Source organism: Thermonema lapsum (genome assembly GCF_011761635.1).
Classification (GTDB): Bacteria; Bacteroidota; Bacteroidia; order Cytophagales; family Thermonemataceae; genus Thermonema; species Thermonema lapsum.
The window spans coordinates 1-56786 of record NZ_JAASRN010000007.1 but is presented as its reverse complement, the minus strand read 5'-3'; the positions used below and the strand labels follow the sequence as shown (position 1 = coordinate 56786).

Genomic DNA, 56786 nt, shown 5'->3' with positions numbered 1-56786 from the left:
TCATCCTGAGCCAGGATCAAACTCTCCGTTGTAAAAAAAGTTTGATACCCGACAACGTGAACTCTCTCTCATTAGGTCAAAGAACGTCTGGCTCACAAGAGCCTTTGTGCCTTCCTTCAAAAGGCGGGCTCAAAATTAAACACCTTTTAATTTCCTTGCAAATTTTTGCATCACTTTTTTCGCCTGCGCTCCTCGCAAAAGCGGATGCAAATCTAAATACTTTTTTCTTCCCCTCCAAATTCTTGCCTCACTTTTTTTCGAACCGGGCTGCCTGCTGCTGCCCCCTTCCCCTCATTTGCGACTGCAAAGGTAGAATGCCTCAATATTCTGTGCAAGAGTTTGAAAGAAAAAATTTTTGTCAAAAAAACAAGTTACTGAGATACAGTGGATTAAAAAATTGAAACATTCTTTAAAAGCTCATGTCAACAGCTCTTGTATATTTGCAGCAGGTTTAAACTATCTTTTTTATGCTTCACAAAACGCAGAACCGGTACACATGGTGGCTTTTGCTGCCCTTGCTTGTTTATGTAGTAGGCGCCCCCATGGACTTAATGGATGTAGATGCTGCACAATATGGTGCAATCTCATGGGAAATGCTTGCTCATGACCTCTTTCTTCAAATCACATATAAAGGCAATGACTACTTAGATAAGCCTCCGCTGCTATTTTGGACTTCCATCCTATCATTTAAGTTGTTCGGTGTAAGCAATTGGACTTACCGGCTCATTCCAATTCTTGTGTCTTTGCTCGGTATTTATTCTATTTACCGCTTTGCGCTTCTTTACTACACTCGCCAAGTAGCTTATTGGGCAGCCCTGATATGGGCAAGCAGTCAAGCATGCATTCTAATGAATCACGATATTCGCACGGATACGATGCTTACGGCATGGGTTACCTTTGCCATATGGCAGACGGCAAGCTATTTGCGGCATCCTCAATGGCGCTCTCTTACAGGCATGGGCATAGGTTTGGGACTGGCAATGTTGGCAAAGGGTCCCATTGGTTTAGTAGCTCCTGCCTTAGCCATAGGTTTCGATTTGATTTGGCGTAAAGAGTGGAAGCAATTTTTTAGACCTGCATGGCTGTATGTGATGGTGATAGTAGCCATTATCTTGCTTCCCATGAGCATAGGGCTGTATGAACAGTTTGATGCTCATCCGGAAAAAGGTATTTCCGGTTTGCGTTTTTACTACTGGACCCAAAGTTTTGGACGTATTACGGGAGAAAACCCTTGGCGCAATGACGCAGGGCTCTTCTTTTTTGTTCATAGCTTTTTTTGGAGCTTTCTGCCTTGGAGTTTGCTGGCAGTAGCTGCTTATATTTTGGAACTCCGGCGCATATGGCGTTATCGTTTTCGCAAGATTAAACGCCAAGAATTCATAGCGTGGGGAGGTTTTACATTGGTTTTTATAGCGCTTTCATTGTCCAAATTCAAATTGCCGCACTATACCTTTGTGGTGTTTCCACTGATGGCACTCATCACGGCTAAGTGGATAGTTGTGCTGGCACGTGCCACCAAACACAAAAAAACAGTGCTTGGATTGCAGTATATCCAACGCTTTGTTGAGTCTGTGTTATTCACGTTGCTGTTGGTCATGTTGTTTTGGGTATTCCCCCTCCAATCGGGATGGGGTTGGGCAAGTGTAGCAGCAGGTGTCGCTTTGTATGGACTCAGCTATCGCTACGCGAGCAGTAGCTATGAAAAAATACTGGTGCCTTCTCTGGTTGCCATTTGTATAGTCAACATTTTCTTAAATGCGCATGTATATCCTTCTTTACTGCGCTATCAGGCTCCAAGTATTGTAGGGCGTTATATTCGAAAGCACAATATAGAGAACAACACTTACGCGCTACTTTCGTTTTATCACCCTTCGTTGGAGTTCTATGCCCAGCACATCGTGCCTGATTTAAAGGATAGCATAGAAGTAAGAGTAGAAGCCATGAATATTCAAGGAGCGGAAGCTAAAAGAGTGGCAGAGGAAAAAGTGTGTGCATCTTTCTTGCAGTCCTTTGTGAAGGATAAGCCGAAAAACCTCTACCTCTATGTTGATGAGCACTATAAAAAGTGGCTTGATAAGACCGGAGCCACTTATGAAGTAGTTTTGGAGCTGGAACGTTTTCCTGTTACTGAGCTGACCTTGCCCTTTTTAAACCCTTCCACCCGGGCACAACAGGTAAGTAAGCAGTACTTGCTCAAAATACACAAAGGGGGAGATATCATCGAGGCAAGCGGAAAACAACCGCAATAGTCATCTCTACCGGAAAAATCTGCGTGCCCTCCCTACCCGGCTTCCAAGGGGGGGCATTTTTTATTACCCGTAACACTTCTTCATCGCAACCGTAGCCAAGTCCTTTGGTAATTTCAGGCTCAACGAGGTAGCCATCTTCTCTTACCACAAAGCGTACAAACACATAACCTTCTATCTTGTTTTCAAGAGCTTCTAGGGGGTAACGGATATTTTCCTGAAGGTAGCGGTCGAAAGCTTCGTAGCCTCCGATGGGCTCGGGCATCACCTCCGCGGCTCTCAATACAATATGGGCATTCATGCTTGCACTTTTACGCTTTTGCGCATGCAAGCTGAACGAAAGCAAAACGCCTGCGATGGTGCATATGGAGAAAACGACCTTCACTGTTATGCCCTACTTTTTCAAAAATAATTTACGCAAAAATCTTGCTAAACACAAGCCAACGGGACTTATTTCGCATTTTTTAGCATACTTTTTTCTTGTTCATGCAGCACAACTCCCCTTACTATCCAATATTGAGCAGTTAAGTAGGTGCCCATAATCCAAACGTGCGCATAGGGTAGCGGTGTGAGGAACTTATTTACAGCCAATAAAGAATCCGATATTACAAATAACAGACTGCCAAAAGCTACCAAGAAACCGTGAGCGGTAAAACGCTCCCCTACACGCAGGAAAGCGGTCATGGACATCACAGACAAGACAGCAGCATAAACTATAAGTGGTAGTTTCAGCGCTCCGACTTTGGGCAAAAGCACAAACAATAAGCCCACTGCATAAACAAGTAATCCTCCCAGTATTGCCAACTGTTTTTTTATACGCATCCCAAGGGGCACAGGTTCTGAGGTTTTTATGAAAAGGAAAATATAGGCAAGGTGCGCCAACAAAAAGCTACCAAGCCCCGCCATAAAATACGCGGGGTGCTGTGTCTCGTACATCAAAAAGCTGTCGCCAAGGAAAGAAGCAAGCAAGGCTACTACCAACGCAAGTGGTGGCGTCGTGCCTGATGCGCGCAAAGCCATGACTGCATATAAGAGCAACAAAGGCATCAGCAGCGGCTTAGTGAGGTGGTGCACGTTCTCATATTCATTGAGAAGGATATGAAGGCTACCTGTCAAAGCATAGCCAATCAGAATATAGCGGTTCAATTTATCGTATTTCATGGAATTACAGAACCATCAGTTGAATAGTCACGAAAAGCAACAGGTTGCCCCCTAAAACAAAGAAGAAAGGCACGAGGGACGGAGTTTTAATCACTTCGGGCAACTTGCCTTTTATTTGCTCGCTCAGTTTTTGGGCAATCCCTTCTTTATTTATCTGGTCTTCATTTTTCTGCACTGCCAAAGTAAATACATCTTGCAAGTTCAACTTTTTAATCAGCAAATGCACTACCGGGCGCAAAAGCCACGGCAAATTGGGAAGTTTTTCTAAGTAATTGGGCAGCGTTTCAAACAAGAGGCTGCGAGTGAGCCCGTGCTCTATTTTCTCTTTGATGGCTTTGTGTTTAAATACAAAATCCAAAAATTTTTCCACAAAGTAATCCACAAAACCTTCGATGCTTTTGGTAAGGATATAGTGAACAGCATAGGCAATGCCCCACGCCCAAGAGACCCACAGGTAAAATATGGGGAACAGAAAAAAGAACAAAAGAATAAACAGGTAGCCCAGCAAGCGCCACAAGAAACTCACATGTGCGCTGCTTGTGAGATATACAAGAGCTGTGTCACTAAAAACATAAAGCGAGAAGTTAATAACCAGCCCCAGCAGGGCAAGTGCTGCAGCGCGCCAGCCGATAATCAAGACTATTTTCGAAACGAAAGCAGTCGTCTTTACCCCTTGTTTTAATCCTTTGATAAATAGATTTTCACCCATCGGTCTTGTGTTAAACTATTGAAAAGACTCCGGCATCAACAAAGAAGAATCGCCATAACTTAAAAAGCGATAATTTTTTTTCAAAGCCGCCTCATATACCCGGCGCCAATCATCACCAATAAAAGCCGCCACCAACAAAATAAGGGTTGTTTTTGGCATATGGAAGTTGGTAATCAATCCTTGACATATACGGAAGCGATATCCCGGCACAATATAAATTTGTGTATCGCCGACCAGCTGCCGTATTCCTTGCTTTTGCATGGTATCGAGCAGCACTTCTAATGCCTGCCGGGCAGAGAGGGTTGTTTGTGCGTGGCGGTAAGCAAAGAGCTTATCTAAGTAGAAGTCATGCAACGAAGGGGGTTCTTTTTCTTCATGGCACCACACCCCCAGCCAGTAGAGGGTTTCAAGGCTACGCATAGAGGTAGTTCCTACCGGAATAATGCGCCCTTTGGCTTGCAAGAAACGCTCGATGGTATCTTGCGATACCACCATTTGTTCTTCGTGCATGGGGTGCTTAAGAACATCTTCGGTTTCTTTGACCGGCTGAAAAGTACCAGCCCCCACGTGCAGGGTCAGTTCATTATAGCCCACTCCTTTTTTTGACAACTCGTGCAAGGTGGTTTCGGTAAAGTGCAAGCCAGCTGTGGGCGCAGCTACTGCCCCTTCACTGCGAGCATATACTGTCTGATAGCGCTCTTTGTCTATATGATTGTATTCTCGTTTGATATAAGGCGGCAAGGGTAGCTTTCCTATTGCCTGCACTATTTCACCAAAGGAAAAAGAGTTGGGCGTCCAATGAAAGCGCACAATATTATTTTCGGGGTCTTCGAGGTCGGCGAAGATAGTGCCTTGCTTCCCATCGATTTGAAAGTGGCGGCTCAGAAAGCCTTTCCAGCGTTTTTTGTTTCCTATAATACATTGCCAGCTGCAGGTCTCTTGTGTAGCCATATTGAGGGGTACCAACTTGGCAGGTGATACCGGGTGTAGCAACAACACTTCAATAACTGCCCCCATTGGTTTTTGGAAGAAGAGCCTTGCTGGAATCACTTTGGTATTGTTAAATACCAGCTCATCGCCGGCATTCAACAGAGTGGGCAATTCGTAAAAGTAATGGTGTTGAATGTTGCCAGCACGGTAATAAAGCAAGCGGGCATGGTCTCGAGGGGTTACTGGGCTTTGCGCTATGCGCTCCTCAGGCAACTCATAATCGTAGTCTTGCAAATTGATGACAGGCATTGTAGGAAAAGTACTCATAGGCTATGGTTTGATTTCCTGCAGTATATCGGGGTTAAAGTCGCAGGGCAAAAGTACTTCGATGGAGGGAAGACTCAAAAACTGTCCTCCGCCATATTCCAGCAAGATAGTGTATGCTTGTTTTTGGCGATGGTAAGTTTCGAGCATTACCTGCCGGCATTTACCACAGGGGGCTATTTTGAGAAAGTCTTTTTTTTCGGCACGGCGCGCGGTGATTGCCATAGCTACAATAGGCGAACGCCGGGCAGATGCCCCATAATAATACAGCAAACTCTGCTCTGCACACGCTCCACAAGGGTAAGAACTGTTCTCTTGGTTGTTGGCGCTGAGTATGCTGCCGTCGGCAAGCAGAATGGCAGCTCCTACGTGAAAATGCGAATAAGGTGCATAGGCTTCATAAGTAGCGTTGCGTGCTTCTGACATGAGGCGCTGGTAGTCTTCCGGCAGGTCGCTCCAGTCCTCATAGAGGGTGGCATCAAATAAAATTTTCAGCTCTTTCTTCATATAATCTTAATGTTCCTGAATGATGACCACACAGCGGTACACTTTGCCGAATCGGTTGCGCAGTGGCTCTATACGAATTTCTTGCACCACTTTTTTACCGCCTTTTTCTATTTCGCGTTTAGTTACTATGACTTCTCCTTTTAAACCTCTTTCATAAAGCGACTGCCAATAGTCGGCTTCTTCGAAATCATGGATTTTCTTTACGGCAGATTCACCGGCACGAATGTGGATATTGCGGCGTTTTAGCACTTCATCGGCGATGGCTTTGTTAAAGAAAGTAAGATTCATGCGTGTGTCGAAAGTGAATATGTAGAAATCAAGCGAGTTAAGAATGGCTTCTACCTCTTGTTCTCTTTCCTCCATCTTGCGTTTGGCTTGCAGTAGCTCCTCCTCTTGATGCTTCAGGTCTGTGATGTCTTTGGCAAAAACAGTTACTCCTATGGTTTTGTCTTCGTCATCGCGTATGGGTGTATAACTCACCAACAGATAAATTTCTCGCCCATCGGCGCCTATGTAACTCTCCTCTGCGCGTATGGTTTCCCCCTCCAAAGCTTTTTGGTAGGGTTCTTTCAACAGTTCATACCTATCTCGAGGTAAAGTATCCAATATATTGGTGCCTTCGCGCACATCACGCCCAATTTGGCGGAACATGCGGCGGGCGTTTTCATTGATGATGGTTACAAAAAAGTTTTTATCGATGGAGAAGATACGGTCTTCGGTGTTGTTGATAAGCGCCAAGAGGTTTTCATGCTGAATGTAGGCACGGCGTTTTGCTTCTTGCATTTGCCGCTCGGCTTCTTTGCGCCCGGTAATATCGGTGCCGAAAAACACTACTTTAATGGTGCTACCATTGGGGTCAAGCACTGGGTTGAAGCTCCCCTCAAACCAGCATTCTTTGCCTTCGTGGTCATAGAAGCAATACTCACCATATTCAGCTATTCCTCCTTTGAGCTTTCGCCATAACAGCTTGCTATCCTCATCTTCGGCTATGGTGCGGTTTTTCAACCAACTAATGTGCTTGCCCACAAGGTCGCTTTTTTTGTAGCCCAAGGAACGCAATGCCAAATCGTTTACCTCCAATATATTTGCCTGCAGGTCAAAAGTTATAACTGCTGTAGTGCGGTAAATGGCTTGAAGCTGCGCTTCATAGTCCAGAATTTTATGCTTCTCTTCGGTGATGTCGAAGCCGAGAAACAGGATTTTATCCACTTTGCCGCGGTGGTCAGGCACAGGCACAAAGCTCGCCTGCAACCACACTTCCTTTCCTTCTTTGCCTATGTGCTTAAACTCTCCTTTTTTTGGCTCACCTTCACGCAACGCCTGCCAAAAGGCGTCATACTCGGGGCTGTAGGCTGTTTCAGTATCCACCAACTGCCGGTGGTTCTTTCCTTTCAACTCCGTAAGAGAATAGCGCAGCACTTCGCAAGCCAAAGCATTGGCATTCAAAACACTTCCGTAAAGGTCGTATTCGATGTTGAGCAAAGAACTGCCTATAGCAAACGACTGCGCCGAAAGGGCTGCTTGATTGCGCTCCATTTCTTCTTGAGTAGCCTGCAGCTCTTCCATGTTTTGGGTAAGCATTTCCTCCTGCTGACGCAGCGCATTCACCACATCTTCCTGACGCTTTAATAGTAGGCGTGTACGCTCATTGGCTTTCACATTGTTGATGGTAGAGGCTATGTTGGTAGCGATGCGCTCGATAAACTCTATTTTGTAAGGCTCAAACTCATGAAAAGAAGCTAGTTCGAGCACGCCTACCAGCAATTCATTGAGTTTGAGTGGCACAATCAAAATGGCGCGGGGCTCTGCCCCTCCCAAGCCCGATTGAATGTCGGTATAGCCTTCGGGTACATCGGTGATGTAGATTGTTTCTCCATCTACCAAAGCCTGTCCAAGGACTCCTTCTCGAGGATACACACGGTTTTTCAGAAACTTTTGACGCCCATAAGCATAACAAGCTTTTAATTCGGCATAGATGCTTTTTTCGCCAGTACGCCTGTTTTCATCTTCCTCCATTACATACAAAGCCCCTTGGGCAGCCCCCACGTATTCTACTAAGCGTGAGATGAGCGCATAGCTCAGGGTTTGGATGTCTTGGTTGCCATATTCGCGCAGAACATCCACAAACACAGACAAACCTTGAGAAGCCCAAGCACGATGCTCTTCTTCTTCCTGTACTTCCGTAAAACGCATCTGCACGCTCTGTATAGCTTCTGCCAGTACAGGCATGTCTATTTGCTGCTTGTAAGGTACTTGATTAGCACCTTGGCTCCGCCCCAATTCCTTTATAAGAGAAGAGGTGCCCAGTATGTTACGCTCCATTCGTTCGATGGCGTGGGCTATCTCGCTAAGTTCATTGTTTTCATCCACAGGCGGCATCTGCCCGGAAATATCCCCTCTTTCAATGGATTTGGCTTTGTGCAAAAGGCTACGCAGTGGATGCAGCAAACGGTTGCGCACCAAAAGGGCAACCATCAACAGAACCAGCATGTTAATAAGCACAAAAACCGCAATGCTCCAATAGAAAGACCCTTGTGCCTCTACCAGCTCGAGTTGGAGCTGCTGATTTAACTTGGCATTCAAAGCCAACAAAACGAAGGTCTCTGACGCCAGATAGTTCATGGCACGCGTGATGGCAGGATTCAAGCGCTTGGTTTCGCCACCTTGTACTTGCAGCGCTTGCTCAAGGTCTATATCGAGGCTTAAAGCTTCGGGGGCTTCTTCTCTCTCAATCAGATATAAAGGCTGAGAAGCCAGTGTGTCGGCATACAAACGATAGGACTTCCACTTCTCTTGCATCTTGCGAAGCAACGGACGCGCCTCTTGGGATACTGCGGAGGTAAGCTTGATGGTCTGCCCACCTGCTTCCAATTCACCACCTCTGTCCAAAGCATTCAGCAATACAGCGTAAGAAGTGAGTTGTTCTTGCAGGCTGCGGCGGCGGTTCTCATTGCCGGCAGCCACCTGTTGCGCTTCTATGAACAGCTGTTGCAGGTCCATGCTTGCCTGTTGTCCTACTTCTAACAGTTGCTGCGCCTGCCGGTAGCCGTCAAAGCGCACGTACAACCAAGCAGCGGTTGACAACACCGAAAGCAAGATGGCAAGCAGCACCACTATAAAAACGGTATATAGCTGCTGTCGTTTGTATGCTTTTTTCATATTCAAAAGTAATTTTTGGGCATATCAGCCACTTGGCTCATTGAAATGTAGTACTTTTGTTCAAGAGTCTTTTTTACGAATATACGGCAATTTGTTGAAATCGCATAAAGGAATGAATAACAAAGTATTGTTGATAGGCGCAGGGCGCTCAGCTTCTGCACTCATTCGTTTTTTGGCAGAAAAGGTACGCACACAACACTGGCGGGTAACTGTCAGCGATGTTTCCAAAGATATTCTGGACAAACAGCTCTCGCCTTATCCCGAACTGCAAGGCGAAGCCTTAGACTGGCACCCTCACAAAATGCCAGAACACTTTTTAGCTTCATTCGATATTATCATATCTTTGTTGCCCCCGCACATGCACTTTCACGTCGCTGAGCTGTGTGTGAAGTACCGCAAACATCTCATCACGGCTTCTTACATTTCGCCGGAGATGCACACCCTACATTCAGCAGCAACTCAAGCTGGCGTGCTGCTACTCAATGAAATGGGACTTGACCCCGGCATTGACCACATGTCTGCCATGCAGATGATTGACAACATTCGCAAGCAAGGCGGCAAGCTGACGGCTTTTCGCTCTTCTACAGGTGGATTGATAGCCCCCGCCTCGGACAATAACCCGTGGCACTACAAGTTTACGTGGAATCCCCGCAACGTAGTGCTTGCCGGACAGGGCACGCCCGCCATGTATCGCGAAAAGGGAGATTACAAGTATGTGCCTTATCATCGGCTGTTCCAGCGGGTTTATCCCATTCATATAGACGGCTACGGTGAATTTGAAGCTTACCCCAACCGCGATTCTTTACATTACATGCCCTTGTATGGCTTGCAAGACGTGGAGACCATGCTGCGGGGCACCATCCGTCGCCGTGGTTTCTGCAGTGCTTGGGACTGCCTCGTGCAATTGGGGCTTACCAATGATGCCCTTTTGATTGATACCCAAAACCTCACTTGGCGCAAGCTAATCAATGCTTTTCTGCCCTATGACCCGCAAAAGAGTGTGGAAGAAAAGGTATTGCACTATTTAAACCTTGCAGAAGAGAGTCATGAAATGCACTGCTTGCAGTGGCTGGGGCTCTTCGAAGACAGTCCAGTCTACGCCCCCTCATCGCGGATGACGCCTGCTGCCTTGCTGCAGCTGCTGCTCGAGCAGAAATGGGCACTGGCACCCGGCGACCGAGACATGATAGTCATGCAGCACGAAATAGAGTTTGAGCTTGACGGCAAGCGGCACCGCGAAATCAGTGAGCTGGTTGTAGAAGGCGAAGCCAACGGCATCACCGCCATGGCAAAGACCGTAGGGCTTCCCTTAGGTATAGCCGCCGAGTTGCTCATAGAAGGCAAGGTTTCGCTGCGTGGCGTGCAAGCCCCCTTACATGCCGAGCTTTATGAACCGGCATTGCAGCGCCTGCAAGCATATGGAATTTGTTTTACACACAAAAAAGAAACAGCTGCTTTATGAAAAGAACAGAAATAGCAGAGCTGGGCGAATTTGGGTTGATAGAACGCCTCAAGAAATATGAAACTCACCACCACGATACTACGCTCAAAGGCATTGGCGACGATGCCGCCGTATGGAAAATAGACGAACAGCGCTACGGTCTGCTTTCTACCGACCTGCTGGCAGAAGGCATTCACTTTGACCTCAGCTACACCCCTTTGAAGCACTTAGGCTATAAAGCCATTGCCGTGAATGTGTCGGACATTGTCGCCATGAACGGCTACCCCAAACGGGCGGTAGTGAGCATAGCCCTCAGCAACCGTTTTTCGGTAGAAGCCATTGAGGAGTTGTACGAAGGCATGAAGATAGCATGTGAACGCTACCGAGTGGATTTGATAGGGGGAGACACTACCTCGTCGCGCAGCGGATTGATTATAAATGTTGCCATAGAGGGTGAAGTAGAGAGCCGACGCATCACCTATCGGAATACCGCCCGCACACATGACGTGCTTTGTGTAACCGGCGATTTAGGGGCTGCCTATATAGGCTTGCAAATTATGGAGCGCGAAAAACAGGTGTTTTTAGCCAACCCAGAACAACAGCCCGACCTCACCCCCTACGACTATGTGATAGAAAGGCTGCTTCGCCCCGAAGCACGCCTCGATATAGTGGAAGAGTTGCGCAAAAGGGATGTAGTGCCTACTGCCATGATTGACATTTCAGACGGTTTGGCTTCGGAAATTCTGCACCTGTGTACGCAGTCGGGAACCGGTGCTCTGATTTATGAAGAGCGTATTCCCATTGACCGCATGACTTACGACGTAGCCATAAATGAGTTCAAAATAGCGCCCACTATTTGTGCCATGAACGGCGGCGAAGACTATGAACTTCTGTTTGCACTTTCGCCCGCTGACTTCGAAAAAGTGAAAAACCATCCCGACATCGTACCCATAGGCTACTTAACCCATCCGGGCGAAGGTACGTATTTACAAACACGTGGTGGCAATCTGGTAAAAATAGAAGCACAAGGATGGAATCATTTCAAAAAATTGTAATCATCTGCTGCTTTGTTGCATTTTGTCTGAACAACGCGCTGGCACAAGACCAATCGACAAAAGTAGTAAAAGAAAAGTCGATGGTTACTGGCAAAGAAGTGGAATGGAAGATAAGCGGCGACGACCGCGTGGTGGTAGGCGATTCAAGCACACACTACATTCAGATTTACATTCAAAATGCTGGCAGTGTGCTGTATGGCAACCGGTGTGCCGAAGAACAAGCCGCCGCCATGGGATTGGAATACGTGCTCATTAGCAAAGACATAGGCTATGGAATGAGCCGCTGGGAACTTTTTTGGCAAAACAGCGCCGCCCACCTGCGTGCTTTTTTTAAAAACGGTTTTTTTTGGCAGAAGCGCTTGCGCCGCCGCATCCTTGACTGCCAACTGAAAACAGGGGACCGCATAGGCTGATGTGTGGAATCTTAGGACTTGCCGGAAAGAAGGCAGAGGGCTTCAATCGGCAGCTTTTCCTTCAAGCCCTCGATACCTTGGCGCACCGTGGACCCGATGCGCATGGTATCTTTCAAGCCGAAAAAATACATTTGGGGCATCGTCGCCTCAGCATTTTAGACTTGCGCCCCGAAGCCAACCAACCGATGTTCAGCCACTGTGGGCGCTATGTGTGTGTGTTCAATGGCGAGATATACAACTACCGGGAGCTGGCACAGCAGTTTGGGCTTCGGCTGCGCACCCACTGCGATACCGAAGTGTTGGTTGAGCTTTATGCCCGCTTGGGCGATGCTTTTGTGCATCATCTCAATGGCATGTTTGCCATTGCCCTTTACGACCGCCAGTTGGACTGCCTCACCCTCTGGCGCGACCGCTTGGGCATTAAGCCCTTGTTTTATTACTTCGACGGGCATACGCTGGCTTTCGCTTCCGAGTTGAAAGCACTCGAGAAACTGCATCTGCCGCTGCGGCTGCAGTCGAAAGCCATCGCTGCTTTTTTGCATGTGGGATACATCCCCGCCCCTCTTTCTATTTACGAAGAAGTGTACAAGCTGCCCCCTGGCAGTCGGCTGCGTTGGCACAACGGGCAATTACATGTTGAGCCCTACTGGCGTGCTCAAGACTTCGCACATATCGACCCGAAATGGACGGAGACAGAAGCTAAAAGCAAACTCAAAGAACTGCTAAGCAGTTCGGTGCGTTATCGTCTCATCAGCGATGTGCCTGTGGGTGTGTTGCTTAGTGGAGGCATTGACTCGAGCCTGGTCGCTGCTGTGGCAGCGCAAGAAAGTCCTCAGCGCATTCAAACCTTTTCTATAGGGTTTGAAGAAGAAAACTTCAATGAGGCACCTTATGCAGAACAGGTAGCTGAAAAACTGAACAGCATACACCACAGCGATTATATATCGGCAAGGCAAGCTATAGACCACATCCCCAAAATCATAGATATTTATGATGAGCCCTATGCCGATGAGTCGGCACTACCTACCTTGCTTGTGAGTAGGTTAGCCAAGCAGTCGGTCACGGTGGCTTTGGGTGGCGATGGCGGCGACGAGTTGTTTTGGGGTTACGGTGTGTATCAATGGGCAGAGCGAAGCGAACGCGCTTGGTTCCAGATGATGCGCCCTTTGTTTTCTTTGTTGTGTGCAGCTCCCGAACGGCGCCTGCGCAAACTGGCTAACATGAGCCAATGGAAAACAAAAGAACAGAAGCCATGGCATCTGTTTTCACAAGAGCAGGGCTTTTTTACTTTACAAGAAGTAGATAGGCTACTCTGCGCCCCTTCCACAGACTACGGCTTGCCTCCGCTTCTTTTTTCGCAAAAGTCGCCTCCTGCCTACCGTCAAGCGCTCTTTGACTTGTGCTATTATCTTCCCGACGACCTCTTGACCAAGATAGATAGAGCAAGTATGCAAGTGGCTTTGGAAGTGCGCGTGCCTCTGCTTGATTATCGTCTTGTGGAATTTGCTCTGTCGCTTCCGCCACAGTTCAAATACAGACATGGGCAAAGGAAGTATTTGCTGCGCAAGCTTTTAGCGGACTACCTGCCCCCCGCCTTATTTGAACGCCCCAAAAAAGGATTTGCCATTCCACTGGCTAACTGGATGCAAAGAGAATTGAAGAGTATGTTTTGGGACGGCTTATCTGCTTCGGTCATAGGCAGACACGGGATTGTAGAAACCCGCGAAGTGGAAAAGCTAAAACACGCCTTCGAAAAAGGAGACCTTTCGTGCTACCGCCGCTTGTGGGCACTGTGGGTTCTTCACCTCTTCATGGAAAAGAAAAAGGGCTAATGTTTAATTCTGAAACTTTAACTTATTCAATATCAACTTGTTATTTTCAATATTGAGCCATGCAGCATATTCAGCACCGTTGTTATCTTTGTAAACGACCACTTGAGGTAAAATGCCCGCCGGATACTCAATACCATCTATCACCATTTTGTATTCTTGTGTGTTCAAATCTCGATATACAAAAGCCCAATGTTTTTTGCTGGGTGAGAAATGTACTTTTGGATACCCGCTGAATACATCGATAAGAATGGGATACTCACCCATGTATTCTACCTCTCCGTTGATATAGGCATGCAGCTGATGGGAATCAAAATTAGTTTCACTTATGCTCCAGAAGTAAAAATCTTCTGTATCGGGAATAAACTGAATGTTGAGGATAGAGGAAAATTCACCCACATAGTATTTTTCATTGATAACCAAAGAATCCTTGCCTGTATCGTGGTTGGGCTTCACAATAGCCACACTGTTACGGCTGTCGCTCACTTTGAAATACTGCACGTTGCTTGAAAAGCCCTTTCTTCCTCGAAAGTAGAGGGTCTGTTGTGCGCCCACCACGTAGTTGAAGCGGTCGGGCTTAATACCAAGGTCATACTGTCTTACGAAGTCTTCATAAGGACCAAACAGCTGCCCATTGACCAAATAGTAAATCTTCTGATTTTTGATAACATTTACAGCGTAGTTATGGGTGGTATAAGCCACGCGGTTGTACTGCTCATAGTCGTAATCACCCACTAATCTGCGCTCAAAAAGCCCCAAATCGCCTTTGTCGGTAATAATAGAGTAGCGTTCAACCAACTCTTCAGTTTCCTCCATAGAGAGCTTGTCAATACCAGTGGCTACAATAGGTTCGGTATTGAATTTTTTTGCCATGAGAATCCACTGATTGATGTCGAGAAAGACGAACTGAAGGATTTCCTCAAAAGGACCAATCACATTGCTATTACTAAACTGTACATAATACTCATAGCGATTGCCGTCGTTTTCGAAAAATACCACCGCCCAGCTGTCGCCGTAGTTACTCAGGTAATAGTCTATAAGGTTGGGAAAGGGACCTTGCAGTTGCGTATTTACTCGAATACTGTACTCAGACAAGCGCTCGTTATATATGATGTAGCTTTCCAAATAGTCTGTTACACGTACATCGAAAGTACGCTGACCGGCAGGGTGTTTGTATATTTTGTAGCCATCAAAAATGACTACATTGCTGTCTTTTTGAGTATCGGTAAAGCACCAATGGCGATCGGTCAAAATAGGGGGAGCAATAGAACGCCGCTCGAAAGGACCATAAATCCCACGATTGATGATATATCTTCTATTTTTTTCTCGCTGGTTGTCTATAACTGCCAAATATCCCAGCCTTGACAAATACAAATGCAGATTGCTTTCACTGGTAGCTAGCACTTCCCCTTCTTTGAGGGTGTAAATAGTTTCTTTTTCTATCTCTTGGGCTTGAAGTGCCCACCCTAAAAACAAAAATAGACAGGAAAACCACAGCCGCTTCATGGCAGTTATTTTTTTGGAATGTGTTTGTTAAGCAAAAGCCCTACAGACAAGCAAGAGTGCTAAAAGGCTTTTACGATAGCGAATATAGGAAAGTTATGAGGTAAATCGTTTTTTGAATGCTTCGAACTTTTTTGCTTGTCATCTCTTTCACTTTGTTTGAAAGCGTCGGCTGCCTCTTGGATGAAGTCATCCACGTTGTATTTGATAGTAGGTTCTGGCTCGCCGGTAATGGCACTGTCTATTTTGGTATAGATGGTATTGCCCATACTGGCTTTCACAAAATTCAAACTCAACTGAAAAGCTCGATACGACTTTTCTTCTTCTATTTGCAGTTCGGTAGACATTTTTTACAAAGTCTTCTGCCGTTTCCATCGGTGTTTGTGTGTTTAAGGAGATTGAATGAATACAGGTAGAAAAAGACAATTTACCTAACTCTTCGTATCTGAAGCAGCAGATTGCTCCAATACCCTTCTGTGAGGCTGCTTTCTATGACACCACGGCTGGTAGATGCATGGATAAACCATATTTTATCGGCTGCTTCCACCCGGCTTATGATACCCACATGAGTTACTTTACGACTGTTTTTTGAGGGTTTGAAGAAAGCCAAATCGCCCACACAGGCTTCGTGCAGACTCACCTGCTTACCTATCTTCATCTGTTCCGAGGCAGTACGTGGCAGCTCTACCCCCACCTTCTTATATACCGTACACACCAGCCCAGAGCAATCGAATCCTTCATTACCAGTACCCCCATACTGATAAGGGCGCCCCAAATATTTTTGTGCTTCGCGCACCACTTCTTCATTTCCTTGCGTAGTTTTGCCTCTTGCTTGCCTGCTGGCGGCACAGCTTGCCAAAAACCATAAGCACGCCAAAGTCCAACATAAAGTAGTCAATATGCGTTTATCCATTGTTCCAACTTTATTGAAAAATACAGTTGCTATTGCCTTTACAAGCTAATAAAAAATCCTTATTTTTAGTACATCCACAAGCCGGGGGTTATTCTATGAAGCGTCCTATAGAGTACCAATATCAAGACAGCCACTTCTCTGCTTCAGAGCCCAACAAAATAGATGAGAGCCGTCTGCACACAGAAGAAATGCTGCTAAACATAGGTCCACAACATCCCTCTACGCATGGGGTCTTGCGTCTGGAAGTGCTTACCGACGGCGAAGTAGTCAAAGAAGTGGTACCACACATTGGCTATTTGCATCGTTGCTTTGAGAAACATGCCGAGTCTTTACCCTATAATCAGATTATCCCTTTTGTGGACCGCATGGATTATGTGGCATCCATGAACTCGGAACACGCCTTTGTAATGGGCGTGGAACGTATGCTTGGTATCCATGAACAAATACCCAAGCGGGTAGAATACATCAGAGTGTTGGTAGCAGAGCTCAATCGCTTGGCTTCTCACTTTATTGCTATTGGCACCTACGGACTCGATATCGGCGCCTTCACCCCTTTCTTGTGGTTGATGCGCGACCGTGAACACATCTTGCGCTTGCTCGAGTGGGTCAGCGGTGCCCGTATGCTGTATAATTACCTATGGATAGGTGGTTTATTTTATGACCTGCCGCCCGGCTTCGAAAGCCAATGCCGTGAACTTACACGTTATTTAAAACCTAAACTCGATGAAGTAAAACAACTGCTCATAGAAAACAAGATATTCATTGAGCGCACTGCCAACGTAGGCATTTTGCCGCTGCCCGTAGCCATCAACTATGGGGTGAGCGGTCCCATGTTGCGCGCCTCGGGGCTGGCTTATGATTTGCGACGCGTCGAAGGCTACTCTGTCTATCCAGAATTGGAATTCGATATTCCCATTGGGCAGGGACTTGCTGGTCGTGTGGGCGACTGCTGGGACCGCACATGGGTGCGCCTAATGGAGTGTTACGAATCGGTGAAAATCATAGAGCAGTGCATAGAAAAACTGGAAAAAGAATATAAACGAAGCCCTGACTTCGACCCACAAGCCTTGGTTCCGAAAAAAATACGTCCCAAGGCAATGGATTTTTATGTACGTGCCGAAAATCCCAAGGGGGAGCTGGGCTTTTTCTTTCGTAGCGACGGGCGCAGCGACATCCCATTTCGCTGCAAAGCACGCTCGGCATGCTTTGTAAACCTGTCGGTGCTACCCGAGTTGTGCCGAGGAGTGATGCTGGCAGACCTCATGGCTATTGTCGGTTCTTTGGATTTGGTGATGGGTGAAGTGGACCGGTGATGCAAGCGCGTCTTTTGCACATATGGCTATTGTTTTATGCTGGGCTAATGTCTGTTGGTTTGCCATTATATGGGCAAAACTACGCCCCCTTAATGTTGGTAAAAGACAGCTTACAGATTCAAAACCTCGAAGGACCGTGGGCTTTTTTTTGGCAGCAATACCTGTTGCCAGCGCAAGCTGCCCGGCAAAAAGCCGACACGCTCATGTTTTTGCCCGCTGACTGGAGCAACTACGGTTACAGTGTGTTTGGCTATGGTACTTACTACACCCAAGTGTTGCTTCCTGCTTGTGAGGAGTCATGGATGCTGGAAATCCCTAACATAAGCAGTGCTTATCGCCTCATTGTCAATGGCGATACACTCGCACAAGGGGGCATACCAAGCAGCCAGCGAGAAACAGAAGTCGCCGACTACCGTCGTCGGTGGGTGGAAATACCCAAGTCGTTGGGCGATACCCTGCAGATAGTGATTCAGATAAGCAATTTTCACTACAACCGCTCGGGCATATACCTCCCGCTTATGATAGGCAGCCGCCCCCTGATGCAAAAGAAATTCAAGCATGCCCGCAATTGGGAAATATTTTCCATGGGGGCGCTTTTTTTCATGTTTTTCTATCATTTGATGCTTTATTTTTTCATGCCTACCTACCAAAAAAAGGCAGTTCTTTGCCTTGCTTTGGCATGCTTGCTTTTTCTCATCCGTTTGCCGGTGGTCAACTCTGGCACACAACTGGTATTTGACCTTATGCCTTCGGCTTCATTTGCCCTGCTATTACGGGTGGAAGTGCTGACTGTCCTTCTAGGGGCTTCCTTAATCGTTTTGTTCATCCACAGTCTTTTTCCAGAAGAAACCAGGTGGAAAGTAGAGCGCGTCATCTTGCTTTTGTCTGCTTTGATGAGCCTGACGGTACTGCTAACACCCGCTTACATTTATGGCTACCTGCTGCCGCCAATTTACCTGATGCTTGCATTCAGCTATACTTATGCGATTATCCTCACCTACAAAGCGTGGCATAAAAAACGCAGCGGCGCTTCTTGGATTATGCTTGGTTATGTTCTCATCGCATTGCTGATGAGTTTGGAAATACTGTTTTTCTTGGGAGTTTTGCCTTTGCCTTACGGAAATACCACTTCGCTGGGCATGTTTCTGTTCCTGCTGACGCAGTCCATCGCTCTTGCGCAAATCTTCTCCGATGCATTCAACAAAGTAGAGCGCCTATCATCCACTCTGGAAAGCAGCGTGCAAGAGCGCACCATAGAGTTACAAATGCAAAAAGAATATATGGCGCAACTCAATCAGAGCCTGATGGACAGCCTGCAATATGCCAAGCGCATACAAACAGCGGTGCTCCCAGATGAAACAGAGCTCAAACGCCTCTTTCAGGATGGCTTTGTACTTTATTTGCCCAAGGCAGTAGTCAGCGGGGACTTTTACTGGTTATACGAAGAAGACCATACGGTGTGGGTGGCTGTAGGCGACTGCACCGGTCATGGGGTACCGGGCGCTTTTATGGCTTTATTGGCAAAAAATGCATTAGACAGTGTCATTATTCAGCAAAGAACCGATACGCCTAAAGAAGTACTCGAGCGATTGGATGTTTACTTGCGTGCCCAGCTTGGGCAAAGCAACGTCCGGCGTATACAAAGACAAAACTATGACGGTATGGTGCTGGCACTCTGCAAGATTGACAAAAAGCAAAATCAACTTGTATTTGCCGGTGCAGAGCGACCACTATGGCTCATACGCAATAAACAATTGCAATGCTGGGAAACCGGACGCGAGCTCATTGCCGGCTACACCCAACAACATAAACATTTCGAAGAGATTAGCATTGCACTTCACCCCGGCGACAAACTGTATATGTTCAGCGATGGTTTTGTGGATCAATTCAACGAATCTACTCGTAAGAAGTTCTCAAAGCAACGTTTCGAAGCCCTGCTCATCGATATATCAGACCACAGCATGCAAGAACAAAAAGACATTTTATTTGCTACTTTTGAACGTTGGCGAGGCAAAAGCCCTCAAATCGATGACGTGATAGTAATGGGCATAAAATACTAATAAGCCCCACTGAGTATCAGCTAATGCGTGCCCAATTCAGCTTTTCGGCTGCCTGCATTTGCACATGCTTCTTGAGCAGCGCATGTTCAGGGGCTTGCAAGGTAGGGTCGGCTGCCAACAGCTCTTCCACTGCTTTTTTTGCTTTCTCAATGATAGGATAATCCTTCGCCAAGTTGGTAAACATCAGGTTCAATCCGCTTTGACGCGTGCCGGTGATGTCGCCGGGACCCCGTATTTCCAAATCCACATTGGCAATTTCGAAGCCGTCGTTGCTCTCCACCATAGTACGTATGCGGCGGCGCGCCTCGGTGCTCAATTGATTGCCTGTCATCAATATGCAATAGGACTGCTCAGCGCCACGCCCCACCCTACCCCGCAGCTGATGCAGCTGTGCCAAGCCGAAGCGCTCAGCGTTTTCAATAATCATCACACTGGCATTGGGCACATTCACGCCCACTTCGATAACGGTAGTAGCTACCATGATTTGCGTTTCGCCACGAGCAAAACGCTGCATTTCATAATCTTTGTCTTGGGGGCGCATGCGCCCGTGCACAATACTGACGTGGTACTCGGGAAATGCCCTGCGGATACTTTCATAGCCATCCATCAGGTCTTTCAAGTCTAAGCTCTCCGACTCTTCAATGAGCGGATAAACAAAATATGCTTGCCTACCTTTTTTCAGCTCCTCACGCACAAACCCAAAGACGCTGAGGCGGTGTTTGTCGTAGCGGTGAATGGTGCGTACAGGTTTACGCCCGGGGGGTAATTCATCAATTATCGATACATCCAAGTCGCTGTAAAAGGTCATAGCCAACGTACGAGGAATAGGGGTCGCTGTCATTACCAGCACGTGCGGATGTATGCCTTCATTTTTTTGCCACAACTTAGAACGCTGTTCTACGCCAAAGCGGTGTTGCTCGTCGATGATGCTAAGCCCCAAGTTCTTGAATTGCACGCTGTCTTCGATAAGGGCATGTGTGCCTACCAGCAAATCAATTTCGCCGGATTGTAGCCCGGCAAGTAAAGCACGCCGCTCGGCTTGGGGGGTAGAGCCCGTAAGTTTGGCTACTTTGACCGGCAGTTTTTCGGCAAATTCACAAAAGCTTTTGTAGTGCTGGTCTGCCAATATTTCGGTGGGAGCCATCAGGCAAGCCTGTGCGCCGCTGTCTATGGCTATGAGTGCAGCAATGAAGGCAACCACCGTTTTACCACTGCCTACATCGCCCTGCACCAAGCGGTTCATCTGCCTGCCTGACTTCATGTCGGCATAAATTTCACGCAGCACACGACGCTGTGCATTGGTCAGGCGAAATGGAAGCACTTCTTCTATGAAGCGGCGCGAAAGCTCCACTTTATCCAGAATTTGCCCTGCAAAATGCTGTTTACGATAGATTTTAGCCTGCACCAAATAGAGCTGAAAGAAAAATATTTCTTCGAACTTCATGCGTTTTTGAGCCTGCTCGAGCAGGTAGCTGCTTTTGGGGAAGTGTAGTTGTGCCAAGGCTTCTGCTTTGGGCAGCAAATCATAACGTTGCCGAATAGAAAGAGGTAAAGGGTCTTGCACATGGGGCAAAGCTGCAGGCAACAGGTTTGCTATCAGGCGGCTGATGCCGCGGCTGTCCAAGCCTTTGCGTTTGAGTTTCTCGGTGCTGTGATACACCGGTCGCAAGCCCAGCTTGTCATCCCCCTGATAAGGCTCTATTTCAGGGTGCGGCATGGTATAGGTGTTTTGAAACAGCTGCACGCGTCCATAAGCCACATATTCAATGCCGGGCTTCAGTTGTTTTTTAATCCAATCTATTTTTTTGAACCACACCAATTCTATGATACCAGTGCCGTCGTAGAAATAAACAATGAGGCGACGTTTGGCACCACTGCCTGCCTCTTCCATGCCCCGTATCATACCTTTCAGTTGTACATATTTTTCTTCTTGGGACGTGAGCTCCTTGACCGTAGCAAAAGACGTGCGGTCTTCGTAGCGGAAAGGCAGGAATTCAAGCAGGTCGCGAAAGGTAAAAATGCCCAATTCGGTATTGAGCATCTGAGCCCGCTGTGGTCCTACCCCTTTGAGGTATGCAATGGGAGTGTCCCAATAAGAAGAGGCGGTTTTGTCCATCGACTTTTTTAGTTGATAGCCAAACAAAGATATTCAAAAAAACAAGGATGCTACCCGGTAGTGGCATTGTTGCTGCCGAGCTTTCTGTGTACCTTTGGGCATTCTATTATTCATTAGCTGATGGTTCTGGCATGTTGCTTTCACGGTATACTCAAGAGTGCATAGAGGTAGGCGTCGATGAGGTGGGGCGTGGTTGCTTAGCCGGTCCAGTAGTAGCTGCTGCGGTGGTGCTTCCTGATTCCTTTTGCCTGCCTTCCCTCAATGATTCCAAACAACTGAAAGAACAAGAGCGTATTGAGTTGGCAAAAGCTATACGCGCACAAGCCATCGCTTATGCCATTGCCGAAGCTTCGGTCGAAGAGATAGACCGCTACAACATACTGCAAGCTACTTTTCTGGCAATGCACCGCGCGTTGGATGAGCTCTTTGCCCGGCTTTCACCTCCCCCCGATTTGATACTGGTGGATGGCAACCGTTTCAAGCCCTACCCTTTCGTAGCCCACCGGTGTATAGTAAAAGGCGATAGCCAGTATGCTTCTATTGCAGCGGCTTCTATATTGGCAAAGGTGTATCGCGACAACCTAATGAAGAGTCTTGCACAGCAATTTCCTGAGTATGGCTGGGAAAGCAATGTAGGTTACCCTACGTCGGCTCACAAGCGTGCCATTGCGCAATATGGTATGACTCCTTGGCACCGCAAAAGCTTCAAGGTACGCCTGCCGTCCAACGCAGAGGGCTAAGACTTATCTTCGAAAGAAAAGGTTCTGTGTTTTTCATTCGATTATTTCTATTTTTGAAAAACTGTCTTTCCGAAAACAGCAATCTATGCAAACACAAGAATTGAAGCACATACCATTGGAACGGCTGCACCAAACCATGGGTGCCAAGATGGTAGAATTTGGGGGTTACTTGATGCCCGTAAGATACACATCCGAAAAACAAGAGCATCTAAATGTACGCGAAAACGTAGGGGTGTTCGATGTCTCTCACATGGGTGAGTTCTTGGTAAGCGGTGCACAAGCCTTAGATTTCATTCAGTGGGTAAGTGCCAACGATGCTTCCAAGCTAAGCATCGGCAAGGCGCAGTACTCCTACCTACCCAATGCGCATGGCGGCATCGTGGATGACCTGCTCATTTATCGCCTCGACGAACAAGAATACATGCTGGTGGTCAATGCTTCCAATATCGAAAAAGACTGGAACTGGCTGCAGACTCAGCTTGAGCGCTTCCCGCAGGTTCAGATGCGCAATATCTCAGAGCAGGTAGCCCTTTTTGCTGTGCAAGGACCACGCGCCGCCGAAGCAATACAGCGCCTTACCGATACAGATTTAAAAAGCATCCCCTATTACCATTTTGAAATTGGCACTTTTGCCGGCGTGGGCGAAGTCCTCATTTCGGCAACCGGATACACCGGCGCAGGGGGGTTCGAATTGTATGTGCCTGTAGAACATGCCGAAGACGTATGGAATGCTATTTTCGAAGCCGGCAAGGCGTTCAATATACAGCCGGCGGGGTTGGGCGCACGCGACACGCTGCGTCTGGAAATGGGCTATTGCCTCTATGGCAACGACATCGACGACCACACCTCGCCACTCGAAGCCGGTTTGGGCTGGGTTACCAAGTTCAGCAAGCGCTTCGTTGCCGACGAAATTCTGTTAAAACAAAAAGAAGAAGGCATCAAACGTCTGCTCACCGGTTTTAAAATGATAGACAAAGGAGTGCCACGTCAGGGCTTTGAAATAAAGAACCAATCGGGCGAAGTAGTGGGCAAGGTAACTTCGGGCACACTGTCTCCTTCGCTCAATGTAGGCATTGGCTTGAGTTACCTGCCTGTGGAACTGGCAGTCGAGGGCACTCACCTCTACATAGATGTACGGGGTCGCCAACTGGCTATTGAAGTAGTCAAGCCGCCTTTCATCAAAAAGCAGAACTAAGTCAAGCGCATGAAGATAGAAGTATGTATGTCGCCTGATTTGCTCCCGCACTACGATGCCGGGGGCAAGTGTGTGGTGGTTATCGATGTGTTGCGTGCTACCTCTTGCATGGTTACCGCATTGGCACATGGTATAGAAGCCATCATTCCGGTAAAAGAAATAGCCGAGTGCCGCCAATGGCAACAAAAAGGCTTACTGGCAGCCGGTGAACGCAACGGACAAAAAGTAGAGGGCTTTGACTTGGACAATTCGCCTTTCAGCTATATGCAGGAGGCACTCAAAGGGCAGACCATTGCCGTAACCACCACCAACGGCACCACTGCCATCGAAGCAGCCAAAGGCAAAGCAGCCCATATTTTAGTAGGGGCATTTCTGAATAAATCAGCGGTTATTGATGCTTTGCGAAGATTCAAAAAAGACGTACTGTTATTATGTGCCGGCTGGAAAGGGCGCGTCAATATGGAAGATACGCTCTTTGCCGGTGCCATTGTTGCCGGCATGCCCGAAGCCTACATCGAAGATGACGCCGCACTCATAGCTGCCGACCTGTATCGCTTGCATCGGCACAACAAAATGGAAATCATGCACCACTGTTCTCATGTGCAACGTCTCAAGCGTTTGGGCATAGAGAAAGACATCGATTTTTGCCTGCAGGAAGATGTTTACCAGGTGGTTCCTGTCTTGCAGGAAGACCGCTTGGTGCCGCTTGCTGCCCATACGGCATCCATTTCACAACTATAGCCATCAACCAAACCGTCATTTACATATGAACCTGAAACGCATAGGCATTCACATAGGGGTTGCACTGCTTTTTCTGCTGATAGCCATCGTCTATATGCCCGAAGTGCTGCAAGGCAAGATATTGCTTCAGCACGATATTCTGCAAGGCGAAGGGGCTTCGCACCAAAACGAACTGTTCCACCGTCAAACAGGTGAACAGCCGCTATGGGCAGACAACTTGTTCAGTGGTATGCCCGGCTACTTTGTGTATATGAAGACCCCCACAAGCCTTCCCTCTACCATTGGGCGCATGCTCTTCTTTGACATGGGGCTCAACCCTGCCAACTTCCTATTTTGGGCTATGCTGTGCATGTACTTGGCAGCCTACTTGTTGGGTGCCTCACCAGCAGTGGCAGTGGTCTGTGCGCTTGCCTATGCATTCGGAAGTTACAACATCATCAGTATTGAGGCGGGACATATATCTAAAGTCATTGCCATAGCCACCCTACCCGCTATGGTGGGTAGTGTTATTTATGCCTACCGGCAACACAACAATGCCTACCGCCTCTTGGCACTGTCGTTGTTGCTGTTTTTTACGGCTATCCATCTTTATAGCAATCATATACAAATCAGCTACTACGGAGCATTGATGCTGCTGCTGTATTTCTTTTTTGAATTGTACTTGCAATTGCGTGCCAAGGCATGGAAGTCCTTTCTCTACACTTCTCTGCTGCTTGTAGCAACTGCCGGCTTGGCGTTGAGTACCTACAGCACTCGTCTGCTCACTACTTATGAATACAGCCGCTATTCTATCCGCGGAAAATCGGAGCTATCAAACTCGCCTCTTGCCATTGTTTACCCCGAAAAGAAAGATTCACTGCAAGCAGCTGCCTCCCAAAGGGACGGCTTGGATATGGACTATGCCTTTCAGTGGAGTTATGGCAAGACAGAAAGCCTTACGCTGCTTATTCCCCACTTTATGGGAGGTGGCAGCACCAGCGGACTGGACACTCAGTCCCACACATACAAAGCATTGGTGCGGGCAGGCGTTCCCCCCTCGGCAGCTGCTGGTTTCGTAGGGCAAATTCCCCTCTATTGGGGCGAGCAACCTTTCACTGCCGGTCCCGCTTACTTGGGTGCTGTCTTTTTGCTGATATTCTTATTTGCATTTTTGAGTAGCCGCCATCCGCTGCGCTGGTGGGCAATGGCTTCGGTTGTGCTTTTGCTTATGATTGCCTGGGGAAAAAACTGGCTTTGGTTCAATGAATTGATGTTCCGCTACTTTCCGCTTTTCAACAAATTCCGGGCGGTTACCATGACTCTCACCCTGCTGGCATTGCCCATGGGCTTGATGATAGCGCTCTGGTGGAAAGAGTGGCAACAGCAAGGTTTAAATGCAGAATGGCAAGCTCGTAACCTGCGTATGCTGACCTACGCTGCTGCTGCTTTGGGAGGCTTGGCGTTGTTGCTGGCAGTTGCTGGGGGCGTGTTCTTCAGTTTCTCAGCGCCACAAGACAACCGGCTTATGGGCTACCTTGCGCAAGTCTTTGGCAATGAATCTACGGCATGGAGCATTATAGAAGCCATACGCAGCGACAGGCAAGCTATGATGCAAGCCGATGCATGGCGCAGTGTGATTTTTATTGCACTGGGGAGCGCTTTGCTGTGGTGGCTGGTGCGCCATCCAAAACAACAGGCTGTCTGGTGGGGCTTAGCCTTGCTTTGTCTCATTGACCTTTGGACAGTGGACAAAAAGTATTTGAACAAGGAAGACTTCCGCTCGAAGTATGAAAGAGAGCGCTTTTGGCAAGCCACCGACACAGACAAGCAAATATTGAAAGATACAAGCTATTATCGCGTGCTTAATCTGACTGTAAGCCCTTTCAACGATGCCACTACTTCTTACTGGCACAATTCCGTAGGGGGCTATCATGGTGCCAAGTTGCGTATCTATCAAGACCTGATTGAAGGTTATTTGAGCCAACAGCAATGGCATATCTACGATATGCTCAATACCAAGTACATCATCGTGCAAACGCCCGAAGGGCAAAAACAAGTACAGCGTAACGAAAAGGCACTTGGAGCTGCCTGGTGGGTAGAACGCTGGCAGTGGGCAAACAATGCAGACGAAGAGTTTCGCACACTGAAAGACCTGCAACCTGCCACTGAAGCCGTGCTGCGCAAAGAATATCAAACAGCCTTGGAAGGGCTGGAGCCAGCCCCCATAGACTCAGGCGAATACATCCACATTGTACGCCAAGAGCCACATCGCTATGTATATGAAACGCAATCGAAGCGCGAGCGACTGGCTATCTTTTCGGAAATCTACTACCCCGAAGGCTGGAAAGCCACCATCGATGAGAAAGAGGTGCCCATCCTGCGGGCAAACTACGTGCTACGGGCATTGCGTATCCCCGCTGGAAAACATAAAGTGCGTTTTGAGTTTAAACCAAACGCTTACGAAAAAGGGCAAACCATAGACTTAATAGCATCTATTCTATGGTTGGCAGGCATTTCTACTACACTCTTCTTTGCCGTGCGCATGCTGCGTTCTTCTTCCCATCAAGAACAAAAACCATAAAGGAATGTCTATGTCATCAAAGAAAAAGTTTGAATTCTCGAAGAGCGTAAACATCAAGAATAAAAGGGCTTACTTCGAATACCACATATTAGACACTTATGAAGCCGGCATTGTTTTGACCGGCTCGGAAATCAAATCTATTCGTTTGGGAAAAGTGCAGCTGCAGCAAGCCTATTGCTACTTCGACAAGGGCGAACTGTGGATAAAAGACATGCACATTTCGCCCTATGAACAAGGCGGGCACTACAACCATGAGCCCATGCGTCCGCGCAAGCTGCTGTTACACAAACGAGAACTGCGCAAACTCAAAGAAAAGCTCGAAGAAAAAGGACTTACCCTCATTCCTACCCGTCTTTATATCAACGACCGTGGCTGGGCAAAGGTAGAGATTGCTCTGGCACGCGGTAAAAAGCTCTACGACAAACGGGAAACCATCAAAAAACGAGAGCAAGAGCGTGAAATCGCTCGTAAAGAGTGGTAGCATTTATTAGAATTGTTGCCAAATTGTACCAAAACAACTCTACTTTCCGAAACTTTTAAACACAAAGCACACAAAGGACTTCATGAACCTACTGACTCTTGGTTTTCTCTGTGTTTAAAATCATTTTTTCGGATTTTAGAGTATCTAGCACATCCTCGATTTTATCGTGCAGCTGCACAAAGTAAAAACTGCACAGGGCTTGTAAAAACTTGCCTTCAGAGCGTATAAAGAGAAAAGTTCCCCTGCGCTCTGAAGGCTTACTTTACCGATAGTGAAACCCATTACTTTCTCCGCAGGGCTTTTACCTACGGCAGACTTTAACCGCCAATCTTCCTCCTTTTTTGCATCGGCGGTTGCTTTTTTTACCACAGAAAGCGCAGCTCGAAAGGCAGGCGCGCCTGCACTCCCTCCCAGCGTTTCACCTTTTCTAAAGGTGAAATCAATAAGCGGTATTCTTCCAGCGCTTCCGCCAACAGGGCTTTTGCATGGGCGCCTCCGAGCAATTTCTCTATCCAAGCTTTTTTTCCGGGATAAAAACGCACCCGGTAGTCATCGCCCACGCCCGCCATAGTGGCAGCAATACGCACGGCGTCGTCGTAGCTACCCAGCAAATCTACCAAACCACGTTCTTTTGCTTGTACACCGCTCCATATTCTACCCGAAGCCACCTCTAATACTTTCGCGAGGGGCATTTTGCGACCTTCGGCAACTTTAGTCGTGAACAGCTCATAGCCACGCTCTATTTGCGCTTGAATGATGGCTTTTTCATCTTCACGGATAGGACGCGTGGGATTGGCTAAATCGGAATACTTGCCAGTGGTTACCTGTTCAGTGGTTACGCCCAGTTTGTCGTTGAGCAGCTCGTGGGCTTCAAAAAGTACTCCAAAAATACCAATAGAACCGGTCAGGGTGGTAGGACGTGCCACTATGGTATCGCAATTCATTGCTATATAGTACCCCCCCGAAGCCGCCAAATCAGACATAGACGCCACAATGGGCTTTACTCCCCTGGTGAGACTTACCTCACGCCACATCTTGTCGGAACCCAGTAGGCTACCACCGGGCGAGTTGATACGCAATACAATGGCTTTTACATTTTTGTCTTCGCGAGCCTTCTTTATTTCTTTGGCTATCTCTTCGCCGTTGATGACGTCTAAGTTCTCTTGTCCGTCCACTATTTCGCCTTCTGCCACAATGACCGCAATGCGGTTTTTAGTTGTCTTACCCCCTCCTTGTTTGGCTTTTATGTATTTGTTCACCGAAATGTAATTGATTTTATCTTCTGCACCTATGGCTTTCTTAAGGCTTTCTTCCATCTCATCGGCATATGCCACGTGGGTCACCAAGCCCAAGCGCTGTGCATCTTGGGCAGAACGCACTAGCATGGAGTCGGCAATGGCACGCAACTCTTCCACACGCTTACTACGGTTTTTTGCTATTTTTTCCAAGTAAACTTGATAGATACTATTCAGGTACTCGGTAAGCTGCAAGCGGTTTTCTTCGCTCATGTTGTCGCGCAAGAAAGGCTCCACAGCGCTTTTGAATTGCCCCACTCGAAAGACCAAGGGCTTTATGCCTAATTTCTCCATCATTTTTTTCAGAAAAACCACCTCTACCCGCAAGCCATTGAACTCAACCAATCCCACAGGATTTAGGTAGATGCTGTCGGCAGCCGAGGCTACCAAATAGGCACCTTCGGAATATAGGTCGCCATAGGCATACACTTTTTTGCCCGACTTCTTAAAGTCTATAATAGCATCATGCAGTTCTTCGAGAGTAGCCATGCCCGCCATGGCAAGACCTCCTTTCAAGCAAATTGCCTGTATATTGTCATCCTCTTTGGCTTGTCGAATTGCCTGCAAGGCATCTAATAGACCGATGCTCCCCCCTTCGGCAAAAGGCACGGGCAGGTTCAATTCTTCAAAAGGATTGTCCTGCGTGCGCTCGCGGAAGCGTGCATCTAAAGGCAGCACCAATACCGACTTTTCTTTTACCACTACTTCTTCTGCATCGAACGCGGCGCCTACAAGCCCTCCCAACAAAAAAACACCCAACAGTGCAACCAACACTATGGCAAGCATGGAAGCTAAGGTGTACTTCAAGAAAGATTTCATATTACTTGTAATTTTGGCGTCTACAATAACAACGATATGGCAAGATAAGTTATTTTAAACAATGGAAAACATGCAGCGTATTTTTTTGGGATTAGGCAGCAATGAGGGCAACTCATGGCTTTTTTTACACCAAGCCCGTAGCCTCATAGCTTCGGAGGTGGGATGCATAGTCCGGGCTTCTGCCATCTACCACACAGCTGCATGGGGCGTGGAAAATCAAAACGACTATCTGAATCAAGTCATAGAAATAAGCACCCAGCTCCCGCCCCTGAAGTTACTTGAAAAGATACTGAACATAGAACAGCGGCTGGGCAGAAAGCGCCTCATACGCTGGGGAAGCCGCACCATCGACATAGACCTGCTTTATTACGGACATCTTAGCCTCGACACCCCCGAACTCACCCTACCACATCCACACATTCCCGAGCGGCGCTTTGTGTTGATACCTATGGTCGAAATAGCCCCGGATTTCGTGCACCCTGTTTTGCAAAAGAAACAAAGCGACTTGCTGCAAGTCTGTCCTGACAACGGAAAAGTAGAAAAAGCCACAGACGCTTTTCTTCCCTAAATCACTATCTTTGCCCCAAAAACCATGTTTGTTGAGCCTCACCTGAACCAAGCCCCTGCCCCTGTCGGCTGGATAGAAGTGATTTGCGGCGCCATGTTTTCGGGCAAGACGGAAGAGCTGATTCGCCGCATCCGTCGTGCCAAGATAGCCAAGCAAAAAGTGGGGATTTTTAAACCAGCCATCGACACGCGCTATCACCACGAAGACGTGGTTTCGCACAACGCTAACTCCATCCCTTCGGTACCGGTGGCAAATGCTGCTAACATATTACCACTGGCTGCAGAGTATGAAGTAGTAGGTATCGATGAAGCACAGTTTTTTGATGAACAATTGCCCCAAGTGGCTACTACCCTTGCCAATCAAGGCAAAAGAGTCATTATTGCAGGACTGGACATGGACTACCAAGGCAAGCCCTTCGGCTGCATGCCCGAGCTCATGGCTATTGCCGAGTTCGTAACCAAAGTACACGCCATCTGTGTGCGTTGCGGGGCGCTGGCTTCCTACTCATTCCGCAAAGTAGCTGCCGCCGACACCATCTTACTGGGCGAAACCGATAGCTATGAACCCCGCTGCCGTCGCTGCTTTATTTCCGAGACATCGCAAAGGCAATGAACCAAATGCTTCTTTTCTAAAAATCACTATATTTGCTCGGTCGCATTAGGCGCCTTATGTTGTACAAAACCGAAGTAAACAATGGCTTACAACACTGTTCTTGAAGTCTTAGGCAAAGAAGCAGAAGAGCTGCTCTCTCACGAATGTAAAACCATCTCGAAGGAGATGCTTCATCGCCCGGGTCCAGACTATATCGACCGCGTGTTTGTGCAGTCGAACCGTAGCCCGCAAGTGCTTCGCAGCCTAGCAACCCTCTTTGGTCATGGTCGCTTAGCCAACACCGGTTATCTGTCTATTTTACCTGTAGACCAAGGCATTGAGCACAGCGCCGGTGCTTCGTTTGCGCCTAACCCCATTTATTTCGACCCCGAAAACATCATCAAACTGGCTATTGAAGGCGGCTGCAATGCCGTAGCCACCACCTTCGGCAACTTGGCGTTGATGTCGCGCAAGTATGCCCATAAAATACCGTTCATCGTAAAAATCAATCACAACGAACTGCTCACTTACCCCAATAAGTACGACCAAGTAATCTTTGGCTCGGTAGAAGAAGCATGGAACTTGGGTGCCGTAGCCGTAGGCGCTACTATCTACTTCGGCTCGGAAGAGTCAAGCCGTCAAATCCAAGAAATAGCCGAAGCCTTCGAGCGTGCTCATGAGTTGGGTATGGCTACTATTTTGTGGTGTTATCTGCGCAACAACAACTTCAAAAAAGACGGCGTGGACTATCACACCGCTGCCGACCTAACCGGACAAGCCAACCATTTGGGTGTAACCATCCAAGCCGACATCGTGAAACAAAAGCTGCCCACTAACAATGGTGGTTTCACGGCGCTGAAGTTTGGCAAAACGCACGAAAAAGTATATTCGGAACTTACTTCCAACCACCCCATTGATTTGTGCCGCTATCAGGTAGCCAACTGCTACATGGGACGCATCGGGCTTATCAACTCGGGCGGCGAGTCGAAGGGCATGTCCGATAAAGCCGAAGCCATTCGCACCGCCATCATCAACAAGCGTGCCGGCGGTATGGGACTTATCATGGGTCGCAAAGCCTTCCAACGCCCCATGAACGAAGGGGTGGAGCTGCTGCACGCCGTGCAAGATGTGTACCTTGCCAAAGAAATAGATTTAGCCTAATTTTAAAGAAGGGCTTCGTGCCCTTCGCTCTTTCACCAAATACCTGCGACTATGTCTTGGTTTATTAGAAAAGAAAAAAATATTCAAACGCCTACAGAACAAAAGAAAGAAGTGCCCGACGGCTTGTGGCACAAATGTGGGCATTGCAAGCAGGTAATGTTAGCTGCCGACCTCAAAGCAAATGCTTATACCTGCCTTCATTGCGGCTTTCATGAACGCATAGGCTCTAAAGAATACTTCGAGCTGCTTTTTGACGATGGGCAATTCACCGAATTGAACCCCCATCTGGAATCAGCCGACCCGCTGAATTTCATAGACAGCAAACCCTATCCGCAGCGAATCAAAGAGGCACAAGCCAAAACTGGTTTGAAAGATGCCGTGCGCACTGCCTATGGCAAAATGAACGGCATAGATTTGGTTATCGCCTGCATGGACTTTTCGTTTATTGGTGGCTCTATGGGTTCGGTAGTAGGTGAAAAAGTAGCACGTGCCATCGATTTTGCTCGCGAAAAACGCTATCCGCTGCTTATCATCTCACGCTCGGGCGGCGCCCGCATGATGGAAGCAGGCTTCTCGCTCATGCAAATGGCAAAGACCTCTGCCAAATTGGCTTTACTCGATGAAGCTGGTGTGCCCTATATCTCTTTACTCACAGACCCCACTACCGGTGGTGTAACCGCCTCTTTTGCCATGTTGGGTGATTTCAATATAGCCGAACCGCAAGCACTCATAGGCTTTGCCGGTCCGCGTGTGATTCGTGAAACCATAGGCAAAGACCTGCCGAAGGGCTTCCAAAGTGCAGAGTTTGTTTTAGAACATGGTTTTCTGGATTTTATTGTGGATAGGAAAGAGCTAAAAGACGAACTCACAGCCCTTTTGAAAATGATTTGGGTGAACTAAGTCATCACAACTTATCTTAAACATACACCAAAGCCGTATGCCTTCTTTCCAAGACATGCGGCTTCGTTTTTATTTGCTTCATCGACTTATTTTTATTGCCCTTCTTTCTTCCGGGAAAGGATAAAACAGAAGCCTAAGCCAATAAGCTGCCTTCCTAATTATTCTATACTGCCAACGGGGGAAAACACAGAAAAAGCTGCCCGTTACTAATAATAATTCCGGTAGCGATAATAATAGGCTTCGGGGCTGTCGTCACACTCTCTACAATAGCGGTGGAAGCGACTATTGACAAACAAGCGGTAAAGAGCTACCCCCGCAACAAAGCCACCTATGTGTGCCCAGAAAGCAATACCGCCCCCCATAGAGTCAGCAAAAATCGAAAGCGTGCCACTTGCCAGCTGTCCTAAGAACCAAAAAAGCAGATACACAAAAGCAGGTATTTCAAAAAAGTAAGGTATAAAAAACAAAGGCACCAAGAAAACGATACGGCTATGTGGGAACAAGAACATGTACGCTCCCATAACTCCCGAAATAGCTCCCGAAGCGCCCAATGCTGGCACCGGTGAATACATATTCACCAAGTAGTGCGTATAGCTTGCTGCCACACCGCAAAGCACATAAAACAAGAGATAGCGCCCATGCCCCATGCGGTCTTCCACATTATCACCAAAAATCCACAAAGTCCACATATTGCCAATAAAGTGTGCCCATCCACCATGTAAAAACATGTTGGTAAGAAACGGATAATAATCCCCCCAACTTAGCAAATCCTTGTAGTAGGTGAACTTTTCCGGCACCAAGCCAAAAACCCGAAAAAAGAGCTCTATTTCATAGGGCGATAATTTGAGCTCATAAAGAAAAACCAGGGTGTTCAGAATGATGATTGAAATATTCATGAACGGAATGCGCCGAGAAGGGATGGTATCTTGCAAAGGGAACATAAACCAGAAATATTTTATAGAAAGGGCAATCTAAAAAATACAACCTCTATATTCAAGTCTTTGCGCCCTCTTGATTGCCCTTTTTTTATTTTTAGTCCTGCAAATATCCAAACTTGCCGGCATTAAAATCTGCTATAGCCTGCTTGATTTCTTCGAAAGTATTCATCAAAAAAGGTCCGTAATGGGCAATAGGCTCATGGATAGGTTCCCCACTCATGAGCACCAATTTGGCAGCCGGTGTTTCGGCACGCACCTCAAAGTATTCCCCTTCGTTATCCATCAGCGCTATACAATGAGACGGTACTTTTTCGCCATTCACTGACACCTCCCCCTCTATCACCAACAACAGAGTGTTGTAAGTGGCAGGCAAGGAAAGCGATAGGGATGCCCCTTGGGCAGCCAGCTCCACACTCCACAGCTCTATAGGGGTGAAGGTACGCGCAGGTCCTTCGACACCTTTGTAGCTACCAGCAATTACATACACGGCACTCCCTTGCGCATCCAAAACATACTTGCCCTGCTGTTCGCGGGTAATGGACTGATAACGCGGGGCTGTCATTTTATAGCGGGCAGGCAAGTTCACCCACAATTGCGCCACATGAAAGATGCCCCCCCGTTGAGAAAAGGCACGCTCATGATATTCTTTATGCAATACCCCACTGCCGGCAGTCATCCACTGCACATCCCCGGGACCTATCACACCAGCATTGCCGGCGCTGTCGTGATGAGCCACAGCCCCCTGAAAGACAAGTGTTACGGTTTCAAAGCCTCGATGTGGGTGCACCCCCACGCCACGAAGATGGGAAGTAGGCGAAAAATAGTGCGGTGGGTTATAATCCAACAAAAAGAAGGGGCTCACACGCTGCTTAAGGTTATACCCTCCCGGGAAAAAGTTGCACATACGAAACCCATCACCTACCATGTGGGGCGAAGGAGGTACTAAAATCTTTTCTATTTGCTTTGTTTTCTTTGTTACGTCCATAAAAACTCTTTTTTGTTTTTTTGAATAAGAAAATAACTCAAAAAAGTGAATAGTCAATGTTCTAACATTAAAAACAAAGCAATGGTTTTTATCTTTTAGCATAATTCAATACAAAGAGACGGTTGGCTTGATTTTCACAGCAAAATACCTCAATTTATAGAGCGAGCAAAAAGAGGTCTGCAAACATACATCTGCTCCCTCTTGCCAGTCGTCCCAAGTCTATATTCAACGACAGCCCCTATGCCTGCCCAGAATGTGGACACGTGTAGAATCCAACAGAGAAGATAGAAGCTCGCTTGCAAAAAATAGAAACGTGCCAATGGCAATGAACTGCACGATGACAATACCCTCATGCTCGTCAAAGACTTGGCGGTCAAACGCATTCCCAAGCCTGTGAAGACAGGCAATAAAGTCAAAAACACACGACTCACGGAGGATAAGCAAAATACAAGCTACGAAATAACAGTTTTGAGCTACGGCTTTAAAGTCTGATTTTGTAAAAAAAGCAAAAGAAATCAAGGGCTTGGCGAAATCAAAAAATTGCATAAATTTGCCCTACCAAGTAGCAGGTAGCGCCACAAGCGCTTGAAAAGGGAATCCGGTGCAAGTCCGGAGCTGTCCCCGCAACTGTAAGCCTCAAAACAGGCATGCACCAACCACTGCCACTGCCCCACGTTGGGGTGGGAAGGCGGTGCATGTGAGGCAAGCCAGGAGACCTGCCTGCTACTTCAGCGTTTTCAGAGCTTTCGGGGCAAAAGCACTGAAATGACAGAGTCTGCTTTAGCACTTTGCTCATTTCGTGAATCCCCCAAGCTTTGAATGGCGGTCATTCAAAGTAGTGGGTGTATGTGGCGTTTATTTTATTTTCTCTTCATCTATGGATGGCTTGGATTGCCTTTTTGGCTTTGGGCACAGTCCGACAGCACACAGGCTTATAGACTGCAGGAAGTACTCATCACCGCACTGCCCTATGAGCGTTATGGCGTGGGCTTGCAACGAATCACCCCCGACAGCCTACTTGCTTCCTACTTGCCAGCACAAAGCGTAGGCGACCTGCTGCTCCAATACCCCGATGCGTATATCAAAGCCTATGGTAGTGGCATGCTCCAGAGCATCAGCCTGCGTGGAACCGCAGCCGGACATACCGCCGTCTTATGGAACGGGGTCAATATCAACTCACCCACTTTGGGTGAAGCCGATTTTTCTACGCTTCCTCTGAGCAGTGCCTATCAACTGCACATCATACAGGGCGGAAGCAGCCCCTTGATAGGGAGCGATGCCATTGGCGGCGCCATCCTTCTGGAATCAAACGAACAAAGCAGCCGACTAGCACCGAGTCTCCGAGTGGCTTATCGCAGTACCCAGCAGTGGACCGGACAGCTGCAAAGTGGTTGGCAGGCTTCGGCACGGCTCCATGGCTTCAGTCAAGTCTATGGCAGCTACTCGCAAAATGTCTTTGAAAACCGACTGATTAAGCCCCATCGCAAAATAGACTACGCCCCCTTTCATTTTTTTGGAACACGCCAGGAGCTTTTTTACCAAATAAAAGAGCAGGCACAATTAAACTTTTACAGCTGGTATCACGAGTACGACCGTATTTTACTTAGCAACCGTGCACGGCAACTGGATAAAAACCTACGCTTGCTGCTGCAGTACCGAGACCTACATCAGCTGGCGCAGCTTTCTTTTGTGCGCAATTTCTTGAACTACAACGAAAGCAGCCAAACCAACACCTCACAATGGCAGGCACAATACCAATATGAGATAACGTGGAGCAGGCAGCTTAGCAGTCGAATAGGTGCCACCGGCACGCTGGTGCAAACCGATGTGGATAACTACGAAGGACACCCCCAACGGCGGCAGGTAGAGACCTTCGTCTTTACTCAATGGGAGCCTTCTGCCCGTCTGCATATCGCTTTTAATTTGAGAAAAGTGTGGGTAAACGCCTATGCCCCCCCTTTGTCTCCCTCGCTGGGCTTTGATTACCTGCTATTTTCTACAACTATGCTCAACCTAAAAACGGGCGGAAGTGCATCATTCAACTACAAGCTGCCATCGCTCAATGCTCTTTATTGGCAGCCGGGCGGCAATCCTGATATAAGACCGGAATCGGGCTTCTACAATAATTTCTATATACGCCTGCAACACCGTAAAGAAAAACAGCAATGGCAGCTCGGTGTAGAAGGATTCCGCAATCATATCAACGACTGGATTCTTTGGCAACCCGTTCCGCAAGGATATTGGGCACCCAGCAATGTCAGAGAAGTATTGTCTTGGGGCATACAAACATCACTATCTCACACGCAAAACACAAACCGTATGCTCTTTTCGCAAGAACTGCACTACACCTTTACCCGCGCCCTGAACCAAAAACCTACCGACAATGGCGACCAAAACAGTGTGGGTAAGCAGTTGCCCTACGTGCCTGAACATAGGCTTAGTGGAATGCTGAAATGGAAACACCACCGCAACTGGCTGGTCATTGTCAATGGGCAGTGGACCGGTCCACGCTATACCACTACCGACAACAGCTACAGCTTAACTGCCTTTTGGACCGCCGACCTGCATATGGGCAAACAGTGGCAAGCCAACTACGGTCAATGGAGCCTGCAAGTAGGTGTCTTAAACCTCTTCGATAAAGCCTACGAGCAAATACAAAATCAACCCCAACCCGGGCGACAGTATCAAGTATCCTTGCAATTTTCTTTACAATCTAAATAAAACGTCAAACTCAAACAGTCAAAGCCATGAAGAAAATCAACCGTCTGTTATTGTGGTTATTGGTGGGCGTAGCAGCCCTCCAACTCACCGGCTGTAGTAAAAAAGACGAAGCTGCCGGCTCTTATGTGAATGGTACTCTTGTGTTCAACGAAGGCAACTTTTTAGAAGGGAACGGAAGCGTAAGCTTTCTAAAAAAGGGCGAAAACAGTGCCCAAAACAACGTATTTGAAACAGAAAACAACACCCCCGTAGGGGGCATTATTCAATCTGCCCGCAAATACGATGACCGCATTTACATCGTAACCAACAACCAAAACTTTGTGCGAGTAGTGAACGCCGCCACTCTCAAGTTGGAACTCACTTTGCAGGAAGGCTTAGACAACCCCATTGACGTAGCAGTTATCAACGGTAAAATTTATGTAACCAACTGGGGTCCTATAGACAAAGCCTTTGGCAGCAATCCAGAATCGTTTGTAGCTATATACAATGCCAACAGTGGTGTCTTTATTAAAAAAGTACCTTTGACGGTACGTCCACAGGGTATTTGGGCATACAGCAGAAGCAAAGTGTTCGTGGCTGGCGCAGGCAGCAACATCATCAAAATACTGAACTCCAATACCGATACCTTCGACGGAGAAATAACCGTAGAAGATGGTCCTGAGCGTTTCGAAGCCGACGAGCAAGGCAAGTTGTGGGTAGCTTGCAGCAGTGGTCATTTGGTACGCTTCAACCCTGCCACCAACACTGTGGAAAGAACCATTGCCGTGAACCTAAGCAGCTACCCGGTACGCATTGCAAGCAACGGCGAAAGCATATTCTACTTCAGGGGCAACAAAGTGTACAAAATCAATGCTGCCAATCCGGTGGCTCCTACCACGCCTTTTGCTGAAATCAATGAATTCACTTCGTTCAATGGCATTGGCGCCGACAAAACCACTGGACACGTATATGTAGGCGAAGCTGTGTACACCCGCAATGGTGGTGTAAAAGTAATTGACAACAACGGACAAGTAATCAGCAGCTTCACAGCAGGCATTGCGCCCAATACTTTCATTGTTCAGTAGAGATTTCAGCTACCACTCCACAGAGTACTACACTACTCTATAAAAAAGGGTGTGCACACTGTGCACGCCCTTTTTGTTTTGGCTTTTGTGCTAAACTAACTGCCTCTTTTGATTGTTTGTATTTTAGCGTAGGCTTTTGAATTTTCACCGCTATTCTAATTTTCTTTATCTTTTATACACGCTTTTGCTCTTTTTTTGTTTGTTTAATAATTGAACCTGTTTGCAATCATGATGAAAAGCACAGCTGCCATTCCTGTCATCATTGCCCTTTCTGTTTCGCTGGGCATACTCATTGGCGCTACTTTTTTCCATGCCCAAGGAGAGAACACCCCACGCAAGCGATACCCCAAAATAGAGGAAGTGCTCTCCTATATCGACTTGTACTATGTAGATGAAGTAAACATCGATGAACTCACCGACTACTCCATAGAAAAGCTCCTTGAAAAGTTAGACCCGCACTCTGCCTATATCCCCGCCGAAGAAACGGAACTTGTCAATGCCGACCTGGAGGGGGCTTTTGAAGGCATAGGCATAGAATACATGCTGCTTAATGACACCATAGAAGTAGTAACCCCACTCACCGGCGGACCTGCCGAACAAGTGGGGCTACTTGCCGGCGATAAAATCATACGCATCAATGGTGAAAACGTTGCCGGTATAGGCATAGACCATCTGGGAGTATTCAAAAGGCTGAGAGGCAAAAAAGGCACCCAAGTAACCGTAGAAGTAAAAAGACAGGGCATAGACCGTTTGCTTAGCTTCACCATCATTCGCGACCGCATCAACACCCAAAGTGTCTATGCCTTCATGCTTGACAAACACACGGGCTACATCAAAATATCGAATTTCGCTGCCAATACCCATCACGAATTTCAAGAAGCGCTTAAGGAACTCAAGCGCAAAGGCATGAAACAGCTCATTTTGGACTTGCGCGACAACCCGGGCGGTTATCTTGACCGTGCCACCGACATCGCCGACGAGTTTCTGCCGAACGACTACCTCATTGTATATACCGACGGACGCGGCACGCGCTTCGACTCTAAAATAAAGGCGACTAATCGAGGGCTATTCGAAAAAGACAAGCTGGTGGTGCTTGTCAATGAAGGTTCTGCTTCTGCCTCTGAAATAGTTGCTGGTGCCCTCCAAGACAACGACCGCGCTTGGGTCATAGGACGACGCACCTTTGGCAAAGGACTGGTGCAAATGCCCATTGACCTGAAAGATGGCAGCGAGCTGCGTCTTACCATCTCACGCTATTATACCCCCAGCGGGCGGTGCATACAAAAACCCTACGACGGCAACAAAGCCCATTATGAAGAGGAACTATGGAAGCGCTATGAGAGCGGTGAGCTGTTGCGCCCGGATAGCGTTCATTTTGCCGATTCGCTAAAATTCAAAACACGCAAAGGACGTATTGTTTACGGTGGCGGAGGCATCATGCCCGACTTCTTCGTGCCAGTTGACACAGGCGCTCTTGCCCGCCTCAAAAGCGAAGTGTATGCCAGCGGAGTATTACAAGAGTTTGCCATACGGCATGCCCCGCAAATCAATAAAAAAAGTTACACAGCTATTTCGTTCCAAGAACAATGGCAACTGCCCGATTCTTTATGGCAATCCTTGCTTTCGAGTCTCTCACAAAAGGGCATCGATACTACGCTCTTGAATAATAACAGCGCAAAAGCCTCCCTATCTCACGAGCTGAAAGCACTCATTGCAAGACAACTATGGGGATACGAAGCTTTTTATTACATCCTCTACCAAGAAGACCCCTTTGTCAAAAAAGCCATAGAAATACTTCATATGCCCGAATAAAAGCTTAACATAAATACAATCTTTGCTTAAACATTACACACCTAAGAGATGATGAGGCACAGGCTTTTTTTTTTCAATATTTTTGCACTTTATTGCGATAAAGTTTTGATATTTCGTTTTTTCTCAAAAGAAAGAATACAATTATGCCTTCCATACAGCACAATCTTTTAAAACTATCCTTAAAGACTGCCGGCTTGGCTTTCAGCTTCAGCAAACCGAGCGTGCAAGGAATGCGCAGTCTTTTGGAGCTCATGAGTCTTTACACTTACATGCCATGGGGGGTGCACTTCCGTACACTAGACATCGACGGTATGTATGCCGAATGGATTACACCTTCCGACGCCCGCCCCGAAAAGGTAGTGCTATATCTTCACGGCGGCGCCTATGCTTTGGGGTCTCCCAATACCCACCGGGCTTTTGTAGGGCATTTAGCTAAGGAAATTGGCGCCAATGCCCTGGTAATTGATTATCGCAAAGCACCGGAAAACCCCTTCCCTGCCGCATTGGAAGATGCTGTCAAAGCCTATGAATGGCTCTTACATGGGGACTACCTGCCCAAAAACATTATCTTAGCCGGTGATTCGGCAGGTGGTGGTTTGTCGTTGGCTACGCTGATTAACTTACGCGACAAGCAAATGCCCCTTCCGGCAGCCGCCCTGCTTTTTTCGCCTTGGGTAGACCTCACCTTGAGCGGGGAATCCATTCTCAGGAACAGAGACAACGACAAAATACTGGAAGCTTGGGAACTACATGAAATTGGCGATGACTATGCCGGCGCCTATTCTTTGGACCATCCCTTAGTGTCGCCGCTGTTTGCCAATTTAGAGGGCTTACCACCTCTACTTATACAAGCAAGCGACGGCGAAGTGCTTTATAGCGATGCCACCCGCCTGCGCGACAAAGCCGAAGCTGCCGGCGTGCGTGTAGAGCTTCAAATATGGCATGACCTCATTCACTGGTGGCATTTGTTTGGCAAGTTTTTGCCCGAAGCCGTAGAAGCCATAGAAGAAGCCGCACGCTTTGCACGCAAGGTGTGGAAAATTGGTGAGTTTGAGCATCGCTTGAAACTCACGGAAAATCAAAACCAAGACGACAAAGCTGTTGCCTAATCTCCTGCTTGTTAGAGGCTTCTTGTATATCCAGAACACATAAAAAAAGCGTGTGGGTGAAATACCCGCACGCCTCTTTTTTGTTTTCTCTTAAGCAAGAAGCTTAGCGAATAGCCAGCTCATAGAGTTCGTTCACCTTCTCCCAGTTAATCACATTGTAAAATGCCTCGATGTATTCCGGACGGCGGTTTTGGTATTTCAAATAGTAGGCATGCTCCCATACGTCGATACCTAAAACAGGCACTCCTTGCACCGATGCCACGTCCATCAGCGGGTTGTCTTGGTTGGGCGTTTGAGTAATCAACAACTCTCCATCTTTTACGATGAGCCATGCCCAACCCGAGCCAAATACGCCAGCAGCTGCTTGACTAAATTCTGCCTTGAAGGCATCGAAATTGCCCCACTTTTTCTTGATGGCTTCTACCACATTCCCTTTCAGCTCGCCTCCTTTTGGGCTCATAATTTGCCAATAAAGGTTGTGGTTGTAAAAGCCACCTCCATTGTTGCGAACAACTGCCGGATGTTTGCTTACATTTTTGAAAATATCTTCAATGCTCATGCCTTCTAAAGCAGTGCCTTTTACTGCATCATTCAGCTTGGCGGTATAACCTGCATGGTGCTTGATGTAATGCAGGTTCATGGTTTGCGCATCGATATAGGGCTCAAGAGCATCTTCTGCGTAAGGGAGTTTTATTTGTTCGAATGCCATAGTTTATGTTGTTTTTTGTTTAACATGCAAGTTTTGAATAGTGAGTTGTCCATAAATATAACAAGCTTTTTTTGATTTAGTTTCTCAGCTTTTTAAAAAAGCTTTTGAGCAGCGCCGCTGCCTCTGCTTCCAAAACACCTGCTTTTACTTGGGTTTTGGGGTGCAAAATAGAGGGTTGATGCCTGCTGTAGCCCCGCTTTTCGTCGGAAGCAGCAAAAACCAAGCGCCCCAGTTGCGCCCATGCCAAAGCGCCGGCACACATCACGCAAGGCTCCAAAGTGACATACAGCGTACAATCAGGCAAGTACTTCCCTCCCAGTGCCTGTGTTGCCGCCGTCACACAAAGGATTTCGGCATGCGCCGTAACATCTAAAAAACGCTCAGTTTGATTGTGCGCTTTGGCAATGATTTTTTGCTCATGAACCAAAACAGCGCCCACAGGAATTTCGCCTTGTTCGTAGGCTTTTTGAGCTTCTTGCAAGGCTATCCGCATGAAATAGGCATCATCGAGTATCATCGGCTTACAGGCTGAGCAGATGGCACATCCGGAAGCGGTGTTTGCTCTTTTGGCAATTGTATGTTTTTCAGCTTCACCGAATGCATGATTTTGTCGGCTACAGGCTGCCAAAGTGCTTTATCCTGAATGGGGGCATTGAAGTTAAATACCACAATACGGTTATCTACCACCGTGTACATCATGTAGTAATAGCGCTTCACCGGGGGCTTGGTTACCCCAATAGCAGACTTTTCGCCTGCTTCATCGGCAAGGATGGCGTCAAACTCCAAAATTACATAGGTACGGTGCTTGATTTTTTCCACCGCTTCTTTATGAAAATGAATTTGAGTGTAAAGAGCTGCCAGCGTAGCTTTGTAGATGTCTTTCAGCAAGGGAATATCCTCTTGGGGCCAATACTTTTCTGTAATATTTACCCCCAAGTCTATATTGCCGTAGGGGTCGGAAAGCATCACGGTGGGCTTACGGAAGTAGGCATACTTCTGCGCCAAAAAGTCATCAGACATTGGCTGAAAGTCCACCGGCACCAACATGCTTATACCCGGTGTAAGCTGCCGCCGTTTGAGCTTGATGCTGCTTTGTGCCTGCCCACCAAAGGCAAAGCAGCTCAAAGCGAAGATGGCAACTACTACCCACAGTTGTCTTAAAATCATAGCTGTTGTTTTTTGCTTTACAAAGATACAAAACCTCTTTTATCCTGCGGAAGGGCATAAAATTTGATGCACACTCCCAAAAAACATATTTTTGTGTTCTATCATATATTTGTGTTCCATTGATTTCCAGCCAAAAGTTCAATTATTTTTAACCCCCATATTCATATGAAAATAGCAGTTATAGGTACCGGTTACGTTGGCTTGGTTACAGGCACTTGTTTTGCCGAGACAGGAAATACCGTCACCTGCGTCGATATAGACGAAGAGAAAGTAAAGAAACTACAGAGTGGTATAGTTACCATCTACGAACCGGGCTTGGAAGTTCTTTTTGAACGCAACATTCAACAAGGGCGTCTGAGGTTTACCACCGACTTAGCCGAAGGTGTTAAAGGCGCCAAGGTCATTTTTTTGGCACTGCCTACCCCACCCGACGAAGACGGCTCTGCCGACCTGAAATACATCCTTCAAGTAGCCGAGCAGTTGGGTCCTCTGTTGGAAGATTACACTGTGGTAGTAGATAAAAGCACCGTGCCGGTAGGCACTGCCGAGCTGGTGCACGAACGCATTGCCCGCAATGCCAAAGTGGAATTCGATGTGGTCTCCAACCCCGAATTCCTGCGCGAAGGGGTGGCTGTAGAGGATTTCATGAAGCCGGAGCGGGTAGTAGTAGGTACCCGTTCGGAGCGTGCTCGCAAAATAATGGAACAGCTTTATGCACCTATGGTGCGCCAAGGCAACCCCATTCTGTTCATGGATGAACGCTCGGCTGAAATGACCAAATATGCCGCCAATGCTTTCTTGGCAACCAAAATCACCTTCATGAACGAGATAGCCAATCTGTGCGAGCGCGTAGGTGCCAATGTAGATGAGGTGCGCCGTGGCATAGGCACCGACTCCCGCATAGGCAAACGTTTTCTTTTTGCTGGCATTGGCTATGGTGGCAGCTGTTTTCCCAAAGACGTACAGGCATTGGCAAAAACAGCAGAAGAAAACGGCTATAACTTCCGCATATTGAAAGCGGTCATGCAGGTCAATCAAGAGCAAAAAACAAAGCTTATCCCTGCCCTAAAAGAGTTTTTCGGGGGCAGCCTGCAAGGCAAGCGCATTGCCATCTGGGGCTTATCCTTCAAACCCTACACCGATGACGTTCGCGAAGCTCCTTCCTTAGAGAATATAAAAGTACTCTTGAACGAAGGCGCCATAGTGAAAGCCTATGACCCCGAAGCCATGGAGAATGTGAAAAAAATACTCGGCAACCAAATAGAATATGCTGAAAGTCCTTATGGAGCTTTGGTTAATGCCGATGCCCTCATGATTATGACCGAGTGGCCCGTATTCCGCACGCCCGACTTCGAGGTAGTAGAACAGCTGCTCAAAAACAAAGCCATTTTCGACGGGCGCAATCTGTATGAACCCCGTCAAATGGCAGAGCTGGGCTTCCACTATGTGAGCATAGGCAGAATGAAAGTTGCTCAGCCGGAAATTCAAGCATAAGCAGCTTGCAGGCGCCGACAAAACCAGCGGTGCCTACTCTTTTTTATCACCGCAAATCCTCAAAATATCATGAAAAAACGCGTATTGATTACAGGCGCTGCCGGCTTTTTGGGTTCTCACCTCTGCGACCGCTTCCTTGCCGAAGGCTTTCATGTCATAGGCATGGACAACCTGCTTACCGGCAACTTGGAAAACATAGAACACCTATTCCCCAATCCCGATTTTGAGTTTTATCATCACGACGTGTCGAAGTTTGTGCATGTGCCCGGCGAGCTGCACTATATCCTGCACTTTGCTTCGCCTGCAAGCCCTATTGACTATTTGAAGCTGCCCATCCAAACCCTCAAAGTGGGCGCCATGGGCACACACAACCTGTTGGGGTTGGCAAAAGCCAAAAAAGCCCGCATTTTAGTGGCTTCCACTTCTGAAGTGTATGGCGACCCGGAAGTGCACCCGCAACCCGAAGAATATTGGGGACATGTAAACCCCATCGGACCGCGTGGCGTGTACGACGAAGCCAAACGTTACCAAGAAGCCATCACCATGGCATATCATCGTGTGCACGGTCTGGAAACCCGCATCGTGCGCATATTCAACACCTATGGTCCCCGCATGCGCATGGATGACGGACGCGTATTGCCCGCTTTTATGAGTCAGGCATTGCGTGGCGAAGACCTTACAGTCTTTGGCGACGGCTCACAAACCCGCTCGTTCTGTTATGTCGATGATTTGATTGAGGGCATATTCCGTTTGTTGATGTCGGACTACCCCTACCCCATGAACATAGGCAATCCCGAAGAAATCACCATCAAAGAATTTGCTGAGGAAATCATTCGCTTGACGGGCAGCCGTTCCAAAATCAGCTATCGCCCGCTTCCGCAAGACGACCCCAAGCAACGCCGCCCCGATATCAGCAAAGCACGAAAAATATTGGGTTGGGAGCCCAAAGTGAGTCGCTCGGAAGGCTTGCGCTGCACGCTTGAGTACTTCAAAGCCAAACTACAGCCTACACAAGTTTCATAAAAAAAGAAAAGCACACACACTAACCAAGGCAAGCCTCTTGTCGTAAGGGGGCTTGCTTTTTATTCCTTCTCCGATTGCAAAATAAAGACATCCTCTTGCGAGCGATGCATATAATACTTTTCTCTGGCAAATTTTTCTAACAAAGCAGGGTCATTTTCCAAAGCCCTGCGCTCCTCTTTGATGAGCTCTATGGCTTCCAAGTAATATTGGCGTTGCTGCTGCAAACGCTCTATTTCACGTTTGCGTTTCCATTGCGTAATCAGGTCGTTGCTGTCAAAAAAGAGCATCCAAAGGGCAAAGATACCCCCCACAAGCACATAGAAATTCCCGACCAGTGTAAGCAAGCGGCGCCGCATAACCTATGTTTTTTAAAGATGAAAAGAAAGATACACATAGTTGACAAATGAAAAAGGTGCCACCCCTTGGCGGGATGACACTTCAAAAGCATATATCTCCTATGAAAGACAAAGCTTAGGCTTCTTCCAAAATACGTTCAACCAACACACGCACTTTGTTTTGTGCAACCTCCACCACACCACCTTCCACCAAGAAGGCTACTTCCTTCGAGGCAATACGATAACGTACTTCTCCTTTACCCAAAGTAGAGATAATAGGTGCGTGGTTTTTCAGTACTTGGAAAGCCCCCTTGGTGCCGGGCACAAATACAGTGTCCACTTCACCCGAAAAAACGGCTTTGTCAGGAGTGATAATTTCTAAGTGCAACATAGGGCTTTATTTTTGAAAAGCCGGGCTACCCGCTTTGCTTTCAGTCGGCAGCCGGCTTCTGATGGTTTACAATCCTTATTTTTTCTTAGCTTCTGCCAGCATTCTTTCACCGGCTTCGATAGCCTGCTCAATGGTACCTTTCAAGTTAAAGGCAGCCTCAGGCAGGTGGTCCAACTCACCGTTCAGAATCATCTTGAAGCCTTTGATGGTATCTTTGATATCCACGAATTCGCCCGGAATACCAGTAAACTGCTCGGCTACGTGGAAAGGCTGAGACAAGAAGCGTTGCACCCGACGGGCACGATGTACTACCAACTTGTCTTCTTCCGACAATTCGTCCATACCCAAGATGGCGATGATGTCTTGCAACTCTTTGTAGCGCTGCAGAATTTCTTTCACGCGCTGGGCTGTCTCGTAGTGTTCTTCACCTACAATTTCGGGGGTTAAGATACGAGAGGTTGAATCCAGCGGGTCCACAGCCGGATAAATCCCCAGCTCAGCAATTTTACGCGACAATACGGTAGTAGCATCCAAGTGGGTAAAGGTAGTAGCTGGTGCGGGGTCGGTCAAGTCGTCGGCTGGCACATATACCGCCTGTACCGAAGTAATAGAGCCACGCTTGGTAGAAGTGATACGCTCCTGCATGGCACCCATCTCAGTAGCCAAAGTAGGCTGATACCCCACAGCCGAGGGCATACGTCCCAAAAGGGCTGATACTTCCGAACCTGCTTGGGTAAAACGGAAGATATTGTCGATGAAGAAGAGGATATCGTTTCCTTTGCCTTCGCCTTCACCATCACGGAAGTATTCGGCTATAGCCAGACCAGAAAGAGCAACACGTGCACGGGCTCCGGGAGGCTCGTTCATCTGACCGAATACCAAAGTAGCCTGAGACTTAGCCAGCTCGGCTTTATCTACTTTGCTGAGGTCCCATCCGCCTTTTTCCATATCCTTCAAGAAAGCTTCGCCATAGCGGATAACACCGGACTCGAGCATTTCGCGCAACAGGTCGTTGCCTTCACGAGTACGCTCACCTACACCAGCAAATACCGACATACCGGAGTATGCCTTAGCAATGTTGTTGATGAGCTCCATAATCAATACGGTCTTGCCCACACCAGCACCACCGAAGAGCCCTGTTTTACCCCCTTTTACGTAGGGTTCGAGCAGGTCAATCACCTTAATACCTGTGTAGAGGACTTCGGTAGAAGTAGCCAAGTCTTCGTATTTGGGCGCCGGAGTGTGGATAGAGCGTCCTTTTTTAGTTTGAGGCTGCTCGATGCCATCGATGGCTTCACCCACTACATTGAACAAACGACCACGTACTTCTTGCCCCACAGGCATTTGGATGGGAGCCCCCAAGTCAATGACTTCCATGCCACGCTGCAGACCATCGGTACTATCCATGGCGATGGTACGTACACGGTCTTCACCCAAATGCTGCTGACACTCTAAAATTACTTTCTGCCCATTCGGCTTGGTTACTTCCAAAGCATTGAGAATATCAGGCAGTTTAGAGCCCTCAGCCGAGAAGCTCACGTCCACAACAGGACCAATGATTTGAACTATTGTACCTTTATTTGCCATTGCTTGCTAAAATTATAGCTATGATTAAAATTTGAATCCCTTAGGTATTCGCAGGGCAAATTTAGGTGAATAATTAGTTATTGCAAAAAATATTGAGCAATAAGTAGTTAAACTACAAGAAAAGGGCATAAAAACGAGGTTCGCCTTGCAGAGAACTCCAACTGTTTGAGCACTTAAGCAAAGCTCATAACAGTCTTACACCCAAAAACAAAATGCTGCCCCGACAACACGACACTGACTGTCATTTCCAACGCAATGCAGCGTAGTGCGAAGTCTCAAATTACCAAATAAGGAAGAAACAGAAATTTCTCGCTTACGCTCGAAATGAATAGCAAAGAAGGAAAAGCTGAAAGCGAAAGGCGCCAGATTTGTTTTTAGGTTGTGCTTCTAAAAAGAAAGACAAACCTCCGTTTTACCACGTATTTATATCACAGTGGTAATATGCAGGTAAAGTAAAAAACAAAGCAGAGCAACACATTCGCCCACTTGCTGAATAGCGCCCAAACAATCACCGGTATAGCCGCCTATTTTAGCTTTGAAATAGTGATACATGCGCTTTTGGACAAGATAAAGCAGCGCTATGGCAAGCAGGGCAACATAGCCCACAGCCAAGACAGCCACGACAAAGGCTATGGCACAAGCAACATAAAAGCTTTGCCTGCTCAGTCCTTTGGCTACAGGTCTTAGCTTGCTGGTAGCATCTGAACGGGCATAAAGCCCTTCTTTGATGGTACAGACGGCTGCCCAACGGCTAAGTACAGAAGCAGCCAACACGCCTGCAACAAAAAACCATACGCCTTGTTTCAACAGATGTCCCCACATAAGCCAACGCAAGGACAATGCGCCCCACAAGCCCACGGCTCCATAGGTACCCAAGCGGCTGTCTTTCATGATGTCGAGGATTTGCTGAGCCTGCCACCCACCCCCGAAACCGTCGCACACATCTGCCAAACCATCTTCATGAAAAGCTCCTGTAATCCATACCGAAGCCAAAAGGGCAAACAGGGCGGCTACATCGGCGTGTCCGCTTAAAAGATAAAGCACTACCCCCGCCATGGTGCTCAACAATGCTACCACAGCCCCCACCAAGGGAAAATAGCGAGTAGCTTCATTCAGCAAAGTGGGCTCATGACTCGTCATGTGTTGGGGCACTGGCAAACGGCTGTAAAACATCTGTGCTACCCAATAGAGCCTCAATTCCTGCCGAAATTTGTTTTGCAACCTCTTAATAAAGCACACGGAAACGGATGGTTTGCGGGATGCTCTTCAGCTCGTTGATGAGTGCTTGGTTGTAGTCCTTGTCTATATCGGTGATTACATAGCCTATTTGCTCGTTGGTTTTCAGATACTGCCCCAAAATATTGGCTTCATGCTTAGCCAACAGGCTGTTGATTTGTGCCAAAATACCCGGCACATTATGATGAATATGCAACAGACGATGGGCTTGTTGTTGTGCCGGCAATTGTAGGTTGGGCAGGTTCACACTGCCATAGGTAGTGCCCCTATTGATGTAATCGATAATTTTAGCTGGCACAAAGTTGCCTATATTCTCTTGCGCTTCTTGGGTGCTGCCTCCTATGTGAGGGGTCAAAATCACATTAGGGAGCCCTTGCAATACAGATTCAAAAGGTTCTTCGTTGGATTTGGGCTCTTCGGGGAACACATCTACTGCTGCCCCACGCAACTTGCCACTACGTATGGCATCGGCTAAGGCATTGACATCGACCACAAAACCACGGCTCAAGTTCAACAAAATAGCTCCATCTTTCATTTTGGCAATTGCTGCCGCATCTATCATATTTCGGTTTTCGGGGCGCCCATCCACATGCAAACTCACGACGTCAGCAATAGCCAGCAGCTCGTCCAAGCTGCTACATGCTTTGGAATTGCCCAATGGCAATTTATCCACGATGTCGAAGAAGTACACCTCCATTCCCAAGGCTTCGGCAAGTACCGACAACTGCGCGCCTATATTGCCATAACCGACAATACCCAGTTTTTTTCCCCGTATTTCATGACTGTTTTTGGCAGACTTCATCCAACGCCCGGCATGTGCGGCTTTGTTCTTATCGGGAATGCCCCGCATCAGCATAATCATTTCGCCAATAGCCAGCTCCACCACACTGCGGGTATTGCTGTAGGGGGCATTGAAAACAGCGATGCCCCGCTTGGTGCAATAGTCCAAATCTATTTGGTTGGTGCCTATACAAAAAGCACCTACGGCTATCAAACGTTTGGCATGAGCCAACACACGGTCTGTCAGCTGTGTTTTGGAACGAATCCCCAAAATAGACACCTCGCCGATTCGCTGCTTGAGTTCTTCCTCGTCGAGGGCGGTCGTCAGATGTTCTACTTGGTAGCCCTCTTCCTGAAAAATTTTGACAGCCACCGGATGCACCCCCTCCAGCAGCAACACTTTGATACGGTTTTTGGGATATGAAAATCTCATGGGCAATTTATGTCTGTATAAAAATTCATCTAAGGAAGGCAAAACAGCATCGGCATAAGAGAACACCTTTTGGCGGTGCACATTCTCGGCAAAAGCATAAAAAGCATTTGCCAAACCAGCAGCTTTTATTTCATAGTCAGTATAGCCGTCGCCTATGACATATATCTCCTCGTCGGGCAGCTGCCACGACTGCAGCAACTTGACTTTCCCTTGGTCATGCGCTAAGGGTATGCTTTCATCGTAGCCAATGACATAGCCCTCCGAGTCGAAAAGGAAGCGATTGGCAAACACTTGTTCAGGTGCGATGCCCAACATGGCAACTACTGGTTCTATAAACTCCCGGAAACCACTGGATATAATGCGGATATTGGCAGCATACTCTTGAAAAAAACGTTCATTGCGCCGAAAAGAGGGACTGATTTCTTCTTTCAGACGCTCCACCAAGCGTTCAATATGACGACGGTGCGGGCGTATGAGCGAAAGGCGCTCCTTCAAAGAAGCAGAAAAAGAAAGTTCGCCATTCATGCCCAGCTCGGTAATTCGACGCACAAGCTGCAGGCGCTCTTCGCGCGCCGGATGCTCCTGCAGGGCTATTTCGGCAAGCAGGTCTAAACCTTCCACGCGGGTGAAAGTACTGTCGAAATCAATGATGACGAGCATAAAGCAAAAGTGTTAGCGAATATTCGCTAATCAACAAAATCTGTCCTTGATATGCAAAAAATAATGCGTATCTTTTTCGAGCTCACACCGACAAAACAACTTATGAACTACTTAGCCCACTGTGTACTTTCAGGTGAGGAAGAAGCGGTGCTGTTCGGTAATTTTATTGCTGACAGTGTACGCGGCAAAGAAGCGTTGAACTATCCTCCGCTTATCTTGCGAGGCATTCGGCTGCACCATGCCATTGACACCTACACCGACGCCCACCCACTGGTGCGTCATAGTAAATCATTGCTTTGGGCTACCCAAAAACATTATGCCGCCGTCATCGTGGACTTGGTGTACGACCACTTCTTGGCAGCCCAATTCGAGCAATGGTTCGGTTGCTCGCTGTGGCACTACACCCAAGAGGTTTACCGTATTGTGGATGCCTTTGCCAGTTACATGCCACCTCGTGTGCAGCGCTTTTATCCTTACATGAAAAAACAAAATTGGTTATACGAATATAGACGGCGGGAAGGCTTGCAACGGGCATTGGAAGGTATTGGAAGGCGCAGCCGCCATGCCAACCGTTTGGCAGTAGCCATGCGAGACATAGAACAACACTACGAAACTTTACAAGATGATTTTTCTTCTTTTTTTCCTGAAATTCAGCGTTTTAGCAGACAATGGCTCGCATATCAATCTACACAATAATCGTCATCTGGTGCTTGCTTTTTTACCCAGTAGGCTGCTCTCCGGACAAAACAGGTGCAGGCAAGCAAAATGGCTCATCAGCAACGGAAAGTCCCCAATGGCAGGCATTCCACCCCTATGGGAGCTTTGCACCCGATAGCTTGCATGGTATCAACCGCGCTTTGCGAAAGATGATAGCAGGCGACAGTGTGCGCATTGTGTGCTGGGGCAACAGCATTACTTATGGTTTTCGACCCTCCTCCCCCAATCAAGCATTTTTACCCTATCCACAAGAGCTACAGCGTCTTTGGCAGAAGCGCTATCGCAATCCTTTCATCGAAGTAATCAATCTGGGGCATCCCGGCTGGCGCAGCGAACAGGCGCTGGCACATATCGACGAGGTGCTTCAAATGCAACCGGCAGTTTGCTTTGTCCATTTCGGTATCAACGATGCAGTCAGCAACTACCCTTTTTCTGAGTATGCTCATTATCTTGAAAGCATAGCCAGAAAGCTGCAGCAAGCCGGGATTGAGGTGGTGTTTCTTACGCCCACCCCCATTTTGCAATATGCACCCGAGCGTGTAAACGCCTACGCGCAACAGTTGCCCGCTTGGTGTGCCCAGCGCGGTTTTGCCTGCATAGACGTGCACGCGGCTTTCCGGGCGCGTATGCAAAGAGAAGGTTTGCCAATAAACAAAGTGCTGCCCGACGGCATCCACCCCGATGCCCCCTATTACCGGTGGGTAGCAGATGCCATCATGGCATGGTGGGTATCTTTGCCATTACCGATTAGATAAGTAAAATTTGTACCTTGGGTTTTTGTATGGCTTTACATCAGTTCACTAAATGAATGCCCTGTATGTTTCTATTTGAGTTTCACTTGCCGCTAAGCGAAGCGATGTCTGTGTTTACCCTTATGATGCTTATCGTTTTGCTTGCCCCCATGATATTCAAACGCTTGGGGTTGCCGGGTATGGTGGTTCATACTCACAGAGGCAACCCAGTGAGCACACGCATCATCACCAAACGTCCCCTTCGCAGCCTTGATGAAGCACAAATGCGGAGAAATTGACTTTTATTTTCTATATTTTTGTTCTTTTAAAAGAACCCAAAACCAACAGATATGGGCAAAATAAAACCAACGGCAGAAGAGCAGCACAGAAAACAACAAATTATTGAGGAGGTGAAAAAGATTTTTCGTGCCTACCTTGAAAATAAACAGCTGCGCAAGACTCCCGAGCGCTTTGCCATTCTGGAAGAAATTTATTCGCGAAACGGACACTTCGATGTGGAGTCGCTCTATATCAGCATGAAAAACAAGCAATACCGCGTAAGCCGCGCCACGGTGTACAATACACTCGATTTGCTCGAACAATGTGATTTGGTTATCAAACATCAATTTGGGCAGCAGACGGCGCAGTATGAGCGAGCCTATGGTTACAAACAGCACGACCACCTTATTTGCACCGACTGCCACCGTGTGCTTGAGTTCTGCGACCCACGCATTCAACAAATCCAAGATATGGTAGGCAAAATCATGCAGTTCGATATCTTGCACCATTCGTTGATACTGTACGGGCGCTGCAACAAAGAAAACTGCGAATACAGAAAGGAAGTGCTCGCACCGGAAAACAAAACGGAGGCTTAGCCTGCCAAAAAACGTTCTTCCATGGGGAGGCAAGAGAACCAACCGGTCAGGCTTTTGCGTGTGCGTTGTGTAGGCAACACCTCGTGCCACACCTCTGCACTCTGCATAAGCACGGCGCGCCCAAGCAAAGGCAACACATCCACGTAACTCCCATCGGGCTCGTAAATCCTCAATGCGCCCCCATCTTGCTCTTGCCAGTGCTCGTTCAAATATAAGATAAGCGTTATTTGACGGTAAGAAGTCCTTTCGAATTGGTCTAAATGCTTTTTGTAAAAAGCACCGGGTGGGTACACCGCTATGTGCCCCTCATAGTAGTTGAGCGGCAGAAAGAAAGCACGGCGAAAGCGCTCCATCATGCTATCCACCTGCTGCCAAAAGTACTGAATGACCGGCGCAGGGTCTTTGCGGTCCAACCAATGAATGAAATCGCTGCGTATTTCGCGTATCACTTGCTGCTTTGCCTGCTGCCCTATGGCTGCCTGGTGAAATAAAGCCGAATCACGCCCTTCCCAAGGCACAGCCTCTGCCAATGCTTGCGCAAATTGGGCATCAAAGGCATTCTCTATCAGCACCCAACGCCGGCGGGCTAAGTCGTCAAGTACCTGCTCCTTTTCCCAAAAAGGACGTATCATGACTGTCAGCCATTTGAAAGCGTGCAAATGTAATGCTTTTTTCTTTTCTTATGGGCAACAAAGACTCATGTTCAAACGCATAGACTTATGAAAAAAATAGGTGTTTTTACCTCCGGCGGCGACGCTCCCGGCATGAATGCTGCCATACGGGCAGTGGTACGCACAGCCATCTACAAAGAGGTAGAAGTGGTTGGTATTCTACGAGGCTACAACGGGATGATTGCCGGCAACTTTATCCCCCTGCAATCTCACAGTGTGAGCAACATCATACAGAGAGGCGGAACCATATTAAAATCGGCACGAAGCAAAGAGTTTATGACCTATGAAGGACGTAAAAAGGCATTCGAGCAGCTACAAAAAGCCGGCATCGAAGGGCTCATTGCCATTGGTGGCGACGGTACCTTCACCGGTGCCAAAGTCTTTTATGAAGAGTTTGGCATCCCCACGGTAGGCATTCCCGGCACCATAGACAATGACCTCTACGGCACCGATTACACCATAGGCTACGACACAGCCATTAACACCGCTCTGGATGCCATCGATAAAATACGCGATACTGCCGACTCGCACGACCGTCTTTTTTTCATAGAAGTCATGGGGCGCGACTCAGGATACATCGCCATTGCCTGCGGCATTGCCGGTGGCGCCGAACTGGTAATGGTACCCGAAACCCTCACCACCATAGAAGAGGTAGTGCAAACCATCAACCAAGGATGGAAGCGTTCCAAAACATCTTCGATTGTGGTGGTGGCAGAAGGCGATGAAGAAGGCAATGTACACGAGATTGCGGCAAAAGTAGCTGCCCGCTTGGAAGGTAAATACGACATCAGGGTTTCCACACTGGGACACATACAAAGAGGGGGCTCCCCTACTGCCCGCGACCGCATCCTGGCAAGCCGCTTAGGTGTAGCTGCTGTAGAAGCACTGCTTGCCGGAAAACAAAACATCATGATAGGCGTGGTGAACGATGAAATCACCCATGTGCCTTTCGAAGACGCTATCTACAAAGAAAAACCCATCCGTCAAGAGTTCATAGAGTTGGTACGTATTCTCAGCATTTAGCAACTCTCATGGTTTTTTCTTATTTTTGAACGGCAAAGTACTATTTTAATGAGCAACTTTGCCTCTTTATACCTATCTTTCTTCAAAAAATACAATTCATCATGGCAATACAAACCAAACGCAGCACACAAGAATATCTCGAGCTGGAAGAACGCTATGGCGCTCATAACTACCATCCTATTCCTGTGGTATTGAGCAAAGGCAAGGGGGTTTACGTCTGGGATGTGGAAGGCAAACGCTATTTCGACTTTCTGGCTGCCTACAGTGCCGTCAATCAAGGGCATTGTCATCCTAAAATTGTGCAAACCTTGGTGGAGCAAGCTCAAAAGCTCACACTCACCTCGCGTGCCTTTTACAACGATGCTCTCGGCGAGTATGAACAATTCGTAACTCAATATTTTGGCTTCGACAAAGTACTACCCATGAACACAGGTGCCGAAGCCGTAGAAACAGCCATCAAGTTGTGCCGCAAGTGGGCATATGAAAAAAAAGGCATCGCCGATGGCAAAGCCAAAATCATCGTATGCGAGCGCAACTTCCACGGACGCACTACCACCATCATTTCGTTTTCGTCTGACCCCGACGCAAAAAATCATTTCGGACCTTACACTCCCGGTTTCGTGAGCATACCTTACAATGACCTGGATGCCCTGGAAAAGGCACTTCAAGACCCCGATGTAGCAGGGTTTCTGGTAGAACCCATTCAAGGCGAAGCCGGCGTGTTTGTACCCGACAACGACTACATAGCCAAAGCCGCTGCCCTTTGCCATCAACACAATGTGTTGTTCATTGCCGATGAAATACAAACAGGCATTGCCCGCACAGGTAGCCTGTTGGCAGTATGTGGCAACTGCAGTTGCCAAGGACACTGCGAGCGGCAGGCAGGCACCTATACCCGCCCCGACATCTTGATTCTGGGCAAGGCGCTGTCGGGAGGTGTCTATCCGGTGTCTGCGGTTTTGGCAGATGACCACATCATGGAGGTCATTCGTCCCGGTCAGCATGGCTCTACTTTCGGCGGCAACCCCTTGGCATGCCGTGTGGCTATCAGCGCTTTGGAAGTAGTACGCGACGAAAAGCTGGCACAAAATGCTCGCAAGCAAGGAGAACGCTTCCGTGAACGCATGCGTGCCTTGCAGCAACGCTTCCCCGACAAAATCAAGGAAGTACGCGGGCGCGGCTTGATGAACGCTATTGAAGTATATGAGAAAGAAGGGCGTACAGCATGGGACCTCTGCCTCATACTCAAAGACTTGGGGCTACTTGCCAAACCCACACACGGCAATAAAATTCGTTTTACGCCCCCCTTGGTCATTACCGACGAACAACTCGATGAGGCTTGCAACATCATCGCAAAAGCTTTTGAGCAATTTTGATTTGAATGCAAATGCCCTTTGCTTGCTGTTTTACTTCTTTTTTTCTATCTTAAAGTAGGCAGAGTATTTTGCCTACTTTTTATTTGTTTTGCTCTTCATCTCGAGAACCAGAACTAAATTAGAAGGACTTGCTAACTAAATATAGATTTCATAATTTTGTAGCAAAAAAGTCATGAAGTGTCCAAGATGTAAAAGTAGTGAAAAAGTAAAAAATGGTAA

At 47.6% G+C, this 56786-nt stretch carries 50 protein-coding genes, 1 pseudogene and 1 riboswitch; of the genes and pseudogenes, 29 read left to right on the top strand and 22 right to left on the bottom strand.

The features are described 5' to 3' along the window. The first annotated feature begins 467 nt into the window (after positions 1–467). Positions 468–2249 carry an ArnT family glycosyltransferase gene (locus FHS56_RS11485; protein ID WP_166920969.1) on the top strand — a complete coding sequence of 594 codons (1782 nt, stop codon included), beginning with the start codon at positions 468–470 and terminating at the stop codon, positions 2247–2249. Here FHS56_RS11485 and FHS56_RS11480 read toward each other — a convergent pair. The 6 genes from FHS56_RS11480 to FHS56_RS11455 all read right to left on the bottom strand — a co-directional run bounded on the left by FHS56_RS11480 (position 2218) and on the right by FHS56_RS11455 (position 9036). Further along, a complete protein-coding gene (locus FHS56_RS11480; RefSeq protein WP_166920967.1) occupies positions 2218–2547 on the bottom strand; it encodes an energy transducer TonB in 330 nt (109 codons plus the stop codon). The two genes, FHS56_RS11485 and FHS56_RS11480, sit on opposite strands and share 32 nt — an antisense overlap. A gap of 149 nt (positions 2548–2696) precedes the next feature. Continuing rightward, positions 2697–3407 carry a lysoplasmalogenase gene (locus FHS56_RS11475; protein ID WP_166920965.1) on the bottom strand — a complete coding sequence of 237 codons (711 nt, stop codon included), beginning with the start codon at positions 3405–3407 and terminating at the stop codon, positions 2697–2699. A gap of 4 nt (positions 3408–3411) precedes the next feature. Continuing rightward, positions 3412–4116, bottom strand: coding sequence for a hypothetical protein (locus FHS56_RS11470; protein WP_166920963.1), 705 nt, complete (start codon positions 4114–4116; stop codon positions 3412–3414). A 15-nt stretch (positions 4117–4131) separates the two neighbouring features. Beyond that, positions 4132–5373, bottom strand: coding sequence for an S-adenosylmethionine:tRNA ribosyltransferase-isomerase (locus FHS56_RS11465; RefSeq protein ID WP_166920961.1), 1242 nt, complete (start codon positions 5371–5373; stop codon positions 4132–4134). Between the two features lie 3 nt (positions 5374–5376). Next, complete coding sequence (locus FHS56_RS11460; protein WP_166920959.1) at positions 5377–5877, bottom strand: cytidine deaminase; 501 nt, start codon at positions 5875–5877, stop codon at positions 5377–5379. Positions 5878–5883: 6 nt separating this feature from the next. Beyond that, positions 5884–9036, bottom strand: a complete 3153-nt coding sequence (locus FHS56_RS11455) for a PAS domain S-box protein (protein WP_166920957.1) — start codon at positions 9034–9036, stop codon at positions 5884–5886. Positions 9037–9148: 112 nt separating this feature from the next. Between FHS56_RS11455 and FHS56_RS11450 the strand changes: the two genes are divergently transcribed. The 4 genes from FHS56_RS11450 to asnB are packed head-to-tail and all read left to right on the top strand — an operon-like array spanning position 9149 to position 13777. Next, the gene (locus tag FHS56_RS11450; protein ID WP_166920955.1) at positions 9149–10498 is read left to right on the top strand and encodes a saccharopine dehydrogenase C-terminal domain-containing protein; all 1350 of its coding nucleotides are present in this window, start codon (positions 9149–9151) and stop codon (positions 10496–10498) included. Continuing rightward, positions 10495–11532 (top strand): thiamine-phosphate kinase, encoded by a 1038-nt coding sequence (thiL, locus tag FHS56_RS11445; protein WP_166920953.1) that lies wholly within the window; start codon positions 10495–10497, stop codon positions 11530–11532. Before FHS56_RS11450 ends, thiL begins: the two co-directional genes overlap by 4 nt. Beyond that, positions 11508–11945 carry a hypothetical protein gene (locus FHS56_RS11440; RefSeq protein WP_166920951.1) on the top strand — a complete coding sequence of 146 codons (438 nt, stop codon included), beginning with the start codon at positions 11508–11510 and terminating at the stop codon, positions 11943–11945. Before thiL ends, FHS56_RS11440 begins: the two co-directional genes overlap by 25 nt. Continuing rightward, positions 11945–13777: an asparagine synthase (glutamine-hydrolyzing) gene (gene asnB, locus FHS56_RS11435; protein WP_166920949.1), complete on the top strand. Its 1833-nt coding sequence runs from the start codon at positions 11945–11947 to the stop codon at positions 13775–13777. Before FHS56_RS11440 ends, asnB begins: the two co-directional genes overlap by 1 nt. Before the next feature lie 3 nt (positions 13778–13780). On the opposite strand, the gene FHS56_RS11430 is transcribed toward asnB, so the two are convergent. From FHS56_RS11430 to FHS56_RS11420, 3 genes are all read right to left on the bottom strand, one after another. Next, the gene (locus FHS56_RS11430) at positions 13781–15280 is read right to left on the bottom strand and encodes a hypothetical protein (RefSeq protein ID WP_166920947.1); all 1500 of its coding nucleotides are present in this window, start codon (positions 15278–15280) and stop codon (positions 13781–13783) included. Between the two features lie 59 nt (positions 15281–15339). Then, positions 15340–15624 (bottom strand): hypothetical protein, encoded by a 285-nt coding sequence (locus tag FHS56_RS11425; RefSeq protein WP_166920945.1) that lies wholly within the window; start codon positions 15622–15624, stop codon positions 15340–15342. An 80-nt stretch (positions 15625–15704) separates the two neighbouring features. After that, complete coding sequence (locus FHS56_RS11420; protein ID WP_166920943.1) at positions 15705–16190, bottom strand: C40 family peptidase; 486 nt, start codon at positions 16188–16190, stop codon at positions 15705–15707. A 95-nt stretch (positions 16191–16285) separates the two neighbouring features. Between FHS56_RS11420 and FHS56_RS11415 the strand changes: the two genes are divergently transcribed. Further along, positions 16286–17503, top strand: a complete 1218-nt coding sequence (locus FHS56_RS11415; RefSeq protein WP_166920941.1) for an NADH-quinone oxidoreductase subunit D — start codon at positions 16286–16288, stop codon at positions 17501–17503. A gap of 92 nt (positions 17504–17595) precedes the next feature. Next, on the top strand, positions 17596–19563 hold the full coding sequence (locus FHS56_RS11410) for a PP2C family protein-serine/threonine phosphatase (protein ID WP_166920939.1): 1968 nt from the start codon (positions 17596–17598) through the stop codon (positions 19561–19563). Between the two features lie 16 nt (positions 19564–19579). Here FHS56_RS11410 and recG read toward each other — a convergent pair whose 3' ends face one another. Then, complete coding sequence (gene recG, locus FHS56_RS11405) at positions 19580–21679, bottom strand: ATP-dependent DNA helicase RecG (RefSeq protein WP_166920937.1); 2100 nt, start codon at positions 21677–21679, stop codon at positions 19580–19582. A 131-nt stretch (positions 21680–21810) separates the two neighbouring features. On the opposite strand from recG, the gene FHS56_RS11400 reads away from it, so the two are divergent. The 5 genes from FHS56_RS11400 (at position 21811) to smpB (ending at position 27396) form a co-directional block, all read left to right on the top strand. After that, complete coding sequence (locus tag FHS56_RS11400) at positions 21811–22419, top strand: ribonuclease HII (RefSeq protein ID WP_166920980.1); 609 nt, start codon at positions 21811–21813, stop codon at positions 22417–22419. Between the two features lie 85 nt (positions 22420–22504). Further along, on the top strand, positions 22505–23614 hold the full coding sequence (gene gcvT / locus FHS56_RS11395) for a glycine cleavage system aminomethyltransferase GcvT (protein ID WP_166920935.1): 1110 nt from the start codon (positions 22505–22507) through the stop codon (positions 23612–23614). Positions 23615–23623: 9 nt separating this feature from the next. Then, the gene (locus tag FHS56_RS11390; RefSeq protein WP_166920932.1) at positions 23624–24355 is read left to right on the top strand and encodes a 2-phosphosulfolactate phosphatase; all 732 of its coding nucleotides are present in this window, start codon (positions 23624–23626) and stop codon (positions 24353–24355) included. A gap of 25 nt (positions 24356–24380) precedes the next feature. Next, complete coding sequence (locus FHS56_RS11385; RefSeq protein WP_166920930.1) at positions 24381–26915, top strand: YfhO family protein; 2535 nt, start codon at positions 24381–24383, stop codon at positions 26913–26915. 10 nt (positions 26916–26925) lie between these two features. After that, positions 26926–27396 carry an SsrA-binding protein SmpB gene (gene smpB / locus FHS56_RS11380; RefSeq protein ID WP_166920978.1) on the top strand — a complete coding sequence of 157 codons (471 nt, stop codon included), beginning with the start codon at positions 26926–26928 and terminating at the stop codon, positions 27394–27396. A 362-nt stretch (positions 27397–27758) separates the two neighbouring features. Here the strand turns inward: smpB and sppA are convergent, their stop codons facing one another. Continuing rightward, entirely contained in the window at positions 27759–29510 is a 1752-nt protein-coding gene (sppA, locus tag FHS56_RS11375; RefSeq protein ID WP_166920928.1) for a signal peptide peptidase SppA, read from the bottom strand. 70 nt (positions 29511–29580) lie between these two features. On the opposite strand from sppA, the gene folK reads away from it, so the two are divergent. From folK to accD, 4 genes are all read left to right on the top strand, one after another. Next, entirely contained in the window at positions 29581–30078 is a 498-nt protein-coding gene (gene folK, locus FHS56_RS11370; RefSeq protein WP_166920926.1) for a 2-amino-4-hydroxy-6-hydroxymethyldihydropteridine diphosphokinase, read from the top strand. A gap of 24 nt (positions 30079–30102) precedes the next feature. After that, positions 30103–30690, top strand: a complete 588-nt coding sequence (locus FHS56_RS11365; RefSeq protein WP_166920924.1) for a thymidine kinase — start codon at positions 30103–30105, stop codon at positions 30688–30690. A gap of 81 nt (positions 30691–30771) precedes the next feature. Next, a complete protein-coding gene (locus tag FHS56_RS11360) occupies positions 30772–31830 on the top strand; it encodes a class I fructose-bisphosphate aldolase (protein WP_166920922.1) in 1059 nt (352 codons plus the stop codon). A gap of 51 nt (positions 31831–31881) precedes the next feature. After that, a complete protein-coding gene (gene accD / locus FHS56_RS11355) occupies positions 31882–32730 on the top strand; it encodes an acetyl-CoA carboxylase, carboxyltransferase subunit beta (RefSeq protein ID WP_166920920.1) in 849 nt (282 codons plus the stop codon). Positions 32731–32936: 206 nt separating this feature from the next. On the opposite strand, the gene FHS56_RS11350 is transcribed toward accD, so the two are convergent. Together FHS56_RS11350 and FHS56_RS11345 are read right to left on the bottom strand one after the other, a co-directional pair. Continuing rightward, positions 32937–33671 (bottom strand): rhomboid family intramembrane serine protease, encoded by a 735-nt coding sequence (locus FHS56_RS11350; RefSeq protein ID WP_166920918.1) that lies wholly within the window; start codon positions 33669–33671, stop codon positions 32937–32939. Between the two features lie 91 nt (positions 33672–33762). After that, entirely contained in the window at positions 33763–34653 is an 891-nt protein-coding gene (locus FHS56_RS11345) for a pirin family protein (RefSeq protein ID WP_166920916.1), read from the bottom strand. A gap of 327 nt (positions 34654–34980) precedes the next feature. Between FHS56_RS11345 and FHS56_RS12080 the strand changes: the two are divergent. From FHS56_RS12080 to FHS56_RS11320, 5 genes and pseudogenes are all read left to right on the top strand, one after another. Further along, positions 34981–35145: pseudogene (locus FHS56_RS12080) on the top strand (PhnA domain-containing protein); the annotation flags it as partial. 58 nt (positions 35146–35203) lie between these two features. After that, positions 35204–35391: riboswitch (cobalamin riboswitch) on the top strand. A 108-nt stretch (positions 35392–35499) separates the two neighbouring features. Next, on the top strand, positions 35500–37374 hold the full coding sequence (locus FHS56_RS11335) for a TonB-dependent receptor plug domain-containing protein (RefSeq protein ID WP_166920912.1): 1875 nt from the start codon (positions 35500–35502) through the stop codon (positions 37372–37374). A gap of 26 nt (positions 37375–37400) precedes the next feature. Further along, complete coding sequence (locus tag FHS56_RS11330) at positions 37401–38438, top strand: DUF5074 domain-containing protein (RefSeq protein WP_166920910.1); 1038 nt, start codon at positions 37401–37403, stop codon at positions 38436–38438. A gap of 228 nt (positions 38439–38666) precedes the next feature. Continuing rightward, positions 38667–40250, top strand: coding sequence for a S41 family peptidase (locus FHS56_RS11325; protein ID WP_243844219.1), 1584 nt, complete (start codon positions 38667–38669; stop codon positions 40248–40250). 143 nt (positions 40251–40393) lie between these two features. Further along, positions 40394–41359: an alpha/beta hydrolase gene (locus FHS56_RS11320; RefSeq protein ID WP_166920908.1), complete on the top strand. Its 966-nt coding sequence runs from the start codon at positions 40394–40396 to the stop codon at positions 41357–41359. A 103-nt stretch (positions 41360–41462) separates the two neighbouring features. Here FHS56_RS11320 and FHS56_RS11315 read toward each other — a convergent pair whose 3' ends face one another. From FHS56_RS11315 to FHS56_RS11305, 3 genes are all read right to left on the bottom strand, one after another. Next, positions 41463–42068 carry a superoxide dismutase gene (locus FHS56_RS11315; protein WP_166920906.1) on the bottom strand — a complete coding sequence of 202 codons (606 nt, stop codon included), beginning with the start codon at positions 42066–42068 and terminating at the stop codon, positions 41463–41465. Between the two features lie 76 nt (positions 42069–42144). After that, positions 42145–42585: a nucleoside deaminase gene (locus FHS56_RS11310; RefSeq protein ID WP_166920904.1), complete on the bottom strand. Its 441-nt coding sequence runs from the start codon at positions 42583–42585 to the stop codon at positions 42145–42147. Further along, complete coding sequence (locus FHS56_RS11305) at positions 42582–43235, bottom strand: hypothetical protein (RefSeq protein ID WP_166920903.1); 654 nt, start codon at positions 43233–43235, stop codon at positions 42582–42584. The genes FHS56_RS11310 and FHS56_RS11305 overlap by 4 nt, the downstream gene beginning before the upstream one ends. A 165-nt stretch (positions 43236–43400) precedes the next feature. Between FHS56_RS11305 and FHS56_RS11300 the strand changes: the two genes are divergently transcribed. Beyond that, entirely contained in the window at positions 43401–44729 is a 1329-nt protein-coding gene (locus FHS56_RS11300) for a UDP-glucose dehydrogenase family protein (protein WP_166920901.1), read from the top strand. A gap of 69 nt (positions 44730–44798) precedes the next feature. Further along, on the top strand, positions 44799–45752 hold the full coding sequence (locus FHS56_RS11295; protein ID WP_166920899.1) for a UDP-glucuronic acid decarboxylase family protein: 954 nt from the start codon (positions 44799–44801) through the stop codon (positions 45750–45752). 59 nt (positions 45753–45811) lie between these two features. On the opposite strand, the gene FHS56_RS11290 is transcribed toward FHS56_RS11295, so the two are convergent. From FHS56_RS11290 to serA, 5 genes are all read right to left on the bottom strand, one after another. After that, on the bottom strand, positions 45812–46108 hold the full coding sequence (locus tag FHS56_RS11290; RefSeq protein WP_166920897.1) for an FtsB family cell division protein: 297 nt from the start codon (positions 46106–46108) through the stop codon (positions 45812–45814). A gap of 115 nt (positions 46109–46223) precedes the next feature. Then, a complete protein-coding gene (gene atpC, locus FHS56_RS11285; RefSeq protein WP_166920973.1) occupies positions 46224–46475 on the bottom strand; it encodes an ATP synthase F1 subunit epsilon in 252 nt (83 codons plus the stop codon). Positions 46476–46553: 78 nt separating this feature from the next. Next, entirely contained in the window at positions 46554–48065 is a 1512-nt protein-coding gene (gene atpD / locus FHS56_RS11280) for a F0F1 ATP synthase subunit beta (protein WP_166920895.1), read from the bottom strand. Between the two features lie 423 nt (positions 48066–48488). Beyond that, positions 48489–49262: an adenosylcobinamide-GDP ribazoletransferase gene (locus FHS56_RS11275; protein WP_166920893.1), complete on the bottom strand. Its 774-nt coding sequence runs from the start codon at positions 49260–49262 to the stop codon at positions 48489–48491. A gap of 28 nt (positions 49263–49290) precedes the next feature. After that, complete coding sequence (gene serA / locus FHS56_RS11270; protein WP_166920891.1) at positions 49291–51174, bottom strand: phosphoglycerate dehydrogenase; 1884 nt, start codon at positions 51172–51174, stop codon at positions 49291–49293. Between the two features lie 102 nt (positions 51175–51276). Here serA and FHS56_RS11265 point away from each other — a divergent pair, with 102 nt between their 5' ends. From FHS56_RS11265 to FHS56_RS11250, 4 genes are all read left to right on the top strand, one after another. Further along, entirely contained in the window at positions 51277–51870 is a 594-nt protein-coding gene (locus FHS56_RS11265) for an acyl carrier protein phosphodiesterase (RefSeq protein WP_166920889.1), read from the top strand. After that, positions 51843–52646 (top strand): SGNH/GDSL hydrolase family protein, encoded by an 804-nt coding sequence (locus FHS56_RS11260; protein WP_166920887.1) that lies wholly within the window; start codon positions 51843–51845, stop codon positions 52644–52646. The genes FHS56_RS11265 and FHS56_RS11260 overlap by 28 nt, the downstream gene beginning before the upstream one ends. A 62-nt stretch (positions 52647–52708) precedes the next feature. After that, positions 52709–52921, top strand: a complete 213-nt coding sequence (locus tag FHS56_RS11255; protein ID WP_166920885.1) for a hypothetical protein — start codon at positions 52709–52711, stop codon at positions 52919–52921. A 51-nt stretch (positions 52922–52972) separates the two neighbouring features. After that, the gene (locus FHS56_RS11250; RefSeq protein ID WP_166920883.1) at positions 52973–53497 is read left to right on the top strand and encodes a Fur family transcriptional regulator; all 525 of its coding nucleotides are present in this window, start codon (positions 52973–52975) and stop codon (positions 53495–53497) included. On the opposite strand, the gene FHS56_RS12075 is transcribed toward FHS56_RS11250, so the two are convergent. After that, positions 53494–53850: a 2OG-Fe(II) oxygenase gene (locus tag FHS56_RS12075; RefSeq protein ID WP_394352669.1), complete on the bottom strand. Its 357-nt coding sequence runs from the start codon at positions 53848–53850 to the stop codon at positions 53494–53496. The two genes, FHS56_RS11250 and FHS56_RS12075, sit on opposite strands and share 4 nt — an antisense overlap. A 366-nt stretch (positions 53851–54216) precedes the next feature. Between FHS56_RS12075 and pfkA the strand changes: the two genes are divergently transcribed. After that, entirely contained in the window at positions 54217–55191 is a 975-nt protein-coding gene (gene pfkA, locus FHS56_RS11240) for a 6-phosphofructokinase (RefSeq protein WP_166920879.1), read from the top strand. A gap of 101 nt (positions 55192–55292) precedes the next feature. Further along, positions 55293–56567, top strand: coding sequence for an ornithine--oxo-acid transaminase (rocD, locus tag FHS56_RS11235; RefSeq protein WP_208409683.1), 1275 nt, complete (start codon positions 55293–55295; stop codon positions 56565–56567). Positions 56568–56786 lie beyond the last annotated feature (219 nt).

What these genes read in the sequence shown, in the direction of transcription:
- FHS56_RS11470 (WP_166920963.1), bottom strand. Translation starts at nt 4,116, where the DNA reads ATGGGTGAAAATCTATTTATCAAAGGATTAAAACAAGGGGTAAAGACG.
- FHS56_RS11320 (WP_166920908.1), top strand. Translation starts at nt 40,394, where the DNA reads ATGCCTTCCATACAGCACAATCTTTTAAAACTATCCTTAAAGACTGCC.
- FHS56_RS11300 (WP_166920901.1), top strand. Translation starts at nt 43,401, where the DNA reads ATGAAAATAGCAGTTATAGGTACCGGTTACGTTGGCTTGGTTACAGGC.
- FHS56_RS11425 (WP_166920945.1), bottom strand. Translation starts at nt 15,624, where the DNA reads ATGTCTACCGAACTGCAAATAGAAGAAGAAAAGTCGTATCGAGCTTTT.
- FHS56_RS11255 (WP_166920885.1), top strand. Translation starts at nt 52,709, where the DNA reads ATGTTTCTATTTGAGTTTCACTTGCCGCTAAGCGAAGCGATGTCTGTG.
- FHS56_RS11390 (WP_166920932.1), top strand. Translation starts at nt 23,624, where the DNA reads ATGAAGATAGAAGTATGTATGTCGCCTGATTTGCTCCCGCACTACGAT.
- FHS56_RS11265 (WP_166920889.1), top strand. Translation starts at nt 51,277, where the DNA reads ATGAACTACTTAGCCCACTGTGTACTTTCAGGTGAGGAAGAAGCGGTG.
- FHS56_RS11485 (WP_166920969.1), top strand. Translation starts at nt 468, where the DNA reads ATGCTTCACAAAACGCAGAACCGGTACACATGGTGGCTTTTGCTGCCC.
- thiL (WP_166920953.1), top strand. Translation starts at nt 10,495, where the DNA reads ATGAAAAGAACAGAAATAGCAGAGCTGGGCGAATTTGGGTTGATAGAA.
- FHS56_RS11315 (WP_166920906.1), bottom strand. Translation starts at nt 42,068, where the DNA reads ATGGCATTCGAACAAATAAAACTCCCTTACGCAGAAGATGCTCTTGAG.
- FHS56_RS11415 (WP_166920941.1), top strand. Translation starts at nt 16,286, where the DNA reads ATGAAGCGTCCTATAGAGTACCAATATCAAGACAGCCACTTCTCTGCT.
- FHS56_RS11350 (WP_166920918.1), bottom strand. Translation starts at nt 33,671, where the DNA reads ATGTTCCCTTTGCAAGATACCATCCCTTCTCGGCGCATTCCGTTCATG.
- FHS56_RS11475 (WP_166920965.1), bottom strand. Translation starts at nt 3,407, where the DNA reads ATGAAATACGATAAATTGAACCGCTATATTCTGATTGGCTATGCTTTG.
- FHS56_RS11400 (WP_166920980.1), top strand. Translation starts at nt 21,811, where the DNA reads ATGTTGCTTTCACGGTATACTCAAGAGTGCATAGAGGTAGGCGTCGAT.
- FHS56_RS11360 (WP_166920922.1), top strand. Translation starts at nt 30,772, where the DNA reads ATGGCTTACAACACTGTTCTTGAAGTCTTAGGCAAAGAAGCAGAAGAG.
- gcvT (WP_166920935.1), top strand. Translation starts at nt 22,505, where the DNA reads ATGCAAACACAAGAATTGAAGCACATACCATTGGAACGGCTGCACCAA.
- FHS56_RS12075 (WP_394352669.1), bottom strand. Translation starts at nt 53,850, where the DNA reads ATGGAGCGCTTTCGCCGTGCTTTCTTTCTGCCGCTCAACTACTATGAG.
- FHS56_RS11345 (WP_166920916.1), bottom strand. Translation starts at nt 34,653, where the DNA reads ATGGACGTAACAAAGAAAACAAAGCAAATAGAAAAGATTTTAGTACCT.
- sppA (WP_166920928.1), bottom strand. Translation starts at nt 29,510, where the DNA reads ATGAAATCTTTCTTGAAGTACACCTTAGCTTCCATGCTTGCCATAGTG.
- pfkA (WP_166920879.1), top strand. Translation starts at nt 54,217, where the DNA reads ATGAAAAAAATAGGTGTTTTTACCTCCGGCGGCGACGCTCCCGGCATG.
- FHS56_RS11420 (WP_166920943.1), bottom strand. Translation starts at nt 16,190, where the DNA reads ATGGATAAACGCATATTGACTACTTTATGTTGGACTTTGGCGTGCTTA.
- FHS56_RS11385 (WP_166920930.1), top strand. Translation starts at nt 24,381, where the DNA reads ATGAACCTGAAACGCATAGGCATTCACATAGGGGTTGCACTGCTTTTT.
- FHS56_RS11450 (WP_166920955.1), top strand. Translation starts at nt 9,149, where the DNA reads ATGAATAACAAAGTATTGTTGATAGGCGCAGGGCGCTCAGCTTCTGCA.
- FHS56_RS11250 (WP_166920883.1), top strand. Translation starts at nt 52,973, where the DNA reads ATGGGCAAAATAAAACCAACGGCAGAAGAGCAGCACAGAAAACAACAA.
- accD (WP_166920920.1), top strand. Translation starts at nt 31,882, where the DNA reads ATGTCTTGGTTTATTAGAAAAGAAAAAAATATTCAAACGCCTACAGAA.
- atpD (WP_166920895.1), bottom strand. Translation starts at nt 48,065, where the DNA reads ATGGCAAATAAAGGTACAATAGTTCAAATCATTGGTCCTGTTGTGGAC.
- rocD (WP_208409683.1), top strand. Translation starts at nt 55,293, where the DNA reads ATGGCAATACAAACCAAACGCAGCACACAAGAATATCTCGAGCTGGAA.
- FHS56_RS11440 (WP_166920951.1), top strand. Translation starts at nt 11,508, where the DNA reads ATGGAATCATTTCAAAAAATTGTAATCATCTGCTGCTTTGTTGCATTT.
- FHS56_RS11480 (WP_166920967.1), bottom strand. Translation starts at nt 2,547, where the DNA reads ATGAATGCCCATATTGTATTGAGAGCCGCGGAGGTGATGCCCGAGCCC.
- FHS56_RS11430 (WP_166920947.1), bottom strand. Translation starts at nt 15,280, where the DNA reads ATGAAGCGGCTGTGGTTTTCCTGTCTATTTTTGTTTTTAGGGTGGGCA.
- FHS56_RS11465 (WP_166920961.1), bottom strand. Translation starts at nt 5,373, where the DNA reads ATGAGTACTTTTCCTACAATGCCTGTCATCAATTTGCAAGACTACGAT.
- FHS56_RS11260 (WP_166920887.1), top strand. Translation starts at nt 51,843, where the DNA reads ATGGCTCGCATATCAATCTACACAATAATCGTCATCTGGTGCTTGCTT.
- FHS56_RS11290 (WP_166920897.1), bottom strand. Translation starts at nt 46,108, where the DNA reads ATGCGGCGCCGCTTGCTTACACTGGTCGGGAATTTCTATGTGCTTGTG.
- FHS56_RS11410 (WP_166920939.1), top strand. Translation starts at nt 17,596, where the DNA reads ATGTTGGTAAAAGACAGCTTACAGATTCAAAACCTCGAAGGACCGTGG.
- smpB (WP_166920978.1), top strand. Translation starts at nt 26,926, where the DNA reads ATGTCATCAAAGAAAAAGTTTGAATTCTCGAAGAGCGTAAACATCAAG.
- FHS56_RS11325 (WP_243844219.1), top strand. Translation starts at nt 38,667, where the DNA reads ATGATGAAAAGCACAGCTGCCATTCCTGTCATCATTGCCCTTTCTGTT.
- FHS56_RS11305 (WP_166920903.1), bottom strand. Translation starts at nt 43,235, where the DNA reads ATGATTTTAAGACAACTGTGGGTAGTAGTTGCCATCTTCGCTTTGAGC.
- FHS56_RS11335 (WP_166920912.1), top strand. Translation starts at nt 35,500, where the DNA reads ATGTGGCGTTTATTTTATTTTCTCTTCATCTATGGATGGCTTGGATTG.
- asnB (WP_166920949.1), top strand. Translation starts at nt 11,945, where the DNA reads ATGTGTGGAATCTTAGGACTTGCCGGAAAGAAGGCAGAGGGCTTCAAT.
- recG (WP_166920937.1), bottom strand. Translation starts at nt 21,679, where the DNA reads ATGGACAAAACCGCCTCTTCTTATTGGGACACTCCCATTGCATACCTC.
- FHS56_RS11330 (WP_166920910.1), top strand. Translation starts at nt 37,401, where the DNA reads ATGAAGAAAATCAACCGTCTGTTATTGTGGTTATTGGTGGGCGTAGCA.
- folK (WP_166920926.1), top strand. Translation starts at nt 29,581, where the DNA reads ATGCAGCGTATTTTTTTGGGATTAGGCAGCAATGAGGGCAACTCATGG.
- FHS56_RS11455 (WP_166920957.1), bottom strand. Translation starts at nt 9,036, where the DNA reads ATGAAAAAAGCATACAAACGACAGCAGCTATATACCGTTTTTATAGTG.
- FHS56_RS11310 (WP_166920904.1), bottom strand. Translation starts at nt 42,585, where the DNA reads ATGATACTCGATGATGCCTATTTCATGCGGATAGCCTTGCAAGAAGCT.
- serA (WP_166920891.1), bottom strand. Translation starts at nt 51,174, where the DNA reads ATGCTCGTCATCATTGATTTCGACAGTACTTTCACCCGCGTGGAAGGT.
- FHS56_RS11295 (WP_166920899.1), top strand. Translation starts at nt 44,799, where the DNA reads ATGAAAAAACGCGTATTGATTACAGGCGCTGCCGGCTTTTTGGGTTCT.
- FHS56_RS11365 (WP_166920924.1), top strand. Translation starts at nt 30,103, where the DNA reads ATGTTTGTTGAGCCTCACCTGAACCAAGCCCCTGCCCCTGTCGGCTGG.
- FHS56_RS11460 (WP_166920959.1), bottom strand. Translation starts at nt 5,877, where the DNA reads ATGAAGAAAGAGCTGAAAATTTTATTTGATGCCACCCTCTATGAGGAC.